53 protein-coding genes, 4 tRNA genes and 1 pseudogene (1 of these 58 cut by a window edge) are annotated in these 56,734 nt (G+C 60.7%); 30 read left to right on the top strand and 28 right to left on the bottom strand.

Annotated features, from left to right (window positions below):
* Nucleotides 1–83: 83 nt before the first annotated feature.
* The 3 genes from tnpA (at nt 84) to tnpC (ending at nt 2,482) form a co-directional block, all read left to right on the top strand.
* Nucleotides 84–470 carry an IS66-like element accessory protein TnpA gene (tnpA, locus tag L867_RS0100010; protein ID WP_028734975.1) on the top strand — a complete coding sequence of 129 codons (387 nt, stop codon included), beginning with the start codon at nt 84–86 and terminating at the stop codon, nt 468–470.
* Nucleotides 467–820, top strand: coding sequence for an IS66 family insertion sequence element accessory protein TnpB (gene tnpB, locus L867_RS0100015; RefSeq protein WP_028734976.1), 354 nt, complete (start codon nt 467–469; stop codon nt 818–820). Before tnpA ends, tnpB begins: the two co-directional genes overlap by 4 nt.
* Before the next feature lie 69 nt (nt 821–889).
* Nucleotides 890–2,482 (top strand): IS66 family transposase, encoded by a 1,593-nt coding sequence (gene tnpC, locus L867_RS0100020; protein WP_028734977.1) that lies wholly within the window; start codon nt 890–892, stop codon nt 2,480–2,482.
* Between the two features lie 54 nt (nt 2,483–2,536).
* On the opposite strand, the gene L867_RS0100025 is transcribed toward tnpC, so the two are convergent.
* Entirely contained in the window at nt 2,537–3,718 is a 1,182-nt protein-coding gene (locus L867_RS0100025; RefSeq protein ID WP_028734978.1) for an MFS transporter, read from the bottom strand.
* Nucleotides 3,718–4,071 (bottom strand): DsrE/DsrF/TusD sulfur relay family protein, encoded by a 354-nt coding sequence (locus tag L867_RS0100030; RefSeq protein WP_028734979.1) that lies wholly within the window; start codon nt 4,069–4,071, stop codon nt 3,718–3,720. Before L867_RS0100030 ends, L867_RS0100025 begins: the two co-directional genes overlap by 1 nt.
* Nucleotides 4,072–4,142: 71 nt before the next feature.
* Between L867_RS0100030 and L867_RS0100035 the strand changes: the two genes are divergently transcribed.
* Nucleotides 4,143–4,811, top strand: a complete 669-nt coding sequence (locus tag L867_RS0100035; RefSeq protein ID WP_028734980.1) for an ArsR/SmtB family transcription factor — start codon at nt 4,143–4,145, stop codon at nt 4,809–4,811.
* 495 nt (nt 4,812–5,306) lie between these two features.
* Here the strand turns inward: L867_RS0100035 and L867_RS0100040 are convergent, their stop codons facing one another.
* From L867_RS0100040 to L867_RS0100050, 3 genes are all read right to left on the bottom strand, one after another.
* Nucleotides 5,307–7,139 carry an NACHT domain-containing protein gene (locus L867_RS0100040; RefSeq protein ID WP_084638394.1) on the bottom strand — a complete coding sequence of 611 codons (1,833 nt, stop codon included), beginning with the start codon at nt 7,137–7,139 and terminating at the stop codon, nt 5,307–5,309.
* A 905-nt stretch (nt 7,140–8,044) separates the two neighbouring features.
* Nucleotides 8,045–9,562 (bottom strand): type IV secretory system conjugative DNA transfer family protein, encoded by a 1,518-nt coding sequence (locus L867_RS0100045; protein WP_028734982.1) that lies wholly within the window; start codon nt 9,560–9,562, stop codon nt 8,045–8,047.
* Nucleotides 9,559–9,882 carry a hypothetical protein gene (locus L867_RS0100050; RefSeq protein ID WP_028734983.1) on the bottom strand — a complete coding sequence of 108 codons (324 nt, stop codon included), beginning with the start codon at nt 9,880–9,882 and terminating at the stop codon, nt 9,559–9,561. Before L867_RS0100050 ends, L867_RS0100045 begins: the two co-directional genes overlap by 4 nt.
* Before the next feature lie 200 nt (nt 9,883–10,082).
* On the opposite strand from L867_RS0100050, the gene traA reads away from it, so the two are divergent.
* On the top strand, nt 10,083–13,400 hold the full coding sequence (traA, locus tag L867_RS0100055; protein WP_028734984.1) for a Ti-type conjugative transfer relaxase TraA: 3,318 nt from the start codon (nt 10,083–10,085) through the stop codon (nt 13,398–13,400).
* A 678-nt stretch (nt 13,401–14,078) separates the two neighbouring features.
* On the opposite strand, the gene L867_RS24225 is transcribed toward traA, so the two are convergent.
* The 4 genes from L867_RS24225 to L867_RS0100070 all read right to left on the bottom strand — a co-directional run bounded on the left by L867_RS24225 (nt 14,079) and on the right by L867_RS0100070 (nt 18,384).
* Entirely contained in the window at nt 14,079–16,007 is a 1,929-nt protein-coding gene (locus L867_RS24225) for a RiPP maturation radical SAM C-methyltransferase (RefSeq protein ID WP_051438742.1), read from the bottom strand.
* A gap of 1 nt (nt 16,008) precedes the next feature.
* Nucleotides 16,009–17,352, bottom strand: coding sequence for a S8 family peptidase (locus tag L867_RS26640; RefSeq protein WP_084638396.1), 1,344 nt, complete (start codon nt 17,350–17,352; stop codon nt 16,009–16,011).
* A gap of 258 nt (nt 17,353–17,610) precedes the next feature.
* A complete protein-coding gene (locus L867_RS0100065) occupies nt 17,611–17,796 on the bottom strand; it encodes a hypothetical protein (RefSeq protein ID WP_028734985.1) in 186 nt (61 codons plus the stop codon).
* A gap of 87 nt (nt 17,797–17,883) precedes the next feature.
* On the bottom strand, nt 17,884–18,384 hold the full coding sequence (locus L867_RS0100070; RefSeq protein ID WP_028734986.1) for a tyrosine-type recombinase/integrase: 501 nt from the start codon (nt 18,382–18,384) through the stop codon (nt 17,884–17,886).
* Nucleotides 18,385–18,502: 118 nt separating this feature from the next.
* On the opposite strand from L867_RS0100070, the gene L867_RS0100075 reads away from it, so the two are divergent.
* From L867_RS0100075 to L867_RS26650, 4 genes are all read left to right on the top strand, one after another.
* Nucleotides 18,503–19,423, top strand: coding sequence for a tetratricopeptide repeat protein (locus tag L867_RS0100075; protein WP_146086575.1), 921 nt, complete (start codon nt 18,503–18,505; stop codon nt 19,421–19,423).
* Between the two features lie 107 nt (nt 19,424–19,530).
* Nucleotides 19,531–19,758, top strand: a complete 228-nt coding sequence (locus L867_RS0100080) for a hypothetical protein (protein ID WP_028734988.1) — start codon at nt 19,531–19,533, stop codon at nt 19,756–19,758.
* A gap of 448 nt (nt 19,759–20,206) precedes the next feature.
* Nucleotides 20,207–21,955, top strand: a complete 1,749-nt coding sequence (locus L867_RS26645; protein WP_169734052.1) for a S8 family peptidase — start codon at nt 20,207–20,209, stop codon at nt 21,953–21,955.
* Nucleotides 21,956–22,190: 235 nt separating this feature from the next.
* Nucleotides 22,191–23,396: a tyrosinase family protein gene (locus L867_RS26650; protein WP_169734053.1), complete on the top strand. Its 1,206-nt coding sequence runs from the start codon at nt 22,191–22,193 to the stop codon at nt 23,394–23,396.
* A gap of 292 nt (nt 23,397–23,688) precedes the next feature.
* On the opposite strand, the gene L867_RS0100115 is transcribed toward L867_RS26650, so the two are convergent.
* The 7 genes and pseudogenes from L867_RS0100115 to L867_RS0100145 form a co-directional block, all read right to left on the bottom strand.
* The gene (locus L867_RS0100115; protein WP_028734990.1) at nt 23,689–24,015 is read right to left on the bottom strand and encodes an XRE family transcriptional regulator; all 327 of its coding nucleotides are present in this window, start codon (nt 24,013–24,015) and stop codon (nt 23,689–23,691) included.
* Nucleotides 24,012–24,371, bottom strand: coding sequence for a type II toxin-antitoxin system RelE/ParE family toxin (locus L867_RS0100120; RefSeq protein ID WP_028734991.1), 360 nt, complete (start codon nt 24,369–24,371; stop codon nt 24,012–24,014). The genes L867_RS0100115 and L867_RS0100120 overlap by 4 nt, the downstream gene beginning before the upstream one ends.
* Nucleotides 24,372–24,576: 205 nt before the next feature.
* Nucleotides 24,577–25,818, bottom strand: a complete 1,242-nt coding sequence (locus L867_RS0100125) for a tyrosine-type recombinase/integrase (RefSeq protein ID WP_028734992.1) — start codon at nt 25,816–25,818, stop codon at nt 24,577–24,579.
* Between the two features lie 187 nt (nt 25,819–26,005).
* Nucleotides 26,006–26,716, bottom strand: a pseudogene (locus tag L867_RS24235) (JAB domain-containing protein); the annotation flags it as partial.
* A gap of 2 nt (nt 26,717–26,718) precedes the next feature.
* Nucleotides 26,719–27,555, bottom strand: a complete 837-nt coding sequence (gene map, locus L867_RS0100135) for a type I methionyl aminopeptidase (RefSeq protein ID WP_028734993.1) — start codon at nt 27,553–27,555, stop codon at nt 26,719–26,721.
* On the bottom strand, nt 27,556–28,314 hold the full coding sequence (sfsA, locus tag L867_RS0100140) for a DNA/RNA nuclease SfsA (protein ID WP_028734994.1): 759 nt from the start codon (nt 28,312–28,314) through the stop codon (nt 27,556–27,558).
* Nucleotides 28,311–28,727: a winged helix-turn-helix transcriptional regulator gene (locus L867_RS0100145; protein ID WP_028734995.1), complete on the bottom strand. Its 417-nt coding sequence runs from the start codon at nt 28,725–28,727 to the stop codon at nt 28,311–28,313. Before L867_RS0100145 ends, sfsA begins: the two co-directional genes overlap by 4 nt.
* 76 nt (nt 28,728–28,803) lie before the next feature.
* On the opposite strand from L867_RS0100145, the gene L867_RS0100150 reads away from it, so the two are divergent.
* Both L867_RS0100150 and L867_RS0100155 read left to right on the top strand, forming a co-directional pair.
* Nucleotides 28,804–29,133, top strand: a complete 330-nt coding sequence (locus L867_RS0100150) for a nuclear transport factor 2 family protein (RefSeq protein WP_028734996.1) — start codon at nt 28,804–28,806, stop codon at nt 29,131–29,133.
* A complete protein-coding gene (locus L867_RS0100155) occupies nt 29,130–29,933 on the top strand; it encodes an SDR family oxidoreductase (protein ID WP_028734997.1) in 804 nt (267 codons plus the stop codon). The genes L867_RS0100150 and L867_RS0100155 overlap by 4 nt, the downstream gene beginning before the upstream one ends.
* Before the next feature lie 38 nt (nt 29,934–29,971).
* On the opposite strand, the gene L867_RS0100160 is transcribed toward L867_RS0100155, so the two are convergent.
* Nucleotides 29,972–31,816, bottom strand: a complete 1,845-nt coding sequence (locus tag L867_RS0100160) for a PHA/PHB synthase family protein (protein WP_028734998.1) — start codon at nt 31,814–31,816, stop codon at nt 29,972–29,974.
* 193 nt (nt 31,817–32,009) lie between these two features.
* On the opposite strand from L867_RS0100160, the gene L867_RS0100165 reads away from it, so the two are divergent.
* From L867_RS0100165 to recJ, 5 genes are all read left to right on the top strand, one after another.
* On the top strand, nt 32,010–32,384 hold the full coding sequence (locus tag L867_RS0100165) for a hypothetical protein (protein ID WP_051438743.1): 375 nt from the start codon (nt 32,010–32,012) through the stop codon (nt 32,382–32,384).
* Between the two features lie 228 nt (nt 32,385–32,612).
* Nucleotides 32,613–33,830 carry an LL-diaminopimelate aminotransferase gene (locus L867_RS0100170; protein WP_028735000.1) on the top strand — a complete coding sequence of 406 codons (1,218 nt, stop codon included), beginning with the start codon at nt 32,613–32,615 and terminating at the stop codon, nt 33,828–33,830.
* Nucleotides 33,831–33,893: 63 nt separating this feature from the next.
* Nucleotides 33,894–35,213 (top strand): homoserine dehydrogenase, encoded by a 1,320-nt coding sequence (locus L867_RS0100175; RefSeq protein WP_028735001.1) that lies wholly within the window; start codon nt 33,894–33,896, stop codon nt 35,211–35,213.
* Between the two features lie 167 nt (nt 35,214–35,380).
* Nucleotides 35,381–35,551, top strand: coding sequence for a hypothetical protein (locus tag L867_RS27230; protein ID WP_156951545.1), 171 nt, complete (start codon nt 35,381–35,383; stop codon nt 35,549–35,551).
* 151 nt (nt 35,552–35,702) lie between these two features.
* A complete protein-coding gene (recJ, locus tag L867_RS0100185) occupies nt 35,703–37,505 on the top strand; it encodes a single-stranded-DNA-specific exonuclease RecJ (RefSeq protein ID WP_028735002.1) in 1,803 nt (600 codons plus the stop codon).
* 40 nt (nt 37,506–37,545) lie between these two features.
* Here recJ and L867_RS0100190 read toward each other — a convergent pair.
* The 4 genes from L867_RS0100190 to gloA form a co-directional block, all read right to left on the bottom strand.
* Nucleotides 37,546–37,620 (bottom strand) — tRNA-Glu (locus L867_RS0100190).
* Nucleotides 37,621–37,812: 192 nt separating this feature from the next.
* Nucleotides 37,813–37,887, bottom strand: a tRNA-Glu gene (locus L867_RS0100195).
* A gap of 253 nt (nt 37,888–38,140) precedes the next feature.
* Nucleotides 38,141–38,953 carry a RodZ family helix-turn-helix domain-containing protein gene (locus tag L867_RS0100200; protein WP_028735003.1) on the bottom strand — a complete coding sequence of 271 codons (813 nt, stop codon included), beginning with the start codon at nt 38,951–38,953 and terminating at the stop codon, nt 38,141–38,143.
* Between the two features lie 142 nt (nt 38,954–39,095).
* Complete coding sequence (gene gloA, locus L867_RS0100205; protein WP_028735004.1) at nt 39,096–39,536, bottom strand: lactoylglutathione lyase; 441 nt, start codon at nt 39,534–39,536, stop codon at nt 39,096–39,098.
* 184 nt (nt 39,537–39,720) lie between these two features.
* Between gloA and L867_RS0100210 the strand changes: the two genes are divergently transcribed.
* The 7 genes from L867_RS0100210 (at nt 39,721) to L867_RS0100240 (ending at nt 43,343) form a co-directional block, all read left to right on the top strand.
* Entirely contained in the window at nt 39,721–40,299 is a 579-nt protein-coding gene (locus tag L867_RS0100210; protein ID WP_028735005.1) for a cold-shock protein, read from the top strand.
* Between the two features lie 24 nt (nt 40,300–40,323).
* Complete coding sequence (locus tag L867_RS0100215) at nt 40,324–40,785, top strand: DUF192 domain-containing protein (protein WP_232363853.1); 462 nt, start codon at nt 40,324–40,326, stop codon at nt 40,783–40,785.
* A gap of 92 nt (nt 40,786–40,877) precedes the next feature.
* A tRNA-Pro gene (locus tag L867_RS0100220) sits at nt 40,878–40,954 on the top strand.
* A 202-nt stretch (nt 40,955–41,156) separates the two neighbouring features.
* The gene (locus L867_RS0100225; RefSeq protein WP_028735007.1) at nt 41,157–41,480 is read left to right on the top strand and encodes a hypothetical protein; all 324 of its coding nucleotides are present in this window, start codon (nt 41,157–41,159) and stop codon (nt 41,478–41,480) included.
* 340 nt (nt 41,481–41,820) lie between these two features.
* Complete coding sequence (locus tag L867_RS0100230; protein ID WP_028735008.1) at nt 41,821–42,126, top strand: ETC complex I subunit; 306 nt, start codon at nt 41,821–41,823, stop codon at nt 42,124–42,126.
* Nucleotides 42,127–42,192: 66 nt separating this feature from the next.
* A tRNA-Arg gene (locus L867_RS0100235) sits at nt 42,193–42,269 on the top strand.
* Between the two features lie 312 nt (nt 42,270–42,581).
* Nucleotides 42,582–43,343 (top strand): hypothetical protein, encoded by a 762-nt coding sequence (locus L867_RS0100240; protein ID WP_028735009.1) that lies wholly within the window; start codon nt 42,582–42,584, stop codon nt 43,341–43,343.
* A gap of 143 nt (nt 43,344–43,486) precedes the next feature.
* On the opposite strand, the gene L867_RS0100245 is transcribed toward L867_RS0100240, so the two are convergent.
* The 4 genes from L867_RS0100245 to L867_RS0100260 all read right to left on the bottom strand — a co-directional run bounded on the left by L867_RS0100245 (nt 43,487) and on the right by L867_RS0100260 (nt 47,770).
* Complete coding sequence (locus L867_RS0100245) at nt 43,487–44,260, bottom strand: amino acid ABC transporter ATP-binding protein (protein ID WP_028735010.1); 774 nt, start codon at nt 44,258–44,260, stop codon at nt 43,487–43,489.
* Nucleotides 44,261–44,275: 15 nt separating this feature from the next.
* On the bottom strand, nt 44,276–45,430 hold the full coding sequence (locus tag L867_RS0100250; RefSeq protein ID WP_028735011.1) for an amino acid ABC transporter permease: 1,155 nt from the start codon (nt 45,428–45,430) through the stop codon (nt 44,276–44,278).
* A gap of 1 nt (nt 45,431) precedes the next feature.
* Complete coding sequence (locus L867_RS0100255) at nt 45,432–46,643, bottom strand: amino acid ABC transporter permease (RefSeq protein ID WP_051438744.1); 1,212 nt, start codon at nt 46,641–46,643, stop codon at nt 45,432–45,434.
* A gap of 98 nt (nt 46,644–46,741) precedes the next feature.
* On the bottom strand, nt 46,742–47,770 hold the full coding sequence (locus L867_RS0100260) for an amino acid ABC transporter substrate-binding protein (protein WP_028735013.1): 1,029 nt from the start codon (nt 47,768–47,770) through the stop codon (nt 46,742–46,744).
* A gap of 357 nt (nt 47,771–48,127) precedes the next feature.
* On the opposite strand from L867_RS0100260, the gene L867_RS0100265 reads away from it, so the two are divergent.
* On the top strand, nt 48,128–49,318 hold the full coding sequence (locus L867_RS0100265; RefSeq protein WP_028735014.1) for a cystathionine beta-lyase: 1,191 nt from the start codon (nt 48,128–48,130) through the stop codon (nt 49,316–49,318).
* Between the two features lie 15 nt (nt 49,319–49,333).
* On the opposite strand, the gene L867_RS0100270 is transcribed toward L867_RS0100265, so the two are convergent.
* Both L867_RS0100270 and L867_RS0100275 read right to left on the bottom strand, forming a co-directional pair.
* Nucleotides 49,334–50,500 (bottom strand): FAD-dependent monooxygenase, encoded by a 1,167-nt coding sequence (locus tag L867_RS0100270; protein ID WP_028735015.1) that lies wholly within the window; start codon nt 50,498–50,500, stop codon nt 49,334–49,336.
* Between the two features lie 27 nt (nt 50,501–50,527).
* A complete protein-coding gene (locus L867_RS0100275; protein WP_028735016.1) occupies nt 50,528–50,773 on the bottom strand; it encodes a zinc-finger domain-containing protein in 246 nt (81 codons plus the stop codon).
* Nucleotides 50,774–50,938: 165 nt separating this feature from the next.
* Here L867_RS0100275 and L867_RS0100280 point away from each other — a divergent pair, with 165 nt between their 5' ends.
* Nucleotides 50,939–51,727 carry an alpha/beta fold hydrolase gene (locus L867_RS0100280; protein ID WP_028735017.1) on the top strand — a complete coding sequence of 263 codons (789 nt, stop codon included), beginning with the start codon at nt 50,939–50,941 and terminating at the stop codon, nt 51,725–51,727.
* A 29-nt stretch (nt 51,728–51,756) separates the two neighbouring features.
* On the opposite strand, the gene L867_RS0100285 is transcribed toward L867_RS0100280, so the two are convergent.
* Nucleotides 51,757–52,560, bottom strand: a complete 804-nt coding sequence (locus tag L867_RS0100285) for an enoyl-CoA hydratase-related protein (RefSeq protein ID WP_028735018.1) — start codon at nt 52,558–52,560, stop codon at nt 51,757–51,759.
* Between the two features lie 74 nt (nt 52,561–52,634).
* Here L867_RS0100285 and cysE point away from each other — a divergent pair, with 74 nt between their 5' ends.
* From cysE to clpA, 5 genes are all read left to right on the top strand, one after another.
* Entirely contained in the window at nt 52,635–53,456 is an 822-nt protein-coding gene (gene cysE, locus L867_RS0100290) for a serine O-acetyltransferase (RefSeq protein ID WP_028735019.1), read from the top strand.
* 141 nt (nt 53,457–53,597) lie between these two features.
* Nucleotides 53,598–53,801 carry a DUF3126 family protein gene (locus L867_RS0100295; protein ID WP_028735020.1) on the top strand — a complete coding sequence of 68 codons (204 nt, stop codon included), beginning with the start codon at nt 53,598–53,600 and terminating at the stop codon, nt 53,799–53,801.
* A 193-nt stretch (nt 53,802–53,994) separates the two neighbouring features.
* The gene (locus L867_RS0100300; protein ID WP_028735021.1) at nt 53,995–54,345 is read left to right on the top strand and encodes a phasin family protein; all 351 of its coding nucleotides are present in this window, start codon (nt 53,995–53,997) and stop codon (nt 54,343–54,345) included.
* 252 nt (nt 54,346–54,597) lie between these two features.
* Nucleotides 54,598–54,945: an ATP-dependent Clp protease adapter ClpS gene (gene clpS, locus L867_RS0100305; protein WP_028735022.1), complete on the top strand. Its 348-nt coding sequence runs from the start codon at nt 54,598–54,600 to the stop codon at nt 54,943–54,945.
* A 9-nt stretch (nt 54,946–54,954) separates the two neighbouring features.
* Nucleotides 54,955–56,734: the 5' portion of an ATP-dependent Clp protease ATP-binding subunit ClpA gene (gene clpA, locus L867_RS0100310; protein ID WP_028735023.1), read on the top strand. Its footprint extends 698 nt past the window's final position; the window shows 1,780 of its 2,478 coding nt (coding positions 1–1,780); the start codon lies at nt 54,955–54,957; its stop codon lies off the right edge, out of view.

Genomic DNA, 56,734 nt, shown 5'->3' on the forward strand with positions numbered 1-56,734 from the left:
GTAACCGGTGTTCAGGTCCCACGTTGCTCGTTGCCGCCTGATCTGGGATCGACATTCCATGGATCATGAACGGGAGTTTCTCCATGGAGACCTCATTGGAGTTTCTCACAACCAGGAAGCCTGGACGTGAGGTTCACCGACATTGGCCCGATGAGGTCAAGGCGAAGATCGTTTCGGAAAGCTTGAGGCCTGGCACGACAGTCAATGAAGTTGCGCAGCGCTATGGATTGCGAGCCAATAGCCTTTCCACCTGGCGGACGATGGCGCGGCAGGGCAAGCTGATCCTGCCAGCACCAGAGGATGCGGTAGAGTTCGCGGCGGTGATCGTTGATCCGCCTGTTTCGGAACAGCCGCCTAAAATGCTCAGTCGCCCCGAGATCGTCCTCGGTCCCGTCACGATCCGTCTTGAGGAAGGTGCGTCTGCTGCCCGGATCGCTGCCATCGCCCGCGCTCTGGCGGCGGCGACATGATCTTTCCGTCGAACCGTGTTCGGATCATGGTGGCGACCAAACCCGTTGACTTCCGCAAGGGCCATGACGGCTTGGCGGCGCTAGTGAAGAATGAGCTTCACAAGGACCCGTTCACCGGAACGGTCTTCGTGTTTCGGTCTCGCAAGGCGGACCGGTTGAAGCTGATCTACTGGGATGGCTCCGGGATCGTCATGGCCTACAAAAGGCTGGAAGAGCACACATTCACGTGGCCTGGCATCAAGGATGGATTGATGACGCTCACCCACGCCCAGTTCGAAGCGCTGTTCGCAGGCCTCGATTGGCGGCGGGTTCATGCCGTCCAGACGAGAGTGCCGGAGGCCATCGAATAGCTGCGGCACGATGACTCAGCACGGCAGATTCTGAGGGCAAATCGGCTCGGGATTTGGTAGTTTCCGGTCATGCTCCATGCCGCCGACCTTCCCGATGATGTTGCTGCCCTGAAGGCGATGCTGATTGCGGCACAGGCACGCGAGGCGGCCAAGGACGTCGCGATAGCCAGCAAAGACGAGCATATCGCTCGCAAGGATGAGCGGATCGAGCGGCTTGAGAAGCTGGTCGCAGCGTTCAAGCAGGCAGCCTTCGGACGCAAATCCGAGAAGACCGATCCTGACCAATTCGACCTGGCGCTGGAAGACCTGGAGACGGCCATGGCTGTCATCCATGCCGAGGATGAGGGGGACGCTCCTGCGGCAAATAGGATTGCCAAGCCACGTGCGATCAATCGGGGCTCCCTTCCGAAGCATCTTCCGCATATCGAGGAGGTGATTGAGCCAGAAAGCCTGATCTGTGCCTGCGGTGGTTGCCTGCACTGCATTGGCGAGGATGTCTCCGAGCGGCTGGACGTGATCCCGGCGCAGTTCCGCGTGATCGTCACCCGCCGCCCTAAGTATGCCTGCCGGGCCTGCACCGACGGGGTCGTCCAAGCCCCAGCTCCGGCGCGGCTGATCCAGGCTGGGCTCCCGACGGAAGCGACCGTCGCGCATGTTCTGGTCTCCAAGTATGCCGATCACCTTCCACTCTATCGGCAGGCGCAGATCATGAGCCGCCAAGGGATCGATCTCGACCGCTCCACGCTGGCCGATTGGGTCGGTCGGGCAGCCTATGAACTGCGGCCCGTCTTCGATGCGTTGATCGTCGACCTGAAGCGCTCGACCAAGCTGTTCATGGATGAGACCCGCGCCCCAGTTCTCGATCCCGGCTCGCGCAAAACCAAGACCGGATACTTCTGGGCGCTGGCGCGTGATGATCGCCCATGGGGCGGTGGCGCTCCGCCGGGTGTCGCCTTCACCTATGCTCCTGGTCGGGGAGGCATTCATGCCGAACGTATACTGCAGGGTTTCTCTGGCGTCCTGCAGGTGGATGGATATGCCGGATACAACAGGCTGATCGCGCCTGAGCGTGTCGGCCCAGACATTCAGCTTGCATATTGCTGGGCGCATGCCCGGCGCAAGCTGGTGGAGATCACCCGCAACGGGTCAGCACCGATTGCTGAGGATGGCGTCAAGCGGATTGGCGAACTATATCGCATCGAGGCCGAGTTGCACGGTCTTGATCCGAAGGCTCGACTTGCCGGACGACAGGAACGATCAGCACCGCTTGTGGCAGAACTGCAGACTTGGCTGGTCCATCACCGCGCCCGCATCGCTACGAAGTCGCCGCTCGGCGAGGCATTGGCCTACATCGCCAATTACTGGGATGGTCTGAAGCTCTTCCTGACCGACGGCCGCATCGAGGTCGACAACAACAGTGTCGAGCGGACCATCAGGCCTATCGCTCTCAATCGCAAGAACGCGCTTTTTGCGGGTCATGATGCCGGAGCGGAGAATTGGGCGATCATCGCCTCGCTGGTCGAGACCTGCAAGCTCAATGCTGTCGATCCGCAGGCCTATCTGACCAGCACACTCACCGCCATCGTGAATGGTCACAGGCAGAGCCGGATAGATGAACTTCTCCCGTGGAATTACTTGGTTGATCGTATCAACGGCCACTGATGACACGTCGTGGATCGTCAAGGCTTAGGCGTGTATGCAAATTCCATGGCCGGATTATGCGACAGCTCCCAGTCTTGCTCTGGAGAAAGCAAGATAAAGGATCGCGATGCCAGCCAAAGCAAGCCACGGCAGCAGCACGAGATTGAGCGTTTGCCAGCCGAGGCTACTATGTAGCGCTCCCGCGCCTAGTGACGACACGAGTCCGACCAGGAAGATCGACAGATCGTTCATCGCTTGTGCTTTACCCTTTTCGGCAGGGGTGTAGGTGCTTGTGAGCAGATTGGTGCCGCCGATGTAAAGGAAGTTCCAGCCGATACCGAGCAAGATAAGCGCTGCCGTAAAGGAATAGAACCCAGTGCCGGATAGGCTGAAAGCCACATGGCCGAAGAACAGCAAAACACCAGCCAGCATGATCCGGAGAACACCGAAGCGAGCAATGAGCGACCCCGTGAAGAATGAGGGCAGGAACATGCCGAGCACATGGAGCTGGATCACGGTTGCCGTCTGAGACAGGCCGTGATGATGATGTGCCATTGCAATCGGTGTTGCTGTCATCGCGAGGATCATCACGCCGTAGCCTGTTGCGGCTCCAAAGAGCGCAACAAGGTAGGTCGGTTGCCGCATTATCTGGCCCAGCGACCGGGCTGCTGCGTCCACTCCCGAGAGCACAGCAGGACGGGGTACGTTCACCCCCGTCAGAACACCGACTGCAAGCAGCGAGACAATTGAAAGAATGAGGAAAGAGCCAGTATAGGCAGGCTGCAGGAGATCACCGCCAAAGCCGCCAAGGGCAGGTCCAGCGAGAGCTGCAACGACACCACCTGCGAGGACGAAGGAGATGGCTCGGGGCTGGAAAGCGTCATCTGCTACTTCCGATGCCGCAAAACGGTAGAATTGTGCAAACCCTTGATAGGCCCCAACGAACAAGGTGCCCAGGCAAAGCATCCATAGCGATCCTGCATACACCCCGCCTGCTGCCACAAGTCCCCCCACCACGCCAAGGATAGCGCCCAACAAAAAGCCAATCCTGCGTCCTACCCGAGCCATCCACATCGAGGCAGGAACGGTCGCCAGCGCCGTGCCGAGGAACATTGAGGCGATAGGTGCCGTGGCAAAGGCGGGGGAAGCGGCAAGCTGGCTTCCGGCTAGTCCTCCAACTGTCATTACCAGAACCGACGCAGTCTGGAACAGAGCCTGCGCAGACGCCAGCAGTGCGACTTGACGATACATGGCCATCAGAACACCAGCACCTTGTCGGCAGCCACTGTTGCGGCGGCTAGGGCATCCATTGTGCTGGACTCGGCCCCTTCCGCCATCTCGCTTTGCGTTAGGCCCCGTGCATCCATGCAGGTGCCACAGAGAAGGACCTTCCCACCTGAAGCGAGGACGCGTTTGATCATGCGCTCGACGTTGTAGTACCCTTCTGGTGTCTTCTGGCCCGCCTTCGCGGCAAGTACCGCATCGGCCATCAAGAAGACCGTGATGGCCGCTTCGCTGTCGGCTTTAGGTAGTGCAATTGCCAGCCGAAGAGCATTGTAGACGCGCTCGGTGCCATAAGGAGGGTCGTTGAGGATGAAGAGGATATTCATAGTGCCTCCTAAGATTGACAATCGACGCTCAATCATTCAATCGTCCAATTGAATGAACACCAGGATGTCGAATGTCAACCCCATCTCCGAAGCTACAGCTCTTTGGTCACTTTGCGAGTTTGGCAAGGACTCTAGGTAACGAACACCGCTTGGAACTGTTGGAGCTTCTTGCTCAGAGTCCACAATCTGTGGAAGTTCTCGCGACCAGGACGGGCCTTGCTTTTGCAAATGTATCGCAGCATCTGCAGCACCTGAAGAAGGCCGGGCTTATTGTCGGGCATCGCGAAGGCAAGAACGTCCGCTACAGTCTGAGAGACGGACCCATCATCGAGGCGATCACCGCGATCCAGAACCTGGCCGAGCATAATATGGCGGAGGTCAAAAGCGTTATCCACGGCTACTTCCATCGCCTCGACGATATGGAGGCCATCGACATGGCTGAGTTGATGAAGCGCCTCGACAGCGAAAGCGTGACTCTCCTGGACGTACGCCCAGAAGACGAATATCGGGCCGGACACCTGCCGAACGCCGTCAACATCACCGTGGAAGAACTAGAAAGTCGCCTGTCGGAGTTGCCACCTGGACAGCAGATTGTTGCCTACTGCCGTGGCCCCTATTGCATTCTTTCGTTCAAGGCCGTGCAGTCATTGCGACAGCGTGGGTTCAATGTGCGTCGACTTGTCGATGGCTTCCCTGAGTGGAAAGCGGCGGGGTTCCCAATAGAGACGGCTGCTGTCTGACTATGCCGCGACTTCCGATTTTTCGCGTATGGTGCCACGCGCTATGCGGCCCGGCGTGTGACCTCGTTTGCTCGAAACTGATCGGCCGTGTGTGAGCGGCACACCGCTTACCTACAGCTGGTATGCCCATTTTCCTGTTTGCTGACGGTCGCTATTCATGGCGACCTTCCAGGTTGGACGGCAGCCGGGCTGCCGGGCTTGTTTTGCCCGCCGGTCGCGGGCTGGGGCTTGGGGGTCGACAACAGAAGTTCGCCTCTTCCACTTCGCACGGTCTTCTGGTTGTTGCCGTAGCGCTTGGCGAGTGCTCGCAGTCTCTCTTGACTATGTTGTATCGCTCGGCGGACTACCTCTGTCGTCGTGGCGAGCCGCAAAACAGGCCTGATACATGACCGCACCCGATCTCACGTTCAAAACCGCTCGAAGAACTACTTGCATGAACGGGGGCATCCATACATGACCCGGCGGGTCAGCTCTCAGTGGAAATTAACACCTATGCTAATGTTTGTATCTTGCGATGAGGTTCCGAATACCGCTGCTGCGCTCCTTCATCTTCTTCTCGAGAGAAATCCTAAGGCTTTGGATACAGCGGATGTCTGCCGCGACTTCTCGGACGCAGCTAAGTTCGTTCAGTAGGTTGTCGGGAAGGGCGCTTATATTGAAACCCTTACCTTGAGCTTCGCGTTTATGAGCTCCGAGTGCTCTGCGATCATAAGCTTCCTGTCGTTCCGATAGCGTACGCTGTCTGTCGATGTATGAGGTTATCAACCGTCGGTCATCCTGATGGTCGGCGGTTCTAACATTGGGGCGATCGGAGAATTCGTTGAGAATGATGCGAAGGCTCTTATGCTCGATTATCCCTGCCTTGGGAAATGTCAGGCCGTTTTCGTAAACCGGTTTTCCTAAAATGGACCTGATCAAAGCGATGTCCGACAGATTTTCGTTCAAGAGTCCTTCCAGCTTCCCTAGTTTTGGAATTACCCATTCTTGGAGAATGACGCCTTCGTTTAACTGGAAAACCATTCGCAATACGTTGTCTACGCGCCCGCGCTCCACCAAAGCTTCCACAATATCGAAAACTTCTGATGGCGGACTATTGGAGATGAAAAGCGCCGCAAAATACTCTTGGAAAGACCGATGGATGAAAGTCGTGTAGATTCCATCTCGCTGTAAAAGGCACACGGTGACCATTAGGTCTTTGAGAAATGCATCACTATCCGCATCGATGTTTGAGAGGGCGAAAGCGGCTTTAAGATCCTCGATAAGCTGGAACTGTAAAAAGCTAAACCGCTCCTGAAGATAGGAGATGAAGCAAAAGGCCGCGAGCACCTGTCGGAACTGCTCTACGTCGAGCCTAGACTCGATAGTCCGCGAAAATGCGCCCTTTATGAAGTCGTGCTTGTGGAATAGCGTTTGGTAGGCCTGTTCGTAGAACACGTGCATCTTGCTCGGAACGGTGGCGAACTCGCTGTACGTCAGCATCATGAGCGTCGCGAGGAGGGGAATCGAAAGAAATTCTTCATGGTTCTCGAAGAACTGCTCGGTCATCGTTCCAATAAATGCGGATTTGATATCGCCGTCATAGTTGAGCTTGGACAACATCAGCGTCGTCTGCTCGCGCGTCATGGGGAGAAGCTTGGCCACCGTGAAGGCCTCCCATGGTAGATAAAAGTCATCCGGCCGGGTCGAAAGAAGAACGGGTGTCTCGGGATACCTGTAGGCGAGGTCCAAGATTTCCGCAGCGTAACGAGTGCGATCGGTTAGAGCTATTTCGTCGATGCCATCGAGGTAAATTATGAACTTTCCACTCCCCATGCCGAACCTGAGGTGCTCTTCAGTGAAACCCGGCAGGTGATCGGCGACCTGTTTCACTAGGTTGGCGATCAGGGATTTCGTGTTGTCTAAGTGGAGGTGTCGCAACTCAAAAAGTATCGGAATATAATCTGTTTCATAGAGTATCGTATGGCGAAGCAGATGCCTTACAAACAGCGTCTTTCCCAGTCCAGCCGTGCCCTCGATTATAAAACGTTTTCCGAGAGCGAGTTGGGCAAAAAAGTCTTCACCACGGAATACCTCTTCTCCCGATTTGATGCGTACTGGCACATAGTTGTGCTCAAAACTTATCGCTTCGTGGCGGTTAATCAGGGTTTTAAATTTGGAGTATCTGGCGATTGTCTCAGACAGATAGCTTGAGAAGCCGCGACCAAACCGCACCTTGTATTTGGCGATCTGATCCTTTGTAACATTTCCGACGGACGAGAAAAACGACTCGACCAAGTCTGCGGCGGCATGTCCGGCGATTTCATTCACATTGATTTCTACTTCAGACACGATCCCTCCGGAACATGAAGCTAACTTCCCGCGAAAAATGGCCTGCCACGTGCAGGTGCGGCGGACCGCGTAGCTCTCCGGCCACAATGACGGCCGCGGCTGCAACAGTTGGCCTGCCGACGGAATCATTTTGAACGCGTCTTATACGCGTAGATAACACCCATGACGACAATCTCGCCGAGATTGTTTTCCGGCGATATTAGGCTCTCGTCAACCCAATAGACTGTTGATTTTGCGCTGAGAACTGACCCGGGATTGCGGGAAGTTCTCACCGAGATTTGGCTCTGACTCACATATGCTGCTGGTGCGGTCGAGACTTTCGGTGATTCATTGGGGGATCAGCGGATGCAGCATCGGTTTCAGCGTGCGTGCCTCGCGCCGGACGGCTTCGCAGTGGATTCTATCAAGATTGTAGGCGAGATCGTCGATATTCTCTTGAGATCGCGCTCTCCCGCGGGAGCTTGTTCTGCCTGCGGACGACAGCGACGCGTTCAAAGCCGATATCTGCGATGGCCGACAGACCTGCCCCTCGGTGGACGGCGCGTGGACTCACAGTGGTGGCGCTCCGATGTTGGTGTGACGCTGTCCTTTGCGGTCGCTGCATCTTCCGCGAACAGTTCGAACACGGCTTCCTGGCTCGGTATGGTCGTCGCACCCAGCGGTTCGAGACGATCGTCCACCATCTTGGTCTGGCGCTCGGCGGCAGACCTGCGGCAGCCTTCGCCAATCGTCTGATGATGCCTGTCAGCAGTGAAGTGAGGTCGCGAACCGGATATTACGAGTTGGTGTTCTAGACCATCGACCTGCGCACCAAATTGGCGTCTTGGCGGCTTCCGTACGGACATCGACTATTTTGCCCCCGCGGATTAGCGACTGGTCACGAAAGATAGAACACGCGACGGTGTTCAAGCTCGGTCGAACAGTCCTCTGAACTCGTTATCGTCATGATATCGGATCTTCCGCACCCACGCCGGCCGCTTCCCTTGTCTGAGCAGGATCATGTGTTCCGACGACGAGGTCTTGCCCTCGCTCCATGACCGGGTCACGTAGTGCGCATCGGTCTTGCCGATCGAGCGGGCAATGAGACTTGCCGTTTCCACATCGTTGACGCCGAACACCTGAAGCACGGCGGCATTCGACAGGAAGGTGCCGGCGCGTTGCCCATAGGTGGCACGCAGCTGGTGGATGTCCTGGAGGATCGGCCAGAGCTGAACACCATAGCCGGCCATCAGCCCCATGGCACGTTCGACGGGCGCCAGGTGACCGAGAGCGGTGAACTCGTCGAGCAGATACAGCACGGGCCGGGCAGGGGCGGCAGGATCGCGTGCCATCTCGGTGAGGCTTTGGGTGACCAGCAGTCGCAGCCATCTGGAATAGGTGGAGAGCCGATCGGGCGGCAGGACGAGGAAGACTGTGGCATTGTTGCGCTTCAGATCGGCGAAGCGGAAGTCTGAGCGACTAAGCACGGCGGTCATGCGCGGACTGTCGAGGAAATGGGTGTGGCGCTGCGCGGCCGACAAGACGCCCGCCGCTTCCCGGTCGGACTTGCCGAGGTGACGATTGGCAGCGCGCGCGATTAGCCCGCCGGCCCCGTCCAAGGCCTGCATTCTCAGAAGCAGGTTCGCGAACTTCTCCGGGGAAAGCGTCAGATGGTCCCGCAGCGTTCCGAGGTCCCGTCGCCCCGGCGGCTCCGCGACGATGGTAAAGAGGATCAGTCCGGCAATGAGCGCCCTGGCCTCTTCGTTCCAGTGCGCCTCACCAGCCATGCCCGGCTCGTCGAACACCAGCGCATCGGCGAGCGTGTTGGCGTCTTCGGCGATATCGAGGCTGTCAGGCTTCAGTCCATCGAGGGGATTGAAGGCGGACGAGTGTTTGCCCGTGACGCCAAACGGATCGAGGACATGGACCGGACCGAACCGTTCGCGGGCGCGACCGGTGATCCTGGCATTCTCGCCCTTCGGGTCGATGCAGATCACGGAGCGGTCGGCGGTGAGCAGATTGGGGATGATGGTACCGACACCCTTGCCCGTTCTGGTCGGTGCGATGGTCATCAGATGCGCCGGCCCGTCATAGCGCAATAGCTTGGCTGTTGCCGGATCGCGTCCGATCAGCAGGCCATCGTCTTTGGCCGACAGGGTTTGCAGGTCTTTCTTCGTCGCCCAGCGCGCCGAGCCGAAGACGGCCGAGATTTGCGCTTTGCTGAAAAACGCCGAGAAGAAGCCGCCGATCCCAAGCGTCACGGGAAGATACTTGGCGACAACGTGCACGACGTGGCTGATCTGTCCATGTTCAATTCCGCCGATTAGGTGGATCAGGAAATTCACCAGCAGCATCACGATGGAAAAGGCAGCGCCGAAGAGGAGGCACCCCACCGCGATGACGGGAGCCATCAGCATGGACTTGAGCAGACGCGCAACCGTCATTCGGGCGATCCTCCGCTCTCTCCGCTGTTCTCGTTCTCGACCGGCGATACCATCGGCGCCGCCGGCTTCAGGATGCCGGCGAACAGAGCCCGGTCGCCCTCGCGCGTCAGAAACCCCGGCAGCTCGGCACGCAGCCAGTCGCCGAGACGCCGGGAGAGTTCGGCATCGCCCGATTGCTTCAGCCGGTGCAGCACCAGCGCGCCAATCAGGATCTTGCGGCGTGTGTCGTGAGCTCGCTCCTGCTTGGCCAGGCGCGCGACCAGCACCTGTTTGCGGGCTTCGAGCTGTAGCAATCGTTCGCGAATAGCCTTGCGCGACATGACATCATCCTTCCCGTCATTCGTCCGGGGATGGTCGATGCAACGCCGATCGATCCGCCGGCACAACTCGCAAATCTGCGAGAAGCGGAGCGGTATCCCTTGGTGCTACCGTAGCGAAGCGAAGGAAGTCCAAGGGCGCACTTACGAGTTGCTGCGCAACTCAGCGCTCAGAACCGCCCTTCGCCCGACCGGAGGCTGGCATGGCGATCTATCATTGCAGCATGAAGCCGGTGGCGCGCAGCGGCGGCCGCAGCGCCGTGGCTGCTGTCGCCTATCGCACGGCCAGCCGCTTGCTGAACGAGCGTGACGGCCTGGTGCACGACTTCACCCGAAAGAGTGGCGTGGTTCATACCGAGATCGTGCTGCCGGATGGGGTGGAGGCCGATTGGGCGCGCGACCGTTCGAACTTGTGGAATGCCGTCGAGTTTGCCGAGAAGCGCAAGGATGCCCGTGTCGCCCGTGAGTTCGAGATCGCCCTTCCACACGAGCTGAGTGCCGCCGAGCGGCTATCCCTGACACGCGACTTTGTCCGTGATCTTGCCAACCGTTATGGCGCCGCCGTCGACTTCGCCATTCACCAGCCGGGCAGCGAAGGTGATGTCCGCAACATCCATGCCCATGTGCTGATGACGACGCGCACCGTCGAAGCAAACGGCCTTGGCGAGAAGACGCTGATCGAGCGGGAGAACAAATGGCTGCTGAACCACGATCATCCGACCGCGCAGATGCAGCTTCGCGATATCCGCCAGGCCTGGGAAGCCCATGCCAACCGGCATCTGGTGCGCGCCGGTCTCGATGTCAGGATCGATCATCGCTCGCATCTGGAACGTGGCCTTGAGATCGAGCCGACCGAGCACATGGGCGTTCATGCCTCCCAGATCCATCGGCAGGGAAGGGAGGTGTCGCGCACGCGGATCGATGAAGAGGCGGCAAGGCGCAATGCCGACCTGATCCGGGAAAAACCGGAACAGGTTCTGAGCATCATCACCGGTGAGAAGAGTGTGTTCGACCGCTATGATGTAGCGCGTGCCCTGCATCGCTATATCGACGATCCGCAAAGCTTCCAGAACGCCTTTGCCGCCGTCATGGCATCAACCGCCCTGGTGGAACTGAGACCTGCGCAGAAGGGCGAACTTGCCCGGCTGACGACGCGAGAAATGCTGGAGATCGAGCAGGCCATGGTCGCGAGCGCATCTATGATGGGGGTCGCTCGCGGCCATGGCGTAGACCGGCATCACGTCGATCAGGCGCTGAATCTACAGGATGAAGCCATCCGTGCAAGGACTGCTGCGTCGCTTGCAGGGAAAGTCGAGTCCGGCGAAATGGTCTTGGTCGATCGCGTGCGGGCGATCGAGCGCTCGGGCTTGAGCGAAGAACAGCGCGCCGCGGTCCGGCACATCACCGGCCCAGAGCAGATCGCGGTCGTGATCGGCTTTGCCGGTGCGGGCAAGTCGACGATGCTGTCTGCGGCGCGTGAGGCCTGGGAACGTCAGGGTTATCGGGTTCATGGTGCAGCCCTTGCCGGCAAGGCGGCGGAAGGTCTGGAGGAATCCTCCGGCATATCATCGCGCACATTGGCGTCCTGGGAATATGGCTGGCAGAGGGAGAGGGGCCAACTCGGCAAGGGCGATGTCCTGGTCATCGACGAGGCCGGCATGGTGGGAAGCCGGCAGCTTGCGAAGTTCGTCACCGAGGCCGAGACCCGTGGCGCTAAACTCGTCCTGGTCGGTGATCACGAGCAGCTTCAAGCGATCGGGGCAGGATCTCCGTTCCGGGCGATTGCCGAGCGGGTCGGCGCCGTCGAGCTCTCGGAAATCCGCCGCCAGAATGAGGGCTGGCAGCGCGAGGCGTCGATTGCCTTTGCCACACACAGAACGAGCGACGGTCTCTCAGCCTATGCCGACCGCGGTCATGTCCAGTTCGCAGACAACCGCGACGAGGTACGCTCCGCCTTGGTGCGGGACTACCTTGCCGACATGGACGAGCGCACAAGCGGTTCCCGGATTGCCCTGGCACATCGCCGTGTCGATGTGCGTGCAATCAATGCCGACATCCGGGCATCGCTTCAGGAACGCGGGAAACTGGCACGAGATGAAAAAGAGCAGGGTCCGCTCGGGCGGGAAGTCCTCTACCAGACGAATGACGGCGAACGGTCCTTTGCACCAGGTGACCGGATCGTTCTGCTGGAGAACAACCGCGATCTCGGCGTCAAGAACGGCATGTTGGGAACGGTTCAGGCCGTCGAGCCGGACGCACTACAGATACGTCTCGACGGCGCAGGGCAGAACAGTGCCCGTGTTCTCTCCATACCGACAAAAAGTTACCAGGCCTTTGACCATGGTTACGCGACGACGATCCACAAGTCGCAAGGGGCGACCGTCGACCGGGCCTTCGTCATGGCGTCGGGCACCATGGACCGGCATCTGACCTACGTGGCGATGACCCGCCATCGCGATCAGGTGAAGCTTTATGCCGGCCGCGATAAACTGAAGGATCTGCAAACACTCAGCGCCAGCATGGGCCGGTCGGGGGCCAAGGAAACGACGCTCGATTACACCCGTGCCTTTGCCGAGCGGCGGGGGCTGGCGCAAGAGTTCGGCGTGCTGAGCGAAATCGGGATCAGCTGCAAGTCCGACCGGACCGACGATCGGCCGCCGGCTCACTTCGGCGCTTGGGATGAGCGCGTTCGCGCGCCGACCGATCGTCAGTCCCCCACCACGCTCGGGGCCGGGCAGAGCGGGCAGGGGATCGGTGGCGGGCCTGAGAAGATCGAGCCGCTCATTCCGGCGATCACGCACTATTCCCGCAGTGTCGAGGACGTGGCGCGCGAAAAGGCTAGGCCGGACTTCGAGCGGGCCATCGAGGCGGTGAGAGCACTCGGTCGCGATGTCTATGTCGATCCGGAGGGCGTGGTGGAAAGGCTCAGCCTGGCCATTGTCGACAAGGGCATGGATGGGCAGGGGCTGGCGAAGCTGCTCGCGGACCGGCCGGAGCAGTTCGGGGAGCTGCGCGGCAAGGTCGGGCTCTTTGGCGAGAACAAGGAGCGGAAAGCGGCGCGGCACTATGCCAGGGCGTTCCGGAGGCATGCCGTTGCGGCCGCCGAGACCTGGGAGCGTCGGCTTGAGGAAGAGCGGCGGTCCGAGATCTGGAAACGCGAGAAGCAGGATGTGATCGAGGTTCCGGGGCTCAGCCGACGCAGCGAGGTCGTCCTGAAGCAGCTCGATGGGCTGACGCAGGAGAACAGGCCGAGGTCCCTTGAGAAGCTATTGGACACACAGGAGGGGCAGGAGGCGCTCGCGGAGGCGGAGAAGATTGCACGGGCGATTGAGCGGCGGTTCGGCAGCTCCGATCCGCGCGCCCTGGAGAAGGAAAGCCTGCGGCTCGGGCCGGAAGATGCCGCGAGGCTTGATCGCATCAAGGGTGTCGCCCGGATTGCCTATCGGGCGCAAATCGCCGAACTGACGCGGGAGTATGAGTTGAAGCAACGCCTCAGCAAGGGGTTGGGATTGGGGATGTAGATACGGTGTCCAATTTGGAACCGAGGCCACCATAGCCGCTTTGGCTAGCTGACGATAAAAACCAAAATACGGAACAGCTTGGAACACACCTCGGCTAGTCAATGCATGCACCTTTAACAATCCATACCCCTAGTGCTGGTAGAAATGGTTCGTGTGCGCAGGTTCAAATCCTGCCCCCGCAACCAGTTCCGACATAAATCGCTGATCACACCGATATAACAGACGATTAACCGCCAAATCCTCCTAACCGCCTCTGCATCTCAGGGGCGGTTTTTGCGTTTAAGCGGAAGAAAGCCGCCCGAGGTGGCAGTGTACGATCAGCGCATTCTCGATCAATCAATATTGCAGAGCGCGCTGACGAGGCGTGAGGAGCGTTGCGAGCACGCAGAAGGCGCTATAGGCGTCTCTTCGGAAGGGACGCACGACCTGTCCCGCCAAAGCACGATTGTGACGCCTTTGCTGGCGGCATCGCCCGGCGTGTGAACAATCACGGCATGCCGGTCAGCCAAGGAGAGCTGGCGGGCGATATGATGGATTGGTTCGCGGGCGGCGAGATTTCCGGACGCCCGACGATCGGACAATGCGGAGGAAAGTATCGGCGATCTGGAGGGAACTGAATAGGCCTCATCCTTGACATACCCGCGACCAGAGTTGATTGGCGCATTCAGCGGCAAAACATCACGACATGAGTGCTTCACTCTCGCTGACAACAGTACCTGAGGGTGCTGAACCGCGAAACTCAGATGCACGTCGCCCTCGACGCAAAGGCAGCGGCAGGGCTAGGTATAGATCGCCTTCCTGGATAATGAATTCGCGGCTAACTAGCATTGACAACGCTTGACCTACCTCTGAGGCTGAGTAAGAGTTGCCAATTTGATTGGTAACTTGGTCAAATATATTGCTGGCTGATCTCGGTCTGTCGACGCAGAATAAGAACGCGCATGCCAACAAGTCCGTATAAAAATAGCTCTTTATTTTTATCGATCGGCCATCGACGATTCGCACTCCATTCGACAGTTTTTGGTATACTAATGTAGGGAGTGGTTCTATCTGCCAGCGCTCACGCCAGTCTTTGACCGCAGTCGTCAACGAACTGACAGATGACTTGTCGACGGCATCAATGAGCTCCGCCTCAAAAAAATAAGCAGCACGATGGACATCGACTGTAGCTGGATATGCGTATTTATAGCTATCGTGAGGTCTAAGGCCATGAAAATGGCGACCCTCTGTCGCGTCGCGAAAGTAAGGGCTAAATCGTTCAATCCATATCGGGCCGATGCCTCGCGGCGGCGGCAAAAAATGTAGCTTCTGAATCAGATCTCGCTGATCTTCATAGTCGCGCCGACTCTCGCCAGGAAAACCAAAGATCAGGTTCCAAAACGCATGCACACCGTAGTATGCAAACCAGCGGAGGGAATTGACATTCTGAATACCAGTGATGCCCTTGTCCATGAGCTTCAATACATGTGAGCTGAAGCTTTCTATTCCGGGCTGAACGTGAGTTATGCATCCCTCCGAAAGGGCCTGAATCTCATCTCTACTTAGATTTGCTTTGATCTCAAAAAAAAGATCATAATCCATTTCTTTGGATTTCATGTATTGGGTAAGCTGCTTCGTTTGTTCACGGCCAATAATGTTGTCGACCGCATTGATGCGAGCGATCCGGTGGCGTTCTGAAAGAACTTCTATGTCCTCGATTATACGTTGGGTGCTCTTTGATCTGAAACGCATCCCTAAACCGTTCAGGCCACAAAATTTACAGTGATGCTTGTCTCCCCACCAGCAGCCACGCGAACCTTCAATCAGCAACGTGATTGGGTTCGTCTGTTGCTTATAGGAAGCCGGAACTACTTCGAGTGACTTAAAATACTCTGAGTAATCCGGGATTGGTAGGTCGTCCATGCGGCCTTCGAAGGTTGCCCTCCGATGCGCCTGTGCTCCAGAGGCATCCCTTAGGATGATTCCGTCTAGGGAGGGGATCTCGTGACCGGCAAGTAGTGCACTCAGAAGAGGGGAGAAAACGTGATCTGCCTCCCCGGAAACTGCAACGTCAATCCACTGCACGCCTTCGACGTAAGCGCGTCCCATTTCGCCGTCGAAATTTGATCCACCGAAGACGGTCTGGAGCGAGGGCCTGAGTGATTTAAGCCGGCGAGCAAGTGCGATGCCAGCAACATTCTGTTCAAATGTTGAGGTAAAGCAAACAACCTCATAGCCCGCAACCACGATACGCCGAGCTTCCTCGTCAAGGAATTCAGGTATCAGGGTTTCGCGGACTTCAAGTAGCGCGGCCAAGTCAGTTCGCCCGCGGTCCGAAACTAGGTCAAGCGCTTCTGCGTACCGCTTTACAAACTCTTCCGGCGGCGGGACGCTATCGCCGAAAGCGGCAGCTGAGAACATCCATTCGCCTAGGAGGGGCCCACGATAGCTCGATAAAAAATTATAGAGCCGTGGCTCCATGATTTTGGCTAAGCTAAGATTAAGGTAGTGGCAATCGACTTTGATCCCATCTCGTTCGGCAATTGCTTTGAGCAAGCCGGCCTGGATAGACGGATACTGCACAGTACCGAACGGCATTACGACGAATGCGACTTTCGCTTGGTCCATTCTAAACTCCCGATCCGGCTAGTTTGCGGGCGTCGATGATACCAGCTCCCTGTTCATCGATCCCAATGCCTGGAAGCCTAGTGCAGGATTCTAACACTGCGGTGCGTAACTCTGCGGCGGACCAGCTTGGATTTCTCTGCAAGGCCAAAGCGGCAACCCCAGCAACAATCGGCGCCGCAAAACTCGTCCCTGGAATGGCAACAGCTTCTATTTGTCCGTTCCGGTCGGTCACTTGAATGCCACCACCCGGAGCAACCAGATCAGGCTTATTTGTGCCACCTACCGTTGGCCCTCGTGACGACTTTTGGTGAACCTGTGTACCCAGCCTGTCAGTCGATCCAACACTGATGACATGTGCAGCATCCGCCGGCGATGTCAAAGTTCCGGGCTCAGGGCCTGAATTGCCCACACTCTTAAATGTGAGCATTCCTTTCTTAAAAGCGGCGTCTACTGTCTGCGCCCAGATTGATTGGCCATCTGGCTTGGCCTTACTCTGTCCCCAGCTGAGGTTGGCAATCTTCGCACCGTCAATGCATGCTTGCTCTAACGCTGCAGCTACGCTCGACCCGTCCGCAACAAGTGGCGCGATCTTATAGTTCCAAATAGTAGCTTTTGGTGCGACGCCTTTCAAGGAGCGCCCGTTAGGTGCTTCACTTCCGTCTCCTGCGAGAATGGCCGCTACCTTGGTACCGTGTTCCTTTCCCAACGAGTCGGCCAGTCCAGTCCCGCCCCACGCAGTGTCGGAAAAGTTCCCTTTTTGGATTACTCTACCGACGAGGCCAGGGTAAAGCGTATCAATTTCACCATCGAGTATAGCAACAACTTGACCGGCGCCATCGGCGCCTAGTCCGAAATCGGCATCGTCTAATTGAATGGCATGTCTAGCGGCGTCTAACTCTAGTTCGCCTGCGCTATTGAGCCATGCAAGCGACTTATGGTCAGCGACCTCTGAAAGTATTTCAAGTAAATCTGGTTCGGTCACATTAAATGTGACCGAAGTTGTAAACCTCAAAATGTTTCTAATCCGGAGGGATTTGTTTTCTATTACATTAATTGTGGCCGCCAGATTTTTACGCGTCTCTGCCTCCAATTCGCTGATGTAACTGGACCAATGTGCGTCACTGGACGTTATTGTCTCACCGAGTATAGATGGTCGCGTTACCTGCAAGGTAACCGGAAGCGCGAAGCCTTCAAGACCGGTCTCCCTAGCGACTGCAATAGCGCCCGCAAGTCCGTCGTCAATGCGAGCAGACAACTCGCTAGACCAACCGGCAGACTTTTCTAGATAACTTCTAGCCGCACCTAGGTCGGTCAAAAGCTGTGCTGTAAGTGCCCAGTTTGCCATACGCGGTCATCGCCCGAATTGCTCCAATTCGCCCGGATCGTCCATATCAATGCGCGCGCTCGGAAAGTTCACCTTTAGGTCGTCAAACAGAGAATTCGGTAATTGAGCAGACAATGTATTGGTAAGCTTAAAAGCGCGCCTAACGCTGCCATGTTGCCTAATGTACGCCTTTAGCCGGTCCAGCTCTTCAGATGCGGTGTCCGGTAGAGTTACCACGAAAGAAATCAGTTCGTGATCTGGGGGCATGAACTCACACCCTTACGTGATTCCAACAGTCACCCCAACTTCTACGCCTTCTAGGCCAGCAGCTTGCCTCAAATCCTTGACATGCTGGATGAGATCAGGGGCCTCAATTTTGATAAACGGTTCCTCGCCAGCGTTCTCTACGACCTCCATATTTTCCAGGGGTATCTTCACACCGGCGGACTGCGAAACAGTTGGCATGTCATCCTCCTATAGTTGTGATATTTGAAAGATGCTCCTCCGCAAGGGATGAGTCAACTTTTTTGTCTTTCCTGTTGGCAATGCTTACTACGCCACGAGAAGCCCAGGGTTCAAAACGTCACCGACCTGCTCGAGCCCGGCACGAAGGGGATCGTCGAGCAGAAGGGCGTAGCGCTGTGTGGTCTGAACCTGCGTATGGATGAGGAGCTTGCCGATCATCGGCAGCGTCATGCCGTCCGAAACGAGTAGCGACGCGAATGTATGGAGCAAATCATGGATGCGGACGACGCCCAGATCGTCCTTCGCCCGAACATCCTTCCAGAACCGCTTGATGTCCTTAAGCGGCTTGCCTTCGGCATCGCCCGGAAATACCCATACGCAATCTTCCGGGACTCGCAGCCGGATCGTGCGAAGGAGGGCAGTGGTGGCGGAGGCACTGATCTGCGCACGATGCAAACGCCGCCGCTTCGTGGTGGCGGCGGGCTCGATCCAGATGGCGGTTTCGAGATCGAGTTGCTCCCAACGCGCGCCGACGTTTCCCCTGGGGGAAGCCGAAAGTTTAATGTATAAATAGAGCTGGGTTGGCAAATCTGAACAACCAGGATCCAGAGAAAAAACAATAACTGGACGTTGGGGGTCAACTTTCCGCGCCGATTGACAACTTGTCGTAATGTTGGTGACGACGGCATGGCCTGGCAATGCATGCGTGACCGTGACGATCAGCCACCCGGCTTCCGGCCGTGTCTTTTGGAACCGCAGCTTTCACATCGTTGCGTGGAACGGCCCTTCCGACCATGACCGCCTGCATCGAGTGGCGGCAAGGATTGTGGAGGCTGCTCTCTCCGTCTTGCGCCAGCGGCGGGATGAGTTGCGGCTTCGTAACTGCGCGGCTCTGTCCGCCTATCACGGTCGCAGCCTGATTTTCGGGTTCGACAAGACCAGCCTGGCGGAAGCCGACCACCATTTGCGTTTCGCCTGGAACCATGAGCCGCGTCCGCAATATCTTGCGTGGCGGGCATTCCTGCGCAACATGGCGAACTTTCAACACCGCACCTGCGATTTTCTTGATGACCCGATCGACATCGAGACACTTGCACAGGAGGCGATTCGTCAGGCTCCGGGCAGCGCCATCACGCTGGGCGTCGGCGCCCATATCGAGTATCTCAGCGGTGGCTCCCACCGCAGTTCGCTCCAACTCGCGCGCCGGGCCGTCGACTACGATCCGTTGAATGCGGTCAACTTCGCCATCCTCTCCAACACGGAACTCGCGCTGGGCCATAGAGAGGAAAGCCGCCGGTCTGCGCTCAAGGCGCTGGCGCTGGCTGGGGCCGGAGACCACAGGGCGTTCGCCGAATTCTTCGGCTGCATGTCCGCCGCCGCGTTGGGCGATTACCAGGCGGCCATCGACCATGCCGAGGCGGCGCTGGTCTTGCGCCCGGCGTTCCGTGCACCCCTGCGCTACCTGGTCGCGCTGTACAAGTGCGTGGGCACATCGGCCGACCGGGAGCGAGTGCTGGCACGTATGAGGCGCCTCGAGCCAGATTTTCACGAAGGACGCCTCTTGGAAGGCGACTATCCCGTCACCACCATGCGGCGAATGCGGTTGATCGATATGATCGCGCGCTGAGGGTCTCGTAGCGCGCGATTTCACGCTGTTTGGCGGCCAGAATTCACGCGGAAATCACGCGCATATGGTTGTATGGCGTCCCGTGGAATGGGGAAGGGGACCAACTCATGAGCGCTCACGACATAATCGCCGACCATCTGACTTTCGCCCTGCGGCTTGTCGCGAAGCAGGAGAGCCCGCTTCTCGCCTACCTGATCGAGATGGCGATCTTGGAAAACAACAATCCGTCCGATGTGACAGCCTCCTTGGAGACGGAGATGGCATCTGTTTCCGGCGGCCGCGCGGGGCAGTACATCTGCCCTGACGCGGTCGAAGGCGATATGATGCTTTCTTAAGAACCCTGGGAACGATCCGGGTGGCGCGGAAGGAAACGGTGGAGCGCTGTTCAGGGTCTTCGTGAAAGTTGCTGCGCATATTTGCTGAAGCGTCATCGGCCGCGAAGCAGAGGTGCGAGAAGAGCGGCATGCGGCCGCAAAGGACGCATCTAGCCAGAAGCCATTCGACGCAATACTTCCAGGCAAATGGCCTCAACGAACCAACGTGTTCTCACAAAATGCGGAAACTCGAAATACTCTAGTGGATCTACGGCTTCTGCGTATCGGCGTCGCCCAGACGGCGGGAAAATGGCGAGGCCGCAGGTGGTTTCCGGAGACGGCAGTTTGACGGTAGCTAGCTGAGTATGAGCGACTACAATACTCAATCTTGTGTATTTTAGACGTTCATTGTTGACGGCCCGTTAAGATTGTGGTTATTGTCGTGCGCAACTTCGAGATGGGGGCAGTCATGAATGACTTTTCGAAGATGTTGCGCATCATTTTCATATACGTCTTCTGCACAGGAACCGCTTCTGCGGATGCGGATATCGACGATCAAATGGCCAGCACCGGAAAAGCCCAGGTAATCATCCAGGTCAATCCTTCGGAACTCTTGACCCCTCAACCGTCAGTAATCGAGGCCCTTCGGGAAGTGTCCAAACTTCTTACCGATTCGGACAAATCAAGTCTTCGTTCGATAGGAACCCAGCCCTTGTTCACGGGAATAATTAGTAAGGATAGCTATCTAAATCTCGCACATAAGCCCGGTATTACAGTAGTCGCCGATACGCCATCACCTGCGCTGTCTTCAGTGGCCAGAAGCCTGGTTGGATTGAAGGATGTTGAGGATGACATAGCGGCCATCGCGGTAGATGGCGATCCTGCTTCCAGTACCAGCGGCTATGCGGTTGCGGTAATCGATAGCGGCTTTGATATCGATCATCCATTTATAGAAGGTGCAGTTCTTCGTCAGGCATGCTTTTCGACGAGCAAGTCCCCAAGCTACAAGGTTAAGTCTCTATGCCCGAACGGCTATGAGATCCAAACTGCAGGAAATGCGGCGTCACCGTGCGCAACACTTGCGATTGCGTGCGATCATGGAACCCATGTGGCGGGATTGATATCGGGAAAGGGCGGCAGAAATGGAGGAGCGGCGTTCGATGGAATTGCGCCAAGGACTCCGCTGATCCTGATAACATCGTTCACCGAGTTTGATGATGCAGGAACCTGCATCATGATGGGCTTCACGTCGACGCCCTGTATTGGCAGCTTTCTGTCGGATCAGATTGAGGCCCTTGAGTATGTCCGCCTCCTATCGACGGAGCATTTCATCGCGGCGGTGAACTTCAGTCAAGGTATGGTCGTGAAGGGGGAGTGCTCAAAGCACATCCTGGGACCTGTGCTTCTATCGCTCCTCGACGCCGGTGTCCCAACTGTGGCCGCCGCGGGAAACAACGGAAAGCCCTTTAGCTTACTTCCGGCATGCATCTCCACTTCGGTAAATGTAGCTGCATCCGACCAGTCCCAAAATTTTGCCGGAAAGTTCCCGACACCTTGGAGGGGCGGTTCAAATTACTCAGAAGAGGTCGACATAGTTGCGCCAGGTGTGAACATCATATCCGCAGCTCCTCATGGAAAGTATATTGAGCTAACCGGAACATCGATGTCGGTGCCTATCGTGAGCGGTACGCTGGCAAGAATTCGCAATCTGATTTCCCCGCCAACCGGACTGCCAGGGCACGGTTTCGAGATGGCCGAGTTGTCAGTTACTCTTTTGACGTCAACGGACAACAAGATCACCATCGGGAAAACTGCTGCCGGAGTGGATATTGTGAAGCCGCTACTCGACGTGTCCGTGGTTGAGACCGCGGCCGCCGCCTATCTTAAGGCTGGACAAGATCAGATAGCTCTACCTGCTGGCGCGGATCTGGAACCCAACACGCAAGTGGAGTGGGGATGGGTGCCAGCCAATCCCGGAGGAAATCGGAGCATCGTGCTCAGCAGCAAGCCATTCACCAACAGCCAAATCAAGGGCCTCTCCGAGCTGATTGCGAAAGAAATGGGGCTCACCAGTTTTCAGGTTCTTCCTCAGAATGATCCGACGAAGGTGATTGTCGATTCTGAGGTGCCGATCGACAAGACCTATCTCGAAACACTGACAAAGCAGCTGGGCAATGGTGGTCGTGCTTACGACGACGCAATTTCAACAATTCCATGAGGGGGGCAGCATGGGTGAATGTTCGGACAGCAGGCGACTGAATACAATCAGCGCGATAACGACGCGTCGCCGTTTCGTGGGAGGGGCAACCGCCTCCGTGGCGTCAGTTCCGTTTCTGTCATCATTTCTTGAGGTTCTGGCTGCGGCCCCAGCAAACGCGGTAGTGCGGAAAGCCGCGCATAAGCTCAAAGTCCATGACACCGAAGTCCAGCTTCTCCGGGACGCAGTAAAGATCTTGAAGGAGAATGATGGCATTGGAGGATGGAGTTTCCTGGCCACCTATCACAAGGACTTCTGCGGGGTCATGTCTAGCAAGGAAATTCACTTTGGCTGGTATTTCCTACCTTGGCATAGAGTTTATCTCGCGGTCATGGAGCGCCACCTTCAGGCCGCGGTTTCAGAGCCGAGCTTGGCAATCCCTTACTGGGACTGGTATGCCTCACCGGCAATACCGGAAATTTTCATGGGGTCGGATAACCCACTGAATGACGGTTCACGACGCCCTAGCGGACCAGAAATGGGGCCTTTCGATCTTGGAGTGCTAACGGAGGCAGACCTGGTCGATGACGAGGATTTCAAGGTGTTCGGTGGAGGAGACCCCGAAAGGGAAGGGGGCGGAGCAATCGAGTTTGGTCCACATGGTGGCGGCCATGTATTTGTCGGCGGCAATCTCGGAGCGTTTGCAACCGCAGCACTAGACCCTCTTTTCATGGCGCATCACGGCAATATCGATCGGCTCTGGGAGGTATGGCGCAATGCTGGAACCACACCACGCGCGGAACCGGTAGATGAGGGTTGGGATGCGCGACCGTACGTCTTTATTGGCGCTGACGGCACAGAGATCAAGAGAATTAGTAGTGAGACAATATCGACTGTTGGTCTTGGATACCAATATGACGATTTGAAGGTGAAGCCTGCCGAAGTCGTTGTTGCCGGCGGGGCAGAAATTGGAGTCCCGCTTGGAGCAGGGGAAGAACTTAGCCTAGAACTCACCTCGTCTGGGCCAGCCGGCCAACCTATAAATCTGTCAGGTGCAGGGGTACTCTTTAAGCTGACACTGCCAGCAGATGACGGTATTGCGTCGGTATTGAGCAGCGCGCCGACGTCTTCATTGACCAAGGGGCGAAAGCTGAAAGTTAGAATTCGCGAACTGGAAGTTCCAGACGATGCCGTTCAAATCCGTGTTTATCTCGATCCGAAAAAACCGATCGCGGATCTGCATTCGGATGAGGCATCCTTCGCTGGATCGATAAATCTCGTGCCAATGAATGGCTCCGGAACGGGCGCTAGGATTATTGCCAACGTTGATATCACCAGGGCGGCCGATGGCGTCGATTTGCCGATATCTGAGATGCCTGTACTGATTGTTCCGTATACAAGAGATGGCAAGCCGCGAGGCGGTTCAATGAGTATAGTGGGGGTTCAGTTGATAATAAAATAGGCGTGCACGCAGTATGTTGTCTGTATGTTGTTTATTACTGAAGCGTTAAATTGTCTTTTTAGAGCCAAATGGCATCGATAATCGGATTCTGTTGTGATTTTGTGTCAGAGTACGCTCGATACAGCGATCGGGTTATTTCAGTTGCGGCCACTGAGGCGTGTCCGCGATCTCAGGGGCGAGGCGGTTGCGGCTAGGCGTGTCTGCGATCTTGTTGAGGTGCCCATTGTCCAGAAAAAATCTCGGTCAGCCGCTTTGCCGGCCCATGCGCGGTTCGTTTGCGTCCAAGACGGGCCTATTTTTCGGCGGCCGGTTCGCTGAAATTCTTGATACTGACAACGGCGTCGGGAAAGCGCGCGGTGATCTCCAGCGTGCCGCCAAGAGCCTCAATATAGCGCCGAAGGTTGCTGACATAGATGTCAGCACGCTGCTCCAACTTGGCGACGGCGGGTTGCTTCACATGGAGTGCGCGCGCCACATCCTGCTGCGTCTTTTCACGCGCCTGACGCAGCTCGTGGAGCGCCATTTCCCGGAGCAAAACCGTGGTTGCTTGTTCGTTGCGGGCGCGACGTTCCGGCGACATCCGGTTGCGCAGTTCGTCAAAGGAGCGGTGTCCAGTCATATCAAGCCTTCCTTCCTGATCTCAATCAGGTAGATGTCATATAAGTGATCAGCGACCGGGATCATGATCTCATAAAAACGATCGTTGCCGGTCTTGTTGCCGCCGATCAGTAGCACTGCAGTACGGCGTGGATCGAATGCATAAAAGATACGGAACGGTTCCCCGCCGCTTTGGATCCTTAGCTCACGCATATGCTCATGCTTGGAGCCTTCTATGCCCGATGAATAGGGAAAGGGCAGCTGTGGCCCCTTGGCTTCAAGGAGCCCGACGACCCTCGCGATGTCATCTTGAATGGCATCGATCAGAGACGTGTACCAGTCGCCGAACTCATCCGTATACTCAACGGTCCAGACCATGTGCACTCCACTTGTATTCCATCTGCGGAATATTTCAAGGCGTTTTCATGTTTGGGGGCAAGGCCGCCTTTGTGGCTGACCGGAGGTGACAGTCCGGTCGATTTGCGCGACCATGTCTTCCTGGGCATTGGACACCCATGCGTTCGGTAGTCGAAGCGGAGGCATCTTTTTGAGGGACGAAGAACCGATCTCCTTGGCTCTTCCTTCATGCCGCAGCGTCGTTTGCGTTCCTGGCCAGCATGGCGCACACAAACTCGTCCCACTGCTTCATACCTGCGCGCTTTTCGGGCATGTAGTTCCAGCGGTCATAGTTCTTCGAACTGACGTCCTGCAGTGCATGGTTTTGTAGGCGGTCGCGGATTTCCTTCGACACGCCTGCTTTGCCCGCAAGCGTCTTGAAGGTGCGCCGCAGATCGCGGTTCGTCGCATAAGGAATCACCCCGCGCTCGCGCTGGCGCCAAACGAAACTGTACAGCGTGTTGTGGCTCACCGGCGTCATCGGATCCTTGGCAGACGGAAAGTACCAGCCGTATTCGTTGGGTGTGATCGACTCGATCAACTCGGCAGCGAGTGAGGGAACTGGTACCGCATGGGGCTGCAAGTTCTTGGTTTTCGACCAGTCGATGATCTTCTCTTTGGCATCCCACTGGTCGACGCGTAGGCGTGCGATTTCCTCGACCCGCTGCCCGGTCAGCATGATCAACTGGATGGCACGCGGATAGGCCGGATGGATCGGGACATCCGGGCATTCGAGCCAGCGATACAGCCGAACGAATTCCTCTTCGCTGAGCCAGCGTGTGCCACGGACCTTAGGTTCGGTGGGAATGCCGGAGGCTGGATTGTAGGGAATTCGAAATCGGCGAGGGGAGGCGCTGCGATAGTCGTGTTCGGACTTCATGCCCCAGCTATAGGCAGCATGGATATAGCCTCTCACGTGATCCGCCATGGCTCGCGCGCCACGCGCGTAGATCGGCCGGATCAACTCGACGATTTCTTCCGCCTCTATATCGCGGGCGAGGCGCTTGCGGCCGAGCGTGTCGGCGATCTTGTTCAAACCCTTTTCAGCTTCCTTCCAGGAGGGCTTGTCAGCTGATTTAAGGGCGGCGACATAGCCCTCGAACAGGTCGGCAACGGTGCCGGCTCGGGTGTCGCCGGCAATCTTGATGCTGCGTCCTTTCTGGATTACGTCGGCAAAATCGCGCTTGAAAATTTCCCGGGCCTGGGCAAGCGATGTCGAAGGGTAGGCGCCGATCTTTTTCTTGGTGCGTTTGCCGTCGCGCCATTGCTGGGCCATCCATTCGGCCGTCACGCGCGTGGGCATGGGCTTCACCGACAGGACTAGGCGACCTGTGCCGCGCCCGTCGCCATCGGGAAGATTTTCCTGCTTTCCTGTCTTTTCGACCCGCTTCAAGGCCTGCCGGATGGCTGTGTCGGAAAGGCTTGCCATGGCGATTTCTCCGGTTCCAGGACTGGGATCGGAAGGGGCGCAACAGGGATCGGTAACAGGGATCTAAATGTGGTTTTGTGCCTCTTCAACCGATCCCAGTTTGCCAGAGAGGCAGCCGCGATTCAAGATGGAAAAATGTTATGTTTCAATATGTTTGCGCGTGATGCCGCGTGATGAAATGAGGCTGAGTGGGATGGTTATGGACCAGGATAATGGCGGTGGCCGAGAGTTCCAGCGCCCGCTTGACCACTTCGCGCGGATAGACCGGTGTATGATCGACCGTGCCGCGCCCCTGCACCTCGTCGGCGATCAGCGCATTGCGCTTGTCGAGGAAGAGAATGCGGAACTGCTCGGTCGATTCGTAGGCCATCGCCGTGTGGCAGTAGTCGATGACCGAGGACCAGGAGGTGAGCACCTGACGGCCGCGGATCTCGCTTTTCAGCATGCGCTGGGCGACGCTGGCGATCAGCTTGAGTTCGAGCGCGACGCTTTCGCCGACGCCCTTGACCTCCTGCAGCAGCGACGGTTGCGCACCGAACACGCCGGCCAGCGTGCCGAAGCGGGCAATCAGCGCCTTGGCGATCGGCTTGGTGTCACGCCGCGGGATCAGGCGAAACAGCAGGAGTTCGAGGATTTCGTAGTCGGCCAGCGCCGTATCGCCGCTCTCGCGGAAGCGCGCCCTCAGCCGGTCGCGATGGCCGTGATAATGCGCCTCCGTCGTCTCGACCGTTCCGGTGACTGCGGAAGGCTTCTTCAGAGCGCCAGATTTCGCCGCCTGCTCGGCGAAGAAGCCCCGTTCGTCGTCCGCTCCGTGCTCTGCCCCTCCGTCCGTCCCTCGCAGGTCGAAGGCGGGTTCGTCTTCGGTGTCGAGAGGGCCGGGAGGAGGGGGCTTTGCCATGGTCAGCCCTTGAGCGGCGGAAGGCCCGGCCGATCGAAACCGCCCGGCGACAGAGTGAAGATCTCGCAGCCCGTGGCGGTGACGCCGACGGCGTGCTCGTACTGCGCGGTCAGCGAGCGGTCGCGGGTGACCGCCGTCCAGCCGTCGGCCAGCACCTTCACATGCGGCCGGCCGAGATTGATCATCGGCTCGATGGTGAAGATCATGCCTTCCTTCAGTTCCGGCCCCTCGTTGGCCCGGCCGTAATGCAGGATGTTCGGGCTGTCGTGGAACAGGCGGCCGACGCCGTGGCCGCAGAAATCGCGCACCACCGAGCAGCGCTCGGCCTCGGCATAGGTCTGGATCGCCTCGCCGATGGCGCCGGTGCGGGCGCCGGGACGCACGGCGGCGATGCCGCGCATCAGGCATTCATAGGTGACCTCCAGCAGGCGCTCGGCGGCGCGCTTGATCTCGCCCACCGGATACATGCGGCTCGAATCGCCGTGCCAGCCGTCGAGCACGTAGGTCACGTCGATATTGACGATGTCGCCGTCGCGCAGCGGCTTGTCGTTGGGAATGCCGTGGCAGACGACGTGGTTGATCGAGGTGCAGACCGACTTGGTATAGCCGCGATAGTTCAGCGTCGCGGGCAGCGCGCCGTTGTCCATGCCGAATTCGAAGACGAAGCGGTCGATGGCATCGGTGGTGACCCCGGGCTTGACCATCGGCACGAGTTCGTCAAGGCAGCGTGCCGTCAACTGGCAAGCCTTGCGCATGCCCGCAAAGTCCTCAGGCCCATAGAGCCTGATCGCGCCGGTGTTCTTCAGCGGGGCGGTCGCCGCTTCGATATAGGTTACCATTCATCCGCTTTCGGTCGTGGAAAGTGCTGTATTCGTCGTACATAATGCAGCAAGGCCGGGTTCGTCCATGGCGATCGGGCCGAGCGGCACGATTTCCGTCGGCGTGACCCGGCATTTCACCGCATGAGCCTCGACTCCGGCCTCGATCGCGCGGGCAAAGGTCCGTGCATAGAGCGGGTCGAGATCGCCGCAGATGCGCAAGGACCGGCAGTCCTCCCGCTGGACGAGGTAGAGCATGACCGCCCTTTGCCCACCGCGGACGATCTCGATCAGCTCCTCCAGGTGCCGGGCGCCGCGAGTGGTCACCGTATCGGGGAACTCGGCAAGGCCAGCCTGGCGGATGAAATGCACGTTCTTCACCTCGACATAAGCCGCAGGGCGATCCGGCGCGGAGAGCAGGAAATCGATGCGCGACCGCGTGCCGTAGCGCTGTTCGCGGGCAATCACCGGATAGCTCGCGAGATCCGACACCAGGCCGCCGCGGATCGCTTCTTCCGCCAGCCGGTTGGCGATTGCCGCATGCACGCCGACCACGGTGCCCTCCGCCTCGATCAGTTCGAAGGCATGGGCATATTTGCGGTTCGGGCTGTCGTGCTCAGAGAGCCAGATGCGCGAACCCGGCGCCGTCAGCCCCTGCATCGACCCGGTATTCGGGCAAAACCCGGTGATCTCGCGGCCGTCTTCGAGCACCGCATCGAACAGGAAGCGCTTGTAGCGGCGGATGAGCCGGGCAGGGACGAGGGGCGGGGAGAAGATCATCGGGGCGGGCTGGCCGTTCCGTCGGGCGTCGGGGCCGGTTCGGTGTTTTCCGGCTTGTTCTCGGCCCAGGTGAGCAGCGCATCCAGTGCCGGGCACAAGGTTTGCCCCCATTCGGTCAGGCAATATTCCACCCGGGGCGGGACCTGATGATAGACGATGCGACGGACGATGCCGTCCGCCTCCATCTGGCGCAGCTGCTGGATGAGCATTTTCTGCGAAATGCCCGGCGTCTGTCGTTCCAGCTCGGAGAAGCGCAGAACCTTGCCGCCGAACAGGTGAAAGAGGATCACCAGCTTCCAGCGCCCCTCCAGCATGCGAAGCACGTTTTCCACACCCGCAGCCCCTGCGCTGGGGGTCGGATATCTATCCTTACTTTTAGGTGAGTACCTTACATTTTCGTCGGTTCTTGTCATATCGCCAGCTTATGGCCATCTTGGTTTTCGAGCAAGCGCGCAGGCTCTCAACGCAATCGAAGATGAGAGAGATATCATGCCACAGAACTTTCCCAGACCGGTCGAAGATTATTTCGCCGGCAAGAATTCCGGCGACTTTGCCACTGCACTGTCCGGTTTTGCCGAGGACGCGGTGGTGAGTGACGAAAACCGCGCCTACGAAGGCAGGCAGGCCATCCGCAGCTGGATGGAAGAGACGCGGGCCCGCTACAATGACAGGTCCGTCGTTCGCGACTTTGCCGTCGAGGGCGACACGGTCGTCGTGCACGCCGAGGTTTCGGGAACCTTTCCGGGAAGCCCGATCACGCTGCGGTACCGCTTCACGCTCACCGGTGGCAGCATCGCCCGGCTGGAGATCGGCTCATGACGGTTCACCAGCGCTTCCGGGTCGATCCGACGGAATTTGCCGGCCGCCGCGTCGTGGTGACGGGCGGCACCAAGGGAGCGGGCGCTGCGGTCGCGGCACGATTTGCCGCTGCCGGTGCAAAGACCCTGACGGCGGCCCGGTCCGCTCCGCAGGACCTTGAGGAGGGCACACTCTTCGTGCCAGCCGACCTGACGACGGAGGAGGGCATCGGCACGCTTGCGGAAGCCGTCCTCTCCAGTCTCGGCGGCGTGGATATCCTCGTGCACTGCCTCGGCGGATCGGCGACGCCCGGCGGCGGTTTCCGCGCCGCGACCGAAAACTTCTGGCAGCAGGAGCTGGCGGTCAACCTGCTGCCGGCCGTCCGTCTCGACCGCCTGCTGGTGCCGGGCATGATCGAGCGCGGCGCGGGGGTCGTGATCCATGTGGCGTCGATCCAGCGTCGCCTACCGCTGCATGAGTCGACGATCGCCTATGCGGCTGCCAAGGCGGCGCTTGCGAGCTACAGCAAGTCCCTGTCGAAGGAGCTCGGCCCGGCTGGCGTGCGCGTCAATACGGTGTCTCCCGGCTGGATCATGACGGCGGCCGCCGATCATCTGGTCAAGCGCCTGGCGAGTGGTAGCGGGACGGACGAGGCCGCAGCCCGGCAGGGCGTGATGGATGCGCTGGGCGGAATTCCGATCGGCCGCCCGGCCTGGCCCGAGGAGGTCGCGGAACTGGTGGCGTTCCTCGCCTCCGATCGGGCCGCTTCCATCCACGGGGCCGAATACGTCATCGATGGCGGGACGATCCCGACCGTGTGACCGGTCGCACCGTCGGTCACCCATGACCGGCGGTGCCTCTACACCCTCGCCATCACGTAGGAACCCGGGGCATCGGCGATGGCGTTGAGCGCGCCGCCGCCGGGAATGCGGGCGGGAACGCGCTCGTCGTCCATCGCCTCGATCCAGCGCTGCCAGTGCGGCCACCAGGAACCCGGCGTCTCCTTGGCCCCGGCCACCCAGTCTTCGTAAGCGCCCTTAACCCCGCCATTGGTCCAGTACTGGTACTTCTGCTTGTCGGGCGGATTGACCACACCGGCGATATGGCCCGAACCGGACAGCACGTATTCGACAGGACCGCCGAACAGGCTGGAGCCGACGAAGACCGACTTTGCCGGCGCGATATGGTCCTCGCGGGTGGCGAGGTTGTAGATGGGGATCTTGATGTCCTTGAGCGACAGCGTCTTGCCGGCGAGTTCCATCTTGCCCTGGCTCAGCGTGTTGCTGAGATAGCAGTTGCGCAGATAGAAGGAGTGGTTGGCGGCCGCCATGCGCGTCGAATCGGAATTCCAGTAGAGCAGGTCGAAGGGCATCGGATCCTGGCCCTTCAGGTAGTTGTTGACGAAATAGGGCCAGATCAGCTCGGAGGCGCGCAGCATGTTGAAGGCCGAGGCCATCTTCGAGCCGTCGAGATAGCCGGAGGATTTCATCCGGTCCTCGATGCTGCCGATTTGTCCTTCGTCGACGAAGACCTTGAGATCGCCGGCATAGGTGAAGTCGACCTGGGTGGTGAACAGGGTCGCACTGGCGATCCGCTTGTTGCCCTCCTGGGCATGCAGCGCGAGTGCTGCGGCCAGCAAAGTGCCACCGACGCAATAACCGATGCTGTTGACTTGCGTTTCCCCGGTCGCCTTCTCGACGGTGTCGAGGGCGAAATCGACCCCTTCGCGGATATAGGATTCCCAGTCCTTGCGCGCATGCCGCTCGTCTGGATTGACCCAGGAGATGACGAACACGGTGTGGCCCTGGTCGACGCACCACTTGATGAACGACTTCTGCGGATTGAGGTCGAGGATGTAGAACTTGTTGATCCACGGCGGGCAGATCAGAAGCGGCCGCTTCAGCACCGTGTCGGTCGCGGCCTCGTATTGGATGACCTCGCAGATCTCGCTCTGGGCGATCACCTTGCCCGGCGTCACCGCCATGTTCTCGCCGACCTTGAACTTGCTGGTGTCGGTCTGGCGGATCCTCAGATCGCCGCCGCCGGCGGCAATGTCCTCGGCCAGCATCTGCATACCCTTGACCAGGTTGGCGCCGTGGCTGGATACCGTCTCGCGATAGAGCTGCGGGTTGGTCATGACGAAATTGGTGGGCGACAGCGCGGCGGTAATCTGACGCACGTAGAATTCGGCCTTGTGACGGGTATGGTCGTCGAGCCCCTCCGCCTGGGTGACCATCTTCTCAGCCCAGTCCGACAGGATGACATAGGCCTGTCGCAGGAAGTCGAAGAACGGATTGCGCTGCCAGTCCTCGTCGGCGAAACGCTTGTCCTTGATGGGCTGCAGCGGCTGGGCCTCGCTTTCGCTTGAGAAGCGCGACAGCGTCTGGGTCCACATGCCAAACATGCTGGCGAGCAGCTGGGTCTGGGCCTCCAGCGTTCGTTTCGGGTCGGACATCCAGTATTCCGACACCTTCGACATGGTCTTGACCATCTCGGCCATGGGTTCGGAAACGGGGTCGACGACTTCCCCGCGTTCGCGCGGCGCGAGCCAGGTCGAGGCTGCCTTGCCCAGGTTTTCCAGCGCCTTTGCCACGTTGAGCGTCAGCGCTTGCGGGTCCTTGACGACATATGGCTCGATCAGTTTCGGATCGAACCCAGCCGCCTTCGCCGCCCCTGGTCCCGCCTCTTCGCGTGTGCTGGTCAAACCGTCCTCCCCAGGATCATTTTCTCGGCGTCTTTTGCAATTGCGCATCCTGCCTGAAAACGACTACAAGTTCCATAGTTACGAAAGCATAGTGTGACATAGGCTGTGTGACGAACTTGAGGCTTGAGCATGCCGAGCGAACTGCCGGCGTCTGGAATAGATAATGATCGCTGATACTTGGGCAATTGGGACAATGCGAAGTGCAAGGCGCCTGACCGTGCTTGGCCTTCTGGCCGTGCTTTCGGCCTGCACGACGCCGGCCGGGACGACCGCCGAGGCACCGGGGCGTACGGCGAGCCTCGATGTGACCGTCGCTGATCCCGATGCTCCGGCCGCGGAGCTCTCGCGCTCGCCGGACGGTTACCCGGACTTTTCCGGTTCGCTGACCGCCGCCAATGTGCAGATGGGCAATGAGGAAGCCGCCGAATTGCAGGGCAAGCTCTCGGCCCTTGGTGCGGCGCGCAAGGCCGGCGCCATTTCCGAGGCCGAATATCAGCGCCGGCTCCTGCTGTTGCGCAAACTCGCGGCCGAACACGGGGCGGATGCGCAGGCGCAAATCGCCAAATAGCGCTTGCCTTTGCCCGGCTTTTTACGCAAAGCAACATATTGGGGGCAGGAGGGTTCCGCTTCGGACCGACCGGCCTTCGGGCGCAATTGCGCCAAGATTTGCGGCGACCATGCCGCAGGCATCCTAACTTCACCCGTCCCGGTTATGCGGTTCGTTGCGGGACGGGCTTCACCAGGCAAAACGAACCCGCCTGCCGCGGTCAAGTCCGTGCGGTCTCAGGGGTTGAAGATGGAAGAATTTCATAAGGTCCGGCGTCTGCCGCCATACGTTTTCGAACAGGTCAATCGTTTGAAGGCGAGCGCGCGAGCCGCGGGCGCCGACATCATCGACCTCGGCATGGGCAATCCGGACCTGCCGACGCCGCAGGCGATCGTCGACAAGCTGTGCGAAGTGGTCCAGGACCCGCGTACCCATCGCTATTCCTCGTCCCGCGGCATTCCCGGCCTGCGCCGCGCCCAGGCCGCCTATTATGCCCGCCGCTTCAACGTCAAGCTCAACCCCGACACCCAGGTCGTGGCAACGCTCGGCTCGAAGGAAGGCTTTGCCAACATGGCCCAGGCGATCACCGCGCCGGGCGACGTGGTGCTGTGCCCGAACCCGACCTATCCGATCCATGCCTTCGGCTTCCTGATGACCGGCGGCGTCATCCGTTCGATCCCGGTCGAGCCGGACGAGACCTTCTTCCCGCCGCTCGAACGCGCCGTGCGCCATTCGATCCCCAAGCCGATCGCGCTGATCATCAACTACCCGTCCAACCCGACGGCCCGCGTCGCCAGCCTCGATTTCTACAAGGACGTCATCGCCTTCGCCAAGAAGCATGAGTTGATCGTGCTGTCCGATCTCGCCTATTCGGAAATCTACTTCGACGACAACCCGCCGCCGTCCGTGCTCGAAGTGCCGGGCGCCATGGATGTCGCGGTCGAGTTCACCTCGATGTCGAAGACCTTTTCCATGCCCGGCTGGCGCATGGGTTTCGCCGTCGGCAATGAGCGGCTGATCGCGGCGCTGGCCCGCGTGAAGTCCTACCTCGACTATGGCGCCTTCACGCCGATTCAGGTGGCCGCGACCCACGCTCTCAACGGAGACGGGACCGACATTGCCGAGGTCCGCTCCATCTACAAGCGCCGCCGCGACGTGATGGTCGAGAGCTTCGGCAAGGCCGGCTTCGAAGTGCCGCCGCCGGCCGCAACCATGTTCGCCTGGGCGAAGATCCCGGAAAAGTTCCGCTCGCTCGGCTCCCTGGAATTCTCCAAGCTGCTAGTCGAGAAGGCCGACGTGGCGGTTGCCCCGGGCATCGGCTTCGGTGAGATGGGCGACGAATATGTCCGCCTCGCTCTCGTCGAGAACGAGCACCGCATCCGTCAGGCGGCCCGCAGCATCAAGAAGTTCCTGTCGACCGCCGACGAGACGATGCACAACGTGATCCCGCTCAACGCCCATCGCTGAATTCCCGGCGGCCCGTTTCGTGGCCGCCATTTCCCCAAGCTTCTGAATTGTCAGGATTTATTTATGGCTGATGCCCTTAAAATTGGCATTGCGGGTCTCGGCACCGTTGGTGCCTCACTGGTCCGCATCCTTCAACAGCGCAGCAACGAACTGGCCGTGTCCTGCGGCCGCGCCATCCAGATCACTGCCGTATCGGCGCGTGATCGCAGCAAGGATCGCGGCGTCGATCTGAGCGGCATCACCTGGTTCGACGATCCGGTCGAAATGGCCGAAAAGGGCGACATCGACGTGCTGGTCGAACTGGTCGGCGGCGCCGAAGGCACGGCCGACCAGTCGGTGCGCGCAGCGCTTGCGCGCGGCCTGCATGTCGTGACCGCCAACAAGGCACTGCTTGCACGCCACGGCGTCGAACTGGCGATCATGGCTGAGGAAAAGGGCCTGCTGCTCAACTACGAAGCGGCTGTGGCCGGCGGCATTCCCGTCATCAAGGCGATGCGCGAGAGCCTGACCGGCAACCATTTCTCCCGCGTCTACGGCATCATGAACGGCACCTGCAACTACATCCTGACCCGGATGGAGAAGGAAGGCCTGTCCTTCGAGGCCTGCCTCAAGGAAGCGCAGCGTCTCGGTTATGCCGAGGCCGATCCGACCTTCGACATCGAGGGCAACGACACGGCGCACAAGCTGTCGATCCTGACGACCCTCGCCTTCGGCAGCCAGATTTCCGCTGACGACATCTATCTCGAGGGCATCAGCAATATCTCGATCGAGGATATTCATGCCGCCCGCGACCTCGGGTTCCGCATCAAGCTGCTCGGCGTCGCCCAGCGCACCGAAACCGGCATTGAGCAGCGCGTGCACCCGACCATGGTGCCGCTCGATTCGGTGATCGCCCAGGTCGATGGCGTGACCAATGCGGTGGCGCTCGAATCCGACATCCTCGGCGAACTGCTGATGGTCGGCCCCGGCGCCGGCGGCAATGCCACGGCTTCGGCCGTGCTCGGCGACATTACCGACATCGCCAAGAGCCGTCCCGGCACCCAGCAGGTTCCGGTGCTCGGCCGTCCGGCCCATCTGCTGGAACCCTATCGCCAGGCGCAGATGCGCAGCCATGAGGGCGGCTACTTCATCCGCCTGACGGTGGTCGACCGCACCGGCGTCTTCGCCAGCATCGCCACCAAGATGGCGCATAACAACATTTCGCTGGAATCGATCGTGCAGCGGTCGGAACATTCCGCGGCCGACGCGCCGGTCACCATCATTCTCGTCACCCATGCGACGATGGAAGACGCCGTCCGCAAGGCCGTCGCCGCCATCAAGAGCGAAGGCTATCTCGTCGGCGAGCCGCAGGTGATTCGCATCGAGCGCCCGAAGACGGCCTGACCAGAGGTCCAAGGGGTGCCGGTTTTCTGAGCCGGCACCGCGCATTCTGGGCCATCCTGCCCGATTTTTCTTTCCGCCTCCGATTTTGTTAAAAGTATCCCCTCGCATCTTTCGCGCGAGGCGGTTACTCTATGCCTTCTGTGAAATCGGGTTCGGGGAGGGGCTTGATGATCTCAATCGACAAACGCGAGTTCGGCGGGAGGCAAGGCCGTGCGCGAAATGAGCGCTGGCGGCTGGAGGACGACGATTTCGAAGGCGCGCGCAACTGGGCGGTGATTCTGCTCTACGTGTCGCTGATGACGGTTCCATTCATGGTCGTCGCCTGGCTCCTGTCTTGAGGACGCGGTTTCGGCCCTGCCGGAACGATTGATCCGCAAGCCTGCCATCCGGAAAGATCCTGCGGTCGGTTCGATGCCCGACATGCGCAGGGCTGGTCATTTGCTGCCGGACCTGTAGAAAGGGCACAGGCTCAAAGGACAGCAATCTGGCATGGAAGAACCCGTCGATCCCGTTCCACGTGCATTTCTCGGCGTCGACCGCTCGGTCTCCGGGCAGCGTTGGGTCTCGCGCTTGGATCAGGCCGGCCAGAACCGCGCGTTGGCGATGAGCCAGCTGCACGGCATGCCCGAGCTTGTGGCGCGGGTGCTGGCCGGACGCGGCGTGGCCGTCGACGAGGCACCGGGCTTCCTGGAGCCGAGCATCCGCAACCTGATGCCGGATCCCTATCGTCTCACCGATTGCGAAGCGGCGGCCGAACGGCTTGTCCGGGCGATCGTCCGCGGCGAACGCGTGGCGATCTTCGGCGACTACGACGTCGACGGCGCGGCGTCGTCGGCCCTTCTCTCGCGCTTCCTGCACCATTTCGGCATTGACGCGGAGATCTACATTCCCGACCGCATTTTTGAGGGCTATGGGCCGAACCCGGCGGCGATCGGCCAGCTGATCGATCGCGGCGCGCGCCTGATCGTCACCGTCGACTGCGGCTCGACCAGCCTCGATGCGCTGGCGGTGGCGAAAGACCGCGGCATCGACGTGGTGGTGATCGACCACCACCAGATGGGCCACGAAATGCCGCCGTGTCTGGCCCTGGTCAATCCGAACCGCGAGGACGATCTGTCGGGGCAGGGGCATCTCTGCGCCGCCGGCGTGGTCTTCCTGGTGCTGGTCGCAACGCTGCGGGTGCTGCGCCAGAACGGTCATGCGCAGGCCCGCTCGCTTGATCTTCTGGCCTGGCTCGATCTGGTGGCGCTGGCGACGGTGTGCGACGTTGTGCCGTTGAAGGGCCTGAACCGTGCCTATGTCACCAAGGGACTGATCGCGGCGCGTCACCAGAACAATGCCGGGCTCGCCGCGCTGTTGCGCGTCGCCGGCATCGGCGGCCCGGTCACGCCCTATCATTTCGGCTTTCTCGTCGGCCCCCGCATCAATGCCGGCGGGCGCATCGGCGACGCGGCACTCGGCAGCCGTCTGCTGACGCTCGACGACGCGGGCGAAGCCGATCAGATCGCCGTCAAGCTCGACGAGCTGAACCGCGAGCGCCAGGCCATGGAACAGGTCATGCTGGCCGAGGCGGAAGCCGAGGCGCTGGCCGAGTATGGCGACGGGCAGGCGGCCTCGGTCATCGTCACGGCGCGCGACAACTGGCATCCGGGCATTGTCGGCCTGCTCGCCGCCCGGCTCAAGGAAAAGTTCAAGCGCCCGGCCTTCGCCATTGCCTTTGACTTGAACGGCAAGGGCACGGGCTCCGGCCGCTCGATCAACGGCTTCGACATCGGCCGCATGGTGCGCGCCGCCGTCGATTCGGGCCTGCTGGTGAAGGGTGGCGGACACGCCATGGCGGCGGGCCTGACCGTCGAGCGGGCCAATCTCGGCCGCCTGCGCACCTTCTTCGACGAGGCCTCCGCCGAACAGGTGGGAGCGCTTGCCGCCAATCAGACGCTGAAGATCGACGGCGCGCTCGGCGCATCCGGTGCCACCATCGCGCTGATCGATCAGTTGGAGACCGCGGGCCCCTTCGGCTCCGGCCATCCGCAGCCGATCTTCGCCGTGCCCGCCCATCGCCTGCGCGATGCCCGGCCGGTCGGCACCACCCATGTGAAGATCACGCTCGAGGCGGCCGACGGCACGCGGCTGGAGGGCATCGCCTTTCGCGCCGCCGAAACGGCGCTTGGCGACTTCCTGCTCAACGGGCGGGGAACGCAGGTCCACGTGGCAGGTACGCTCAGCGCCGACCACTGGCAGGGAACGCGCCGCGTGCAGATGCGCGTGCTGGACGCCGCCAAAGCGTTCTGATGTCGTGCGGATGATGGCGGGAGGATAACGTAAGGTGAAGTGGCACGCCCTAGGGGAGTCGAACCCCTCTTCCCAGAATGAAAATCTGGTGTCCTAACCGATAGACGAAGGGCGCCTGCGCTTCGTGGTGGCGCCCTTATAGTCAGGGCTCGGACAACCCGCAAGCGGAATCTTGCTGTTTTTCCATTCCAATTTTGAAAAAGTTCGGCCTGTGGAAAACCGCAGCCGGACGCGGCAAACGCGCGTCGCAAAGCGCGCGCTGGCGTTCAGATTCGAGCATTTTGGGGGAGGAAAATGAAAGCAGGAGTGGCACGCCCTAGGGGAGTCGAACCCCTCTTCCCAGAATGAAAATCTGGTGTCCTAACCGATAGACGAAGGGCGCGTGCGCTCCGTGGCGCCCTTATAGTCAGGTGATTTTATTCCCGCAAGCGGCAAATTCCGTTTTTTGCAAAAAATATGACAGCGCTCGTCCGGGCGGTGGCAAAGGCGCGATTGGGCAACGAATCCAGCGGCTTGCGGTGAAGTGAAAAAAAGGCTTCCGTAGCCTTCGCCTAGGTGAGGCCAAGGGAAAGAGGCTGGACGGCCGGTCGCTGGACATACCCGCGCCGGCAGGGCGTCAGACGGCCTGGAGGCCCCTAGTCCTTCTTCTTGCCGAACGCCGCCTTGAGGGACTCCAGCCATTTGCGCTTCTTCGGCTGCTCGGGCTCTGCAGGGTCCATTGCGGCCGCGGGCACGGTCTGGGCGACCTGCTGCTCGGCTTTGGCGACAGGCTGGGACGCTGCCGCTGCATCTTCGTAGATCGGTGTTTCGTCGGCCGCATAAACCGGCGTTTCGCCCGCCGTCTCGGGCGGAAGATAGGCTTGCTCGACGACGGGCGGCTGGGGCTGGCGCAGTTCGGCGCTGAACAGGCTCTTGCGCATGGGATTGACCTCGCGCGTCGGAAGCTCGGACGGAACGACGATGCTGGTCGAGCTGTCACTTCCGCTATCGGCCATGGCCACGGCCTGTGGGGCCGCCGGCGTCTCGGTCTCCGCAGCGGCAGGCACCGGCGATTCGCTTGCCGTGGTGGGCGCCTGCGAAAACAGGCTGTTGCGGCTTGCATTGACCGCGGTCGGCTGCTGGGTCAGTTCGCCGAGGTCGGCGGGAGCCTGCGCGGGGGCATAGGCGGCGATTGCGCCGTCACCGGTGGGGATCGCCGAGGGCCGAGCGGCCGGATCGGTCCCGGGCGCGGTGGCGCTCACCAGCGGATCGGTATAACCATTGGCGGTCTTCTTCGACGGGGCGGGTTTCGACGCTACTGCGCTTGCCGTCTCCATCGGCACCGCATCGCCCTGGGCCGCGCTGTCCTGCGCCGTGGTCTGGCAGGAGGCCAGCATGAGGGCTGCGGCCGCCGGAGCGGCGATGCGGCCGAAAAGACCGCCGGCGATGGATGGGATGTTGCGCGACACTGGCTGACCTCTGCACACGATGGGGTGACGCACGCGACGTGGGTCTCTTCACCGCGTCGCGTATGTCGTCCGCCGGCATCCGGCGGACTCTCGGTGCACTAAGGTCTAGCGCTTCAATCTTGCGCGAAGCGGGAAGCGAGGCTTACCAGGCGCCGGTGTTCGGCATGGAAAGCCAGGGTTCGGCCGGCGCCAGGCTTTCGCCCTTCTGCAGGATTTCGATCGAAATGCCGTCCGGCGAGCGCACGAAGGCCATGTGGCCGTCGCGCGGCGGGCGGTTGATGGTGACGCCATGGTCCATCAGCCGCTGGCAGATCGCATAGATGTCGTCGACCTCGTAGGCGAGGTGGCCGAAATTGCGCCCCCCGGTATAGTCTTCCGTATCCCAGTTGTAGGTCAGTTCCAGGCAGGGCGCCTTGTCGGCGCGCGCCCGGTCGAGGTCGTCGCGTGCGGCGAGAAAGACCAGCGTGAAGCGGCCCTTTTCGCTGTCCATCCGGCGGATCTCGGTCAGTCCGAAAATGGTGCAGTAGAAATCGAGAGACGCATCGAGATCTTTGACGCGAACCATGGTGTGAAGATAGCGCATGAAGGTCCTCCTGAGATTTGCAGGGATATGGGGCACACGACAGTTTCGAGCAAGGCTGCACGGGCAAAAAGCATTTGGGTATATGTGAAACTAGGACTTGCGTAGATCCGTTGCTCGAATGTTAATCTTAAGTTCAAGAATCAATTAACTCTGCGATGTGACGCGTTTCGAGGGGCTTTGGGAAATGGCGGACAGGATTTCACCGAATGGGCTCGCTGGGTTCGAAGAACTGTCCAGTGAAGCCGTCGACCTGATCGAGATCACCGGCGTCGTCAAGTGGTTCGACGTCGCCAAGGGTTTCGGCTTCATCGTTCCGGACAACGGCATGCAGGACGTGCTGCTGCACGTCACCTGCCTTCGCCGAGACGGCTACCAGACCATCCTCGAAGGCACGCGCATCGTCGCCCTCGTGCAGAAGCGTGATCGCGGCTACCAGACCTTCCGCATTCTCTCGATGGACCAGTCGACCGCGGTTCACCCCTCGCTGCTTCCGCCGGTACGCACCCATGTGCAGGTGACGGCGACCAGCGGCCTGGAGCGGGCTCTGGTAAAGTGGTTCAACCGTACCAAGGGTTTCGGCTTCCTGACGCGCGGCGAGGGCACCGAGGACATCTTCGTCCATATGGAAACGCTGCGCCGCTTCGGCCTGACCGAGCTTCGTCCCGGCCAGACCGTCCTGGTGCGCTTCGGACCGGGCGACAAGGGCCTGATGGCCGCCGAGATCCATCCCGACAATCCGGGCCCGTTGGTCCGGGCGCACTGAGGCTCCGCGATGGTCGGCAGACTGATGAAAAGCGCTTTCGTGGCGCTTTTTTTATGGGCGCTTGCCGGACCGATCGCGGCCCAGGCGCCGCATTTCGACCGCGCGCCGCTGTCGATCCGCACGACCGAGGGCAAGGAGATCACCCTCGACGTCGAATGGGCGATCACGCCCGAGCAGCGCGAGCACGGCCTGATGTTCCGCGAAGAGCTGGGCGACGATCAGGGCATGATCTTCGATTTCGGCACGGTGCGCGACGTGATGATGTGGATGAAGAACACGCCGCTGTCGCTCGACATGGTCTTCATCGACCAGCACGGGCGGGTGAAACGCGTCGCCAGCCGCACCACGCCCTATTCCGAGGCGATCGTCGGATCCGGCACACCGGTGCGCTATGTGCTGGAAATCCGCGGCGGGAGGGCTGCGGCACTGGGCATCGGCGAAGGGGCGGTGGTCACGCTGACCCCACCGACCGGCGCAGCCGACTAGCGGCGGCCGACGAATTCCAAGCGCGCGCGGAAAGCGGCTTTTAGCTGTTGCGGCTCAGCGGTGAACCGTGTATTGCGCTCCCATTGCTGGAACGGAGTGTAGCGCAGCCTGGTAGCGCATCTGGTTTGGGACCAGAGGGTCGGGAGTTCGAATCTCTCCACTCCGACCATTGCAAGCAGTGCCGATGCCCCATTCCGGCACAGTAAAAAATTCCGCCAATACTATCGCCAATCAGTATGCCGCCCCTTGGCTCGCCCGCCCGCCCGCCGGGCCGGCCTTGCGGCTTCAGCGCCTGTCTATGCGCGCGCGTTTGGCCGGAACCGATCGCCTTCCCGTCGCGTTCCCTTTGATCCAACAGGGAGGATAACATCATGACAAAACTCACAACCATCATCGCTGCCATCGGTATGGCGACCTTCATCTCAGGCCCGGGCCTTGCGGCCTGTCCCGAGGTGACGGGCTCGGTCGAGGGCAAGGCCGCGGCGGGTATTTCCAAGGACGGAACCCACGTTCCTCTCGAAGGCTCGGCCGATACCCAGGCCAACGCCTCCGGCGGCGTGCAGAAGGACGGCAACACCATGCCGCTTTCGGCCGACAAGAATCTCGCGACCTCCAACCAGGACGTCGCCGCCCAGCAGCAGGGCGAGGAAACCGCGGCCGCCTCGGCGGCGGACAAGGACAAATGCACCGACTAGCGGGGCATGGGCTCGATCGCACTGGCCGCGGCTGCAATGCCGTGGGTGGCTGAATGCGTCGAGATAGTCCCCGCTTCATGGCCGTGGTGACATTTACAGAGCGCTTCGCCGACAAGGCGTGGCGCTCTTGTTCTTTGCGCCCTGTTGCCGGAGGTTCCGCTTGAAAATGATCGCAATCGTCGCTACGACGGAAACAGTCATCCGGCATCGCGCCGGAGCCTCCGGGCCGGCCACGTGCAGGCCCCGGAACGGGAATTTGCCGCGGCGCCTGCCGTGGTTGGTGCCATGAACTGGACGGGGCAGGGTGAAGCCTGGCCGTCACTTTGGAGTTGGATGCGACATGTCTGCGAAGATCTACCGCCCCGCAAAGACCGCGATGCAGTCCGGCAAGGCGAAGACGCATGTGTGGATACTCGAATTCGACCAGGCCATCCCGCGTAAGATCGACCCGGTCATGGGCTATACGACCTCGGCCGACACCCGCCAGCAGCTCAAGCTGATGTTCGAGACGCAGGAGCAGGCCGAGGCCTATGCACAGCGCGAAGGCATCGACTACCGCGTCATCCCGCCGAAGGAAGCCAAGCGCCAGGTCGTCTCCTACACCGACAATTTCAAGTACAGCCGCCTGCAGCCCTGGACGCACTGACCATCGTTCGCGCAGGACCGTTCGGGTGCGCCGCGCCTTGCCCGTCGATCGGTCCTTCATCGACAAGGCCCCTTAGCTCAGCTGGATAGAGCACCTGCCTTCTAAGCAGGTTGTCGCAGGTTCGAGTCCTGCAGGGGTCGCCAAACCTACACCTAAGCCATTGAAGTCATTCAGGGTCCGACCAAGCAGGTCGGAGGTGCGACCTACAGTCCGGGACAGACGTTCCGAGGCGCCGCGCGCCGGCTTCTTCTTGTAGGCTTCGCGGGTGCAGATCTCGATCACGCGGAGCCGGCGCAACTTCCCGCCAGGCGCACGATCCGCTGGCATTTCCCGGGTCAAATCGGCTATCGCTGCCTCAGCATGATTCGCGCGGCCGGATTCGGTCGGTCGCGCCGTCATGGGGCTGGCGACCATCGCATGGGAGCGATCGGCGGCCGTCGAGGCGAGGGTTTTTCATGGCACGTCCCACCACTACGAGGCGAAAGCCGCGCAAGCGCAGCAGCACGGCGCGCAAGAAGTCGTCGAGTGGCGGCGGCCTCTGGCCGTGGGTCGTGGCGCTCGTTCTGGTCGCAGGCGCGATTGCAGCCTACGACAATCGCGACAAGCTGCCCCGGATGATCGCGGACTACCTGCCCAGCACTGCCAAGAACCCGTCGGGCATGCCCGCCGGGAACGGCTCCGACAATGCAGCGGCTTCGCGCCCGAAAGCGGATACCTCGCCCGCAAGGCCGGCGAAACCCGGCGACACGCGTGACAGCGGACCGATCCCGCCGGCCCCGGTCGGTACCGCCGCCGTCAAGCCGCCCGCCGCCGTTCCCGTGCCCGGCGGTCGTCCGGGCGACGCCTCCGAGGACGGCAAGGGTTTTGCCGGCAAGTTCTATTTCTGCGGAACCTCCGGCCTCGACAATTGCGTGGCCTCCGGCGACAGCTTCTGGTTCCGCAAGGGCCGTCTGGTGCTGGCCGACGTGGTGGCGCCGGCGACCGAGGACGCCCAGTGCCAGCAGGAGCGGGACAAGGGCTTTGCCGCCAAGGTGCGGCTGCGCGACCTGCTCAATGCCGGCCGCTTCGAACTTTCCGAGCTGAAGGGCCAGAACGTCTCGGCCGCCAGCCCGACCATGCGCGTCGTCACGCGCGACGGCCGGTCGCTCGGCGCCATGCTGGTGGCGGAAGGGCTGGCCCAGCCGCGCTTCGGCAAGCGGCAGTCCTGGTGCCCGTGAGCCAGCGCCACTGAGCGGCTGTCATCGGCGACCGTGGCGCGCCGGACGGAGATCACCGTCGTAACCAAGCATCGACCGCCCAATCAAAAAAGCCCGCGCCGGTGACCGGCGCGGGCTTTCTTATCTGATGTCCGGAGCAGCGATCAGTGCAGGATCTGGCTGAGGAACAGCTTGGTGCGCTCGTGCTGCGGATTGTCGAAGAACTCGGCTGGCGAATTCTGCTCGACGATCTGGCCCTGGTCCATGAAGATCACCCGGTTGGCGACCTGGCGGGCAAAGCCCATTTCATGGGTGACGCACAGCATGGTCATGCCTTCTTCGGCGAGACCCACCATGGTGTCGAGCACTTCCTTGATCATTTCCGGGTCGAGTGCCGAGGTCGGCTCGTCGAACAGCATGATCTTCGGGTTCATGCAGAGCGAACGGGCGATCGCCACGCGCTGCTGCTGCCCGCCGGACAGCTGGCCCGGATACTTGTTGGCCTGTTCCGGGATCTTGACGCGCTCGAGGAAGTGCATGGCGACCTCCTCCGCCTTCTTCTTCGGCATCTTGCGGACCCAGATCGGCGCCAGCGTGCAGTTTTCCAGGATCGTCAGGTGCGGGAAGAGATTGAAGTGCTGGAACACCATGCCGACTTCCCGGCGCACTTCGTCGATCTTCTTCAGGTCGTTGGTCAGTTCGATGCCATCGACGAAGATCTGGCCCGTCTGGTGCTCTTCGAGACGGTTGACGCAGCGGATCATCGTCGACTTGCCCGAACCAGACGGCCCGGCGATGACGATGCGCTCGCCCCGCATGACCTTCAGGTTGATGTCGCGCAGCACGTGGAAATCCCCGTACCACTTGTTCATGTTGATGAGGTCGACCGCGACATCGGTATCCGAGACGGTCATCTTGGTGGGTTGGACTTCAGCCATTGTTTTCCCCTGACGTTATTTTTTGTGGCCGGTATCGAGGTGCCGTTCCATGAATCCCGAATAGCGCGACATGCCGAAACAGAAAACCCAGAAAACGAAACCGGCGAAGATCAATCCGGTAAGCGGCGTGACCGGCGTCTGCCAGGCAGAGTCGCCGAACGAGGCCTTCACGACGCCGAGCAGGTCGTACATCGAGATGATGGTGACGAGCGACGTGTCCTTGAAGATGCCGATGAAGGTGTTGACGATGCCCGGGATCACCAGCTTGATCGCCTGTGGCAGGATGATGAAGGCCATCTTGTGGAAGTAGCTCAGCCCGAGCGCGTCCGCCGCCTCGTACTGGCCCTTCGGAATGGCCTGCAGCCCGCCACGAATGACCTCCGCCATATAGGCCGAGGCGAAGATCGACACGCCGATGAGCGCCCGCAGGAACTTGTCGATATTGTTGCCCGGCGTCAGGAACAGCGGCAGAAGCACGCTTGCCATGAAGAGCACGGTAATCAGCGGCACGCCGCGGATGAGTTCGATGAAGGCGACGGACACGGTCCTGACGATCGGCATCGGCGAGCGACGGCCGAGCGCCAGCAGGATCCCGAGCGGCAGCGACACGGCGATACCGACGAAGGACAGGATCATCGTCACCATCAGGCCACCCCAGAGTGGGGTTTCCACATGCGAGAGCCCGAACCAGCCGCCGAGCAGCAGGCCATAGGCGATGACCGGCAGTCCGATGAGCAGCAGAAGCGCGTTCAGCCCCTTGCGTGGCGCCTTGGGGATCAGGAACGGAGTGAGCAGGGTGACGAACAGCCCGACGACCAGCAGCGGTCGCCACAGCTCGCCGCGCGGATAGGAGCCGAACATGAACTGCACGAAACGATCGTTGACATAAGCCCAGCAGGCGCCGCTCCAGCCGTCCGGCTGGATGCCGCCCTGTACCGCCGTCGTGCAGACGGAACGGTCGGCGCCGGTCCACACGGCCGACAGGAAAAGCCAGTCAAGCAAGCCCGGAAGGAAGTAGAGGATCGCGGCGATGGCGACCAGCGTCAGGACCGTGTCCTGCACCGTTGCGAAGAGGTTCTTGCGCAGCCAGCCGATGGTCGTCGAATCCTTTCGGGGCGCGGCCTTGGCGGGCAGGAAAGTGTGACGGACGAAAGAAGTTCCGGTGTCCATGTCAGCGCTCCACCAAGGCCATTTTTGCATTGAACCAGTTCATGAACAGCGAGGTCAAGAGGCTGATGGTCACATAGACCGCCATCCAGATCGCGATGATCTCGACGGCCTTGCCGGACTGGTTGAGGATCGTACCGCCGACCGCGACGAGATCCGCGTAGCCGACCGCGACCGCCAGGGAGGAGTTCTTGATCAGGTTCAGATATTGCGAGGTGAGCGGCGGGATGATGATGCGCAGCGCCTGCGGCAGGACCACGAGGCGGGTCGTCGGTCCGGACCTGAGGCCAAGCGCATAGGCGGCCTCGGTCTGTCCCTTGGCAACCCCGCGAATACCGGCCCGCACGATTTCGGCGATGAAGGACGCGGTGTAGAGCGAGAGCGCGAGATAGAGCGCCAGGAATTCCGGCCCGATGACCATGCCACCGCTCATGTTGAACGAACCCGGGACGGGATAGTCGAACGATAGCGGCGCACCGAGGAGGGTAAAGACGACCACCGGCAGGAGAATGACCAGTGCCATGTTGACCCAGAGCACCGGCGGGCGTTTGCCGGTCGCCAGCTGGCGCCGGTTGGCCCAGATGGTGTAGAGAACCGCGGCGGCAATGCCGGCGACGAGCGACGCCGCGACGATGCCGAAACCTTCGCCGAACACCGGGGCCGGCATGTAGATGCCGCGGTTCGAGACGAAGAAGACGGCGCCTGGATTGTCCTTGGCATGCTGGAAAATGGTGCGGATTGCCGGCAGCAGTGCAAGCACGCCGAGATACCAGAAGAAGATGACGAGCAGCGGCGGAATGTTGCGGAAGATTTCCACATAGACCGTGCTGAGGCGCGAAATCAGCCAGTTGTGCGAGAGCCGGCCGATGCCGACCAGCAGGCCGACGATCGTTGCCGTGATGATGCCGAAAAACCCGATCACCAGGGTGTTGAGAAGGCCGACCTGCAGCGCGCGGAAATAGGTTGAATCGCTGGAATAGGCGATCAGGGATTGCGCGACGTCGAAGCCGGCGCGGCTGTTGAGGAAGCCGAAGCCCGAGGTCATGTTGGCGCGGGCAAGGTTCTGCGCGGCATTGGTCCAGGCGAAATAGATCACCCCACCGATCAGCAGCAGCGTTAGCGCTTGATAGACGATCTGTCTGAAGGCCTGATTATAGAGCAGCGATACCTTCGGACGGTCGTCGCCGCCCTGCATACGGGCGTCGGTCGCAGCCATCGATAATTCCCCTGTCGTTTGGTCACCCTTTTTGTCCGGGTGTTTCCGTCCGAAAAGGGAAGGCGGATGTCTCCGCCTTCCCGATAGTCAGATCGCGATCAGCGGATCGGAGGAGCGTACTGCAGGCCGCCCTTGTTCCACAGGGCGTTCAGGCCGCGGGCGATCTTGAGCGGCGAGCCTTCGCCGACATTGCGCTCGAAGCTTTCGCCATAGTTGCCGACGGCCTTGATGATCTGGACGGCCCAATCCTTCGGCAGGCCGAGGTCGGCACCGAGGGTAGAGTCGGCTTCTTCACCGAGGAAGCGCTTGATGTCCGGGTTCTCGGACTTCTTCATTTCCTCGACGTTTGCCTGGGTGATGCCGAATTCCTCGGCGGCGACCATGGCGTAGTGCGACCAGGTCACGACGTCGAACCACTTGGAGTCGTTCTGGCGAACGGCCGGGCCGAGCGGCTCCTTGGAGATGATTTCCGGCAGGACCTGATGGTCGTCCGGGTTCGCCATCTTCAGGCGGATCGAGTAGAGGCCCGAGGCGTCCGTGGTGTAGGCGTCGCAACGGCCGGCATTGTAGGCCGCATCGGCTTCGTCCTGGGCTTCAAACACGACCGGCTTGAATTCCATCTTGTTGGCGCGGAAGTAGTCGGCGAGGTTCAGCTCGGTGGTGGTGCCGGACTGTACGCAGATCGAGGCGCCGTTGAGTTCGAGCGCCGACTTCACGTTCAGTTCCTTCTTCACCATGAAACCCTGGCCGTCATAGTAGTTGATGGCGCGGAAATCGAAACCGAGCTGCGAATCGCGGCTCGTGCTCCAGGTGGTGTTGCGGGCGAGCATGTCCACTTCGCCCGACTGCAGGGCCGGGAAACGGTCCTTGGCAGAAAGCGGCGTGAACTTGACCTTGGTCGCGTCGCCGAACACGGCGGCGGCGACAGCCTTGCAGAGATCGGTATCGAGGCCGGTCCAGTTGCCGGAGGAATCCTGCGCGCCGAAGCCGGCGAGATTCGAACCGTTGACGCCGCACTGGACGAAACCCTTGGCCTTCACGTCATCGAGCGTGCCAGCAAATGCAGCCGACGCGCCCATTCCCAGGACTGCAGCGCCGAGTGCGGCTGACAGAAGAGTCTTGTTCATTTTTCCCAACCTTTTTCCGTTGTCTTTTGCTCTTGACCGCCGCGCGCCATGAGGTCGGCGCAGCTGGCCGGCTCGCGGCCCTCCCGGTGCGAGCCCGACTATCACAGTCTTAAATGGATCGACGGTCAAGTCTCGAGCTCAGAAATTGCGGCGAAAAGCGGCAAATTGCTAATTAAGCTGGAAAAACAGGCACAAATTGCCGTTTCCGATCAGCGAATGCTCAAAATTGGATCGCCCGAAAGCGCTTTGGCTCACCGGTTTGTCAATGGCAGGGTGACAAATCTCGGCTTGACCGCAAAGCTTGCGGCCTTCAAAAATCCCCGCTTCATACCTCGCAATCAGAAGGCCTCAGGTTTCATGAAGGACAGGAAAGACATGCTGGTTCGCGCCGGCACGGACACGAAGCTCTGCCATATCGGCCACGACCCGTCGAGTTTCCACGGCTTCGTCAATCCACCGGTCGTGCATGCCTCCACCGTGCTGTTTCCGGACGTTCGAACCATGGAGACGCGCGCCCAGAAATACACCTACGGCACGCGCGGCACGCCGACGACGGATGCGCTCTGCGAGGCGATCGACGAGCTTGAGGGGTCCGTCGGCACCATTCTCGTGCCCTCGGGGCTGGCCGCCATCACGGTCCCCTTCCTCGCCTTCCTCTCGGCCGGCGATCATGCCCTGATCGTCGATTCGGTCTATTCGCCCTGCCGCCATTTCTGCAACACCATGCTGGCCCGGCTCGGGGTCGAGGTCGAATATTACGATCCGGAGATCGGTGCCGGCATCGAGCAGCTGATCCGGCCGAACACCAAGCTGGTCCACACCGAGGCTCCGGGCTCGAACACGTTTGAAATGCAGGACATCCGGGCGATCGCCGATGCCGCCCACAGGCATGGCTGCGTGGTGACCATGGACAATACCTGGGCGACGCCGCTCTATTTCCGGCCGCTCGATTTCGGCGTCGACATCTCCATCCATGCCGCGACCAAGTATCCGTCCGGCCATTCCGACATCCTGATGGGCACGGTCTCGGCCAATGCCGCGCATTGGGAGAGGCTGAAGGAAGCGAACATCACGCTCGGCATCTGCGGTTCGCCGGACGATTCCTACATGATCCTGCGCGGGTTGAGGACGATGAACATTCGGCTTGAGCACCATGGCCGCAGCGCCCTTGCCGTGGCTGAGTGGCTGGAGGGCCGCGACGACGTGGCGCGCGTGCTGCATCCGGCGCTGCCGAGCTTTCCCGGCCACGACATCTGGAAGCGCGATTTCAAGGGTACGAGCGGCATCTTCTCCTTCGTCCTTGGCGCCGATTCGCAAGAGAAGTTCAAGCCGAAGGCACGGGCCTTCCTCGACGAACTCTCGCTGTTCGGCCTCGGCTATTCCTGGGGCGGCTTCGAGAGCCTGGCGGTCATGGTCAATCTCGATGACCGCACGATCCGCAAGGCGCCGAGTGAAGGCCCGGTCATCCGCCTGCAGATCGGCCTGGAGAATATCGAGGACATCGTCGCCGACCTCGAACGCGGCTTCAAGGCTGCCGCTGCCGTCTGAGCGGCAACCAGGGCCTCAGCCTTTGGCGCGATAGCCGTAGAGCCAGTCGAGATCGCCGGCGAGGCTCTGCGGCGAGCGCAGCGACAAGACGATGTCGCGGCCAAGGCGGATCGGCCCTTGGGCGTGATAGGCGAATTTGTTGAACGCGCCACGATGGCGCACCCGGGCGGCGCGCGCCTTGCGCGTCGCCTCGAAGCGCGAAAGCGCTTCGGGCAAGGGCAGGGGACCGCTCACCGCTCCGGCCAGCTCGAAGGCATCCTCGATCGCCATGGCGGCGCCCTGGGCGGAAAACGGCATCATCGCATGCGCCGCGTCGCCGATCAGCACCGTGTCGCGGCCATTCTGCCACCGTCCGTCCGAGGCCTCGTAGAGCGGCCAGAAGGTCGCCCGATCGATCGAGGCGAGCAGCGTGCAGATCTCGATGTTCCAGCCGGCGAACTGGCGCAGCAGCAACGCGCGCTGTCCGGCACTGCCTTCCGTTCCCCAGGTCTCTCCCGGGTTCATGCCGGCCGCGATGGCGACGATGTTGAAGCCGTCGATTTCCTTCAGCGGATAGGCGACGAGATGCGAATTCGGGCCGAGATAGGCGGTCACGTTGACCGGATCGAGGAAACCGGGGGCGACGGCGGCGGGCACGGTGAAGCGCCAGGCGATATTGCCGGAAAAGCTGATCTCGGGATGTCCGTCGATCAGTTTGCGCACCGATGACCAGGCACCGTCGGCCCCGACGACCAGGTCGCTCGGCGATCCGGCCAGGCGTTCGACCGCGGCATGGTCAGAAGGCTCGATGCGGCAGCCGAGATGGAGGCGGCAGAGCGGGTTGTGCAGCACTTGTGTCAGCAGCGCTTGCTGGAGCGTGGAGCGATGCAGCACGCCATAGGGCGATCCCCAGCGCTTGCGGGCAAAGGCGCCGGTCGGCACCGCAGCAAGCTGCTTCAGCGTCACGCCCGAGGCCAGGCGCACTTCGTCCGGTTCGCGCCAGTGGCGCTCGATCTCATCGAGAGCGCCGAGTTCGGCCAGAATGCGGGAGGCATTGGGGGAAATTTGCAGGCCGGCGCCGACTTCGGCGAGTTGCGGGGCCTGCTCGAAGATAGCGCAGTGCACGCCGTGTCGCGCCAAGGCAAGCGCAGCCGTGAGACCCGCCACCCCGGCTCCGATAATGGCGGCGGTCTTGATCGACATGAATGATCCGATCAGGAACGGTGCCGGCTACGCGGCCTTGACATGATAGACGCAGCCGGGCGGGTTCGTCTGCTCGGCCTTGAGCGAAGGGTTGTAGCGGTAGAGCGTCGAGCAGTAGGAGCACACCTTTTCGGTGTCATGTCCCATGTCGATGAAGATGTGCGGATGGTCGAAGGGGGAGGACGCGCCTGTGCACATGAATTCCTTCACGCCGATTTCGATCACCTGATGACCGCCGTCGTTCTGGAAATGGGGAATGCTGTGCCCGGCCATGTTCGTCTCCGCTATGCCATTCAACGCGGCGGACCATATCGCCGTTCGATCGAAATGTGTAGAGCCAAACACATACCCGGCCGACAGAAAATCGGGTCGACCGGGTTGGACCGGCGGCCGGTATTTTATAGTGTGGCGCAAATTCGATGCCGACAGGACATGCTGATGAATCTCGATGCCCCGCCTTTCTCGCTCTTCTATCATGAAGGTCTGCAACTCGCCTATTTCGACGAGGGCGATCCGGCGGGCGATCCCGTTCTGCTGATCCACGGCTTCGCCTCGACCGCGAGCGTCAACTGGGTCTATCCTGGCTGGCTGAAGACGCTGGGCGAGGCGGGCTACCGGGTGATCGCCATTGACAATCGCGGGCACGGCGCCAGCGACCGTCCGCATGATCCGCAAGCCTACCATCCCTCGCTGATGGCCGGCGATGCGGCAGCGCTTCTGACCCATCTGGGCATCGAACAGGCCCACGTCATGGGCTATTCCATGGGCGCGCGCATCTCGGCCTTCCTTGCCATAGAGCACGCCAATCGCGTCCGCTCGCTGGTGCTCGGCGGTCTTGGCATCGGGCTGTGCGACGGCGTGGGGGACTGGGATCCGATCGCCGAGGCACTGCTTGCACCGTCGATCGCCGATGTCACCCATCCGCGCGGCCGCATGTTTCGCGCCTTTGCCGACCAGACCCATTCCGATCGCTTCGCGCTAGCCGCCTGCATCAAGACGTCGCGGGTGCTGGTCGAGCGCGGCGACATCGCCAGGGTCGACGTGCCCACCCTGATCGCCGTCGGCACCAAGGACGACATCGCCGGATCGCCGCAGGAACTGGCGGCCCTGATGCCGCACGCGACGGCGATCGACATTCCCAATCGCGATCACATGCTCGCCGTCGGCGACAAGGTCTTGAAGAAGGCGGTCATCGACTTCTACCGGCATATCGCGGCAAACGGATGAGGTGCCTCACGCATCCGGTCCAGCCGTGATCAGCGGCCGGTAAAGGTCGGCCGTCGCCTTTCGGCGAAGGCGGCCCGGCCCTCGGCATAGTCGGCGCTGTCGAAGGTCGAAGCGCCGAACACCTCGGCTTCGCGCAGGAGATCCTCGTCCTGCTGGGTTGCTGCGCGGATGGCGAGCTTTGAGGCGCGCACCGACAGCGGCGCATTGTTGGCGATCGTCTCGGCCAGCCTCAAGGCTTCGGCCTCGAGCGCCTCCGGCGTCGTCACCTGCAGGAGGAAACCGCAGGCGAGCAACTGCGCCGGGCTCATCGGCGCGCCGGTGTAGAGCGCCATGCGTGCCATCTGCGTTCCCATCGACTGGACGAAATCCTGCACCGCATCCGCCGGATAGGCGAGGCCGAGCCGGGCGGCGGGCACCGCGAAGGCCGAGCCTTCGGCCGCGATGCGCAGGTCGGCGGCGGCCGCAAGCCCGAAGCCGCCGCCGTAGCAGATGCCGCGGATCGCGGCGATCACCGGGACGTTCGAGTCGCGGATGGCCGCGAAGGCCTTGCTGTTGTCGTCTTCGTAGAGCCGCGCGGTCGGCGTATCCTTGCGCACAACGGGGAATTCGGAGATGTCGGCGCCCGCGCTGAAATCGCTCTCGCCGGCGCCCATCAGCAGGATCACCCGGGCCTCGCCTTCGCCACACAGCCAGTGCATCGCCTCGGGGATTGCCCGCCACATGGCGGCATTGATCGCGTTCTTGCGATCGGCATTGGCGATGAGGAGAATGCCCGTTCCGGCCTGGCTTGCGGCGCGGATCATGCCGGCGGCAAAATCGTGGGTACGTTTCATTTGGGTAGGCCCATTTATGTTGATTCACGGATCGACTATATAATGCGCTCGAACAGGAAACGAGGAGACCGGCAATGGCCGCAAAAAGCGAAATCCTCAAGAGAGAGCACGTGCAGTCGATGGATCCGATCTGGGACAGCCTTCGCAGCGAAGCGCGGCTTGCCGCCGATCACGATCCGCTGCTGGCCGCCTTCCTCTATTCCACGGTGCTCAACCATCATTCCCTTGAGGATTGCGTGATCTACCGGATCTGCGAGCGCCTCGATCATCCCGATCTGCAGGCGATCCTGCTGCGCCAGACCTTCGACGAGATGCTGCGCGACTGGCCGGAATGGGGTTCGATCATGCGCGTCGATATCCAGGCGGTCTATGACCGCGACCCTGCCTGCACCCGCTTCATGGAGCCCGTCCTTTATTTCAAGGGCTTCCATGCCATCCAGACCCATCGTCTGGCCCATTGGCTGTGGAATCGCGGGCGGCGCGACTTCGCGCTCTATCTCCAGAGCCGCGCGTCGAGCGTCTTCCAGACCGACATCAACCCGGCGGCGCGCATCGGCAAGGGCATCTTCCTCGATCACGCCACCGGCCTCGTCGTCGGCGAGACGGCGCGCATCGGCGACAACGTTTCGATCCTGCACGGCGTCACGCTCGGCGGCACCGGCAAGGAGGGGGCGGACCGTCATCCCAAGATCGGCGACGGCGTGCTGATCGGTGCCGGGGCCAAGGTGCTGGGCAACATCGAGGTGGGCTGCTGCTCGCGCATCGCCGCAGGCTCGGTGGTGTTGAAGCCCGTGCCGCGCGGCTCGACGGTCGCCGGCGTTCCGGCACGCGTGGTGGGGGAGGCAGGTTGTGCCGAGCCGGCGCGCTCCATGGACCAGATGCTCGCGGCGGATTGACCGCCGGCGGCGGGGCAGGGCCGGACCTTGTGTCCGGCCGGGCGGCCCGCCGCGGCAAAGATTGGCCTTTCGCGTCTTTACAGCGGCGGATGGCGCATGCGACAAGCGGCCCGAATTTGAATCGCCGATGGAGAATGGATCGTGAAGCCCGAAGAAATCAAGAAACTCGACGCCTATTTCAAGCGGATGTTCAATCCGGCGATGGCGGTCAAGGCTCGCCCCCGCAAGGATGACTCGGCCGAAGTCTACGTGGGCGACGAGTTCCTCGGCGTGGTTTTCCGGGACGACGAAGACGGCGATCTGTCCTATAATTTTTCCATGGCGATCCTCGACGTCGATCTTTAAGCCAGCGGTTGCATGATCGCTGATATATGTTTTCCCTTTCAAGGGAACGCGGCCGACCGGGCTCCGGTCGGCCTTAACTTTGGTCAAAAATACAACTAAAACGGGATACCGCATCGCACAAAACACTTGACTGATTTTGTGCAACTGCTATCTATCTGAGCACCGAATGAAACGGACCTGAAGGAGTGGTGGCATGATCAATTTGGACGAAGCCAACAAGAAGGGCAAGGAAGCCATGGACGCGGTACTGAAGAACTATTCCGAGGTCGCCAAGGGTTTCCAGGCAATCGCGACCGAGGCTTCCGAGTACTCGAAGAAGTCCTTCCAGGACGTCTCTTCCCACATGGAAGCGCTGTCGGGCGTGAAGAGCATCGAAACCGCTCTTGAGCTGCAGACCAACTTCATCAAGTCGTCGTATGAGAGCTTCGTCGCCGAAGCCACCAAGATGAGCGACATGTACGCCGATCTCGCCAAGGTGGCCTACAAGCCTTACGAAGCACCGATCGCCAAGGCGACCGGCATGAAGATGCCGACCGCGGCCTGACACCAGCCTTCCAGATCGTCAAGATTGCAAGACCGGCCGCAAATCTGCGGCCGGTCTTGCCATTTGTGCCGCCTTGTATAAGCCTGAAGGCTCTTTTTGAGCCTGCTTCGCGGATGCGTCGCGCAATTCTGTTTGCGCTGTGCGAAGGGGGGCTTAAAATCACCGAATTATGAACTACCTTACTGAGCTGAGTGTTTGTCCGTCGCGTTGCGTCTTCGGCAGATCGGCCGGACAATTGGAGAATGAACTGAAATGATCGCCAAGCCGGTCGTCATGCAAAGCCAGCGGGACGGGGACAACGCCAATCGTGGCACCTCGGTGATCACGCGTACCAAGCCTAAGACGAAGAAACCGAACCTGTACCGCGTCCTGCTTCTCAACGATGACTATACCCCGATGGAATTCGTGATCCATGTACTGGAGCGCTTTTTCCAGAAGGACAGGGAAGCAGCCACCCGCATCATGTTGCACGTTCACAATCATGGTGTCGGGGAATGTGGCGTCTTCACCTACGAAGTCGCCGAGACGAAGGTAAGCCAGGTAATGGATTTCGCCAGGCAGCATGAGCATCCGCTTCAATGCGTCATGGAAAAGAAGTGAGGAACTGACGTGCCAACATTTTCTCCCAGCCTTGAAAAGGCGCTGCATCAGGCACTGACCTTTGCCAACGAGCGGCATCATGAATATGCCACGCTCGAACACCTGCTCCTGGCCCTGATCGACGATGCAGACGCCGCGGCGGTGATGGGTGCCTGCAATGTCAATCTCGACGCCTTGCGCAAGACCGTCATCGATTATGTCGACAACGAACTCGCCAACCTGGTGACGGGTTACGACGAGGATTCCAAGCCGACATCCGGATTCCAGCGCGTCATCCAGCGCGCGGTGATCCACGTCCAGTCCTCCGGTCGCGAGGAAGTGACCGGCGCCAACGTGCTGGTGGCGATCTTCGCCGAGCGCGAAAGCCATGCGGCATTCTTCCTGCAGGAGCAGGAGATGACCCGCTACGACGCCGTCAACTACATCTCACACGGCATCGGCAAGCGGCCCGGCACCTCCCAGACGCGCCCGCCGCGCAGTGCCGAGGAGGGCGGCGACGGCGAGGCCAAGCAGGCCCGTGAGCAGGAGGAAGGTCCGCCCAAGGCCAAGCAGGAGGCTCTCAAGGCCTATTGCGTCAACCTCAACGAGAAGGCCAAGAGCGGCAAGATCGATCCGCTGATCGGCCGCCACAGCGAGGTCAACCGCACCATCCAGGTGCTTTGCCGTCGTTCCAAGAACAACCCGCTCTACGTGGGCGATCCCGGCGTCGGCAAGACGGCGATCGCCGAGGGCCTGGCCAAGCGCATCGTCGAGGGCAAGGTTCCCGACGCGCTCAAGGATGCGACGATCTTCTCGCTCGACATGGGCACGCTGCTCGCCGGCACCCGCTATCGCGGCGACTTCGAGGAGCGGCTGAAGCAGGTCGTCAAGGAACTTGAGGACTATCCGGGCGCCGTGCTGTTCATCGACGAGATCCACACCGTCATCGGTGCCGGTGCCACCTCGGGCGGCGCGATGGACGCGTCCAACCTGCTGAAGCCGGCGCTGTCGTCCGGCGCGATCCGCTGCATCGGCTCGACCACCTACAAGGAATATCGCCAGTTCTTCGAGAAGGACCGGGCGCTGGTCCGCCGTTTCCAGAAGATCGACGTCAACGAGCCGACGATCGAGGACGCGATCGAGATCATGAAGGGCCTCAAGCCCTATTTCGAGGACTATCACAAGCTGAAATATACCAACGAGGCGATCAAGTCGGCGGTCGAGCTCTCGGCCCGCTACATCTCCGACCGCAAGCTGCCGGACAAGGCGATCGACGTGATCGACGAAACCGGTGCGGCGCAGATGCTGCTGCCGGCGTCCAAGCGCCGCAAGCTGATCACCGAGAAGGAGATCGAGGCGACGATCGCCACCATGGCCCGCATTCCGGCCAAGACCGTATCCAAGGACGACGAGATGGTTCTCGCCAACTTGGAGAAGGAACTGCGTTCGGTGGTCTATGGCCAGGATGCGGCGATCGAGGCGCTGTCGACGGCGATCAAGCTGGCCCGTGCCGGTCTGCGCGAACCGAATAAGCCGATCGGCTCCTACGTCTTCTCCGGCCCGACCGGCGTGGGCAAGACGGAAGTCGCCAAGCAGCTCGCCGCCTCGCTCGGCGTCGAACTCCTGCGCTTCGACATGTCGGAATACATGGAGCGGCACACGGTTTCGCGCCTGCTCGGCGCACCTCCGGGCTATGTCGGATTCGACCAGGGCGGCCTTCTTACCGACGGCGTCGACCAGCATCCGCACTCGGTGGTGCTGCTCGACGAGATCGAGAAGGCGCATCCGGACATCTACAACATCCTGTTGC

The organism is Paenirhizobium selenitireducens ATCC BAA-1503, assembly GCF_000518785.1.
Lineage (GTDB): Bacteria > Pseudomonadota > Alphaproteobacteria > Rhizobiales > Rhizobiaceae > Allorhizobium > Allorhizobium selenitireducens.

Coding starts and splice junctions, on each gene's coding strand:
- L867_RS0100215 (WP_232363853.1), top strand. CDS start 40,324: ATGAAAAGCGCTTTCGTGGCGCTTTTTTTATGGGCGCTTGCCGGACCG.
- L867_RS0100165 (WP_051438743.1), top strand. CDS start 32,010: ATGCGAAGTGCAAGGCGCCTGACCGTGCTTGGCCTTCTGGCCGTGCTT.
- sfsA (WP_028734994.1), bottom strand. CDS start 28,314: ATGATCTTCTCCCCGCCCCTCGTCCCTGCCCGGCTCATCCGCCGCTAC.
- L867_RS0100030 (WP_028734979.1), bottom strand. CDS start 4,071: ATGAATATCCTCTTCATCCTCAACGACCCTCCTTATGGCACCGAGCGC.
- L867_RS0100300 (WP_028735021.1), top strand. CDS start 53,995: ATGATCAATTTGGACGAAGCCAACAAGAAGGGCAAGGAAGCCATGGAC.
- L867_RS0100125 (WP_028734992.1), bottom strand. CDS start 25,818: ATGGCAAGCCTTTCCGACACAGCCATCCGGCAGGCCTTGAAGCGGGTC.
- L867_RS0100080 (WP_028734988.1), top strand. CDS start 19,531: ATGAGCGCTCACGACATAATCGCCGACCATCTGACTTTCGCCCTGCGG.
- L867_RS26645 (WP_169734052.1), top strand. CDS start 20,207: ATGAATGACTTTTCGAAGATGTTGCGCATCATTTTCATATACGTCTTC.
- L867_RS27230 (WP_156951545.1), top strand. CDS start 35,381: ATGATCTCAATCGACAAACGCGAGTTCGGCGGGAGGCAAGGCCGTGCG.
- L867_RS0100255 (WP_051438744.1), bottom strand. CDS start 46,643: ATGGCTGCGACCGACGCCCGTATGCAGGGCGGCGACGACCGTCCGAAG.
- L867_RS0100270 (WP_028735015.1), bottom strand. CDS start 50,500: ATGTCGATCAAGACCGCCGCCATTATCGGAGCCGGGGTGGCGGGTCTC.
- L867_RS0100240 (WP_028735009.1), top strand. CDS start 42,582: ATGGCACGTCCCACCACTACGAGGCGAAAGCCGCGCAAGCGCAGCAGC.
- L867_RS0100280 (WP_028735017.1), top strand. CDS start 50,939: ATGAATCTCGATGCCCCGCCTTTCTCGCTCTTCTATCATGAAGGTCTG.
- map (WP_028734993.1), bottom strand. CDS start 27,555: ATGGTAACCTATATCGAAGCGGCGACCGCCCCGCTGAAGAACACCGGC.
- L867_RS0100260 (WP_028735013.1), bottom strand. CDS start 47,770: ATGAACAAGACTCTTCTGTCAGCCGCACTCGGCGCTGCAGTCCTGGGA.
- L867_RS0100065 (WP_028734985.1), bottom strand. CDS start 17,796: ATGCCAACTGTTTCGCAGTCCGCCGGTGTGAAGATACCCCTGGAAAAT.
- L867_RS24225 (WP_051438742.1), bottom strand. CDS start 16,007: ATGGACCAAGCGAAAGTCGCATTCGTCGTAATGCCGTTCGGTACTGTG.
- L867_RS0100145 (WP_028734995.1), bottom strand. CDS start 28,727: ATGACAAGAACCGACGAAAATGTAAGGTACTCACCTAAAAGTAAGGAT.
- cysE (WP_028735019.1), top strand. CDS start 52,635: ATGGCCGCAAAAAGCGAAATCCTCAAGAGAGAGCACGTGCAGTCGATG.
- L867_RS0100275 (WP_028735016.1), bottom strand. CDS start 50,773: ATGGCCGGGCACAGCATTCCCCATTTCCAGAACGACGGCGGTCATCAG.
- L867_RS0100245 (WP_028735010.1), bottom strand. CDS start 44,260: ATGGCTGAAGTCCAACCCACCAAGATGACCGTCTCGGATACCGATGTC.
- L867_RS0100150 (WP_028734996.1), top strand. CDS start 28,804: ATGCCACAGAACTTTCCCAGACCGGTCGAAGATTATTTCGCCGGCAAG.
- L867_RS0100115 (WP_028734990.1), bottom strand. CDS start 24,015: ATGACTGGACACCGCTCCTTTGACGAACTGCGCAACCGGATGTCGCCG.
- L867_RS0100210 (WP_028735005.1), top strand. CDS start 39,721: ATGGCGGACAGGATTTCACCGAATGGGCTCGCTGGGTTCGAAGAACTG.
- L867_RS0100155 (WP_028734997.1), top strand. CDS start 29,130: ATGACGGTTCACCAGCGCTTCCGGGTCGATCCGACGGAATTTGCCGGC.
- recJ (WP_028735002.1), top strand. CDS start 35,703: ATGGAAGAACCCGTCGATCCCGTTCCACGTGCATTTCTCGGCGTCGAC.
- L867_RS0100045 (WP_028734982.1), bottom strand. CDS start 9,562: ATGACGGTTGCGCGTCTGCTCAAGTCCATGCTGATGGCTCCCGTCATC.
- gloA (WP_028735004.1), bottom strand. CDS start 39,536: ATGCGCTATCTTCACACCATGGTTCGCGTCAAAGATCTCGATGCGTCT.
- tnpC (WP_028734977.1), top strand. CDS start 890: ATGCTCCATGCCGCCGACCTTCCCGATGATGTTGCTGCCCTGAAGGCG.
- traA (WP_028734984.1), top strand. CDS start 10,083: ATGGCGATCTATCATTGCAGCATGAAGCCGGTGGCGCGCAGCGGCGGC.
- L867_RS0100050 (WP_028734983.1), bottom strand. CDS start 9,882: ATGTCGCGCAAGGCTATTCGCGAACGATTGCTACAGCTCGAAGCCCGC.
- L867_RS0100225 (WP_028735007.1), top strand. CDS start 41,157: ATGACAAAACTCACAACCATCATCGCTGCCATCGGTATGGCGACCTTC.
- tnpB (WP_028734976.1), top strand. CDS start 467: ATGATCTTTCCGTCGAACCGTGTTCGGATCATGGTGGCGACCAAACCC.
- L867_RS0100175 (WP_028735001.1), top strand. CDS start 33,894: ATGGCTGATGCCCTTAAAATTGGCATTGCGGGTCTCGGCACCGTTGGT.
- tnpA (WP_028734975.1), top strand. CDS start 84: ATGGAGACCTCATTGGAGTTTCTCACAACCAGGAAGCCTGGACGTGAG.
- L867_RS0100170 (WP_028735000.1), top strand. CDS start 32,613: ATGGAAGAATTTCATAAGGTCCGGCGTCTGCCGCCATACGTTTTCGAA.
- L867_RS26640 (WP_084638396.1), bottom strand. CDS start 17,352: ATGGCAAACTGGGCACTTACAGCACAGCTTTTGACCGACCTAGGTGCG.
- L867_RS0100250 (WP_028735011.1), bottom strand. CDS start 45,430: ATGGACACCGGAACTTCTTTCGTCCGTCACACTTTCCTGCCCGCCAAG.
- L867_RS0100025 (WP_028734978.1), bottom strand. CDS start 3,718: ATGGCCATGTATCGTCAAGTCGCACTGCTGGCGTCTGCGCAGGCTCTG.
- clpS (WP_028735022.1), top strand. CDS start 54,598: ATGATCGCCAAGCCGGTCGTCATGCAAAGCCAGCGGGACGGGGACAAC.
- L867_RS0100120 (WP_028734991.1), bottom strand. CDS start 24,371: ATGGTCTGGACCGTTGAGTATACGGATGAGTTCGGCGACTGGTACACG.
- L867_RS0100035 (WP_028734980.1), top strand. CDS start 4,143: ATGTCAACCCCATCTCCGAAGCTACAGCTCTTTGGTCACTTTGCGAGT.
- L867_RS0100230 (WP_028735008.1), top strand. CDS start 41,821: ATGTCTGCGAAGATCTACCGCCCCGCAAAGACCGCGATGCAGTCCGGC.
- L867_RS0100285 (WP_028735018.1), bottom strand. CDS start 52,560: ATGAAACGTACCCACGATTTTGCCGCCGGCATGATCCGCGCCGCAAGC.
- L867_RS0100265 (WP_028735014.1), top strand. CDS start 48,128: ATGAAGGACAGGAAAGACATGCTGGTTCGCGCCGGCACGGACACGAAG.